Annotated in this window: 48 protein-coding genes, 7 tRNA genes and 2 pseudogenes (2 of these 57 cut by a window edge); 38 read left to right on the top strand and 19 right to left on the bottom strand. The window is 73.2% G+C overall.

Features of this window, described 5'->3' with window-relative positions; translation table 11 throughout:
- The 4 genes in view from argJ to WA762_RS13820 are tightly spaced (at most 22 nt apart) and all read left to right on the top strand, a layout consistent with a single transcriptional unit that may run on beyond the window.
- On the top strand, positions 1–461 hold the end of the coding sequence (gene argJ, locus WA762_RS13835; protein WP_335935912.1) for a bifunctional glutamate N-acetyltransferase/amino-acid acetyltransferase ArgJ. It extends 694 nt beyond the left edge of the window; only the last 461 of its 1,155 coding nucleotides appear in the window; the start codon falls outside the window, past its left edge; the stop codon is at positions 459–461.
- Positions 458–1,372, top strand: coding sequence for an acetylglutamate kinase (gene argB / locus WA762_RS13830; protein WP_335935911.1), 915 nt, complete (start codon positions 458–460; stop codon positions 1,370–1,372). Before argJ ends, argB begins: the two co-directional genes overlap by 4 nt.
- Positions 1,369–2,565, top strand: coding sequence for an acetylornithine transaminase (locus WA762_RS13825; RefSeq protein ID WP_335935909.1), 1,197 nt, complete (start codon positions 1,369–1,371; stop codon positions 2,563–2,565). The genes argB and WA762_RS13825 overlap by 4 nt, the downstream gene beginning before the upstream one ends.
- Before the next feature lie 22 nt (positions 2,566–2,587).
- Positions 2,588–3,124, top strand: coding sequence for an arginine repressor (locus WA762_RS13820; protein ID WP_335935908.1), 537 nt, complete (start codon positions 2,588–2,590; stop codon positions 3,122–3,124).
- Positions 3,125–3,277: 153 nt separating this feature from the next.
- Here the strand turns inward: WA762_RS13820 and WA762_RS13815 are convergent, their stop codons facing one another.
- Positions 3,278–3,886 (bottom strand): pyridoxamine 5'-phosphate oxidase family protein, encoded by a 609-nt coding sequence (locus WA762_RS13815; protein WP_335935906.1) that lies wholly within the window; start codon positions 3,884–3,886, stop codon positions 3,278–3,280.
- Positions 3,887–4,081: 195 nt separating this feature from the next.
- Here WA762_RS13815 and WA762_RS13810 point away from each other — a divergent pair, with 195 nt between their 5' ends.
- The 3 genes from WA762_RS13810 (at position 4,082) to WA762_RS13800 (ending at position 7,925) form a co-directional block, all read left to right on the top strand.
- A complete protein-coding gene (locus WA762_RS13810) occupies positions 4,082–5,275 on the top strand; it encodes an argininosuccinate synthase (protein ID WP_335935904.1) in 1,194 nt (397 codons plus the stop codon).
- 86 nt (positions 5,276–5,361) lie between these two features.
- Positions 5,362–6,798: an argininosuccinate lyase gene (argH, locus tag WA762_RS13805; RefSeq protein ID WP_335935902.1), complete on the top strand. Its 1,437-nt coding sequence runs from the start codon at positions 5,362–5,364 to the stop codon at positions 6,796–6,798.
- A gap of 116 nt (positions 6,799–6,914) precedes the next feature.
- Positions 6,915–7,925, top strand: coding sequence for an aldo/keto reductase (locus WA762_RS13800; RefSeq protein ID WP_335935900.1), 1,011 nt, complete (start codon positions 6,915–6,917; stop codon positions 7,923–7,925).
- A gap of 264 nt (positions 7,926–8,189) precedes the next feature.
- On the opposite strand, the pseudogene WA762_RS13795 reads toward WA762_RS13800, so the two are convergent.
- A pseudogene (locus WA762_RS13795) lies at positions 8,190–8,627 on the bottom strand (hypothetical protein); the annotation flags it as partial.
- Positions 8,628–9,003: 376 nt separating this feature from the next.
- On the opposite strand from WA762_RS13795, the gene WA762_RS13790 reads away from it, so the two are divergent.
- The 3 genes from WA762_RS13790 to WA762_RS13780 all read left to right on the top strand — a co-directional run bounded on the left by WA762_RS13790 (position 9,004) and on the right by WA762_RS13780 (position 12,557).
- Complete coding sequence (locus WA762_RS13790; protein WP_335935899.1) at positions 9,004–10,125, top strand: tyrosine-type recombinase/integrase; 1,122 nt, start codon at positions 9,004–9,006, stop codon at positions 10,123–10,125.
- The gene (locus tag WA762_RS13785; protein ID WP_335935898.1) at positions 10,125–10,505 is read left to right on the top strand and encodes a helix-turn-helix domain-containing protein; all 381 of its coding nucleotides are present in this window, start codon (positions 10,125–10,127) and stop codon (positions 10,503–10,505) included. The genes WA762_RS13790 and WA762_RS13785 overlap by 1 nt, the downstream gene beginning before the upstream one ends.
- Positions 10,506–11,345: 840 nt before the next feature.
- Positions 11,346–12,557, top strand: coding sequence for a hypothetical protein (locus WA762_RS13780; protein ID WP_335935897.1), 1,212 nt, complete (start codon positions 11,346–11,348; stop codon positions 12,555–12,557).
- A gap of 17 nt (positions 12,558–12,574) precedes the next feature.
- On the opposite strand, the gene WA762_RS13775 is transcribed toward WA762_RS13780, so the two are convergent.
- Entirely contained in the window at positions 12,575–13,195 is a 621-nt protein-coding gene (locus WA762_RS13775) for a barstar family protein (RefSeq protein WP_335935896.1), read from the bottom strand.
- Positions 13,196–13,610: 415 nt separating this feature from the next.
- Between WA762_RS13775 and WA762_RS13770 the strand changes: the two genes are divergently transcribed.
- Both WA762_RS13770 and WA762_RS13765 read left to right on the top strand, forming a co-directional pair.
- Positions 13,611–14,162: a TetR/AcrR family transcriptional regulator gene (locus WA762_RS13770; RefSeq protein WP_335935894.1), complete on the top strand. Its 552-nt coding sequence runs from the start codon at positions 13,611–13,613 to the stop codon at positions 14,160–14,162.
- Entirely contained in the window at positions 14,159–15,703 is a 1,545-nt protein-coding gene (locus WA762_RS13765; RefSeq protein WP_335935893.1) for an MFS transporter, read from the top strand. Before WA762_RS13770 ends, WA762_RS13765 begins: the two co-directional genes overlap by 4 nt.
- A gap of 196 nt (positions 15,704–15,899) precedes the next feature.
- Here WA762_RS13765 and WA762_RS13760 read toward each other — a convergent pair whose 3' ends face one another.
- Entirely contained in the window at positions 15,900–16,571 is a 672-nt protein-coding gene (locus WA762_RS13760) for a lysophospholipid acyltransferase family protein (protein WP_335935891.1), read from the bottom strand.
- Between the two features lie 233 nt (positions 16,572–16,804).
- Between WA762_RS13760 and WA762_RS13755 the strand changes: the two genes are divergently transcribed.
- The 3 genes and pseudogenes from WA762_RS13755 (at position 16,805) to WA762_RS13745 (ending at position 19,204) form a co-directional block, all read left to right on the top strand.
- A complete protein-coding gene (locus WA762_RS13755; protein WP_335935890.1) occupies positions 16,805–17,989 on the top strand; it encodes a glycerophosphodiester phosphodiesterase in 1,185 nt (394 codons plus the stop codon).
- 108 nt (positions 17,990–18,097) lie between these two features.
- Positions 18,098–18,652, top strand: a pseudogene (locus WA762_RS13750) (sigma-70 family RNA polymerase sigma factor); the annotation flags it as partial.
- A gap of 48 nt (positions 18,653–18,700) precedes the next feature.
- Positions 18,701–19,204 carry a GNAT family N-acetyltransferase gene (locus WA762_RS13745; RefSeq protein ID WP_335935925.1) on the top strand — a complete coding sequence of 168 codons (504 nt, stop codon included), beginning with the start codon at positions 18,701–18,703 and terminating at the stop codon, positions 19,202–19,204.
- A gap of 94 nt (positions 19,205–19,298) precedes the next feature.
- Here WA762_RS13745 and WA762_RS13740 read toward each other — a convergent pair whose 3' ends face one another.
- A complete protein-coding gene (locus WA762_RS13740; RefSeq protein ID WP_443080581.1) occupies positions 19,299–19,760 on the bottom strand; it encodes a hypothetical protein in 462 nt (153 codons plus the stop codon).
- A 2-nt stretch (positions 19,761–19,762) separates the two neighbouring features.
- A complete protein-coding gene (locus WA762_RS13735; protein WP_335935889.1) occupies positions 19,763–20,122 on the bottom strand; it encodes a hypothetical protein in 360 nt (119 codons plus the stop codon).
- 584 nt (positions 20,123–20,706) lie between these two features.
- On the opposite strand from WA762_RS13735, the gene WA762_RS13730 reads away from it, so the two are divergent.
- The 8 genes from WA762_RS13730 (at position 20,707) to WA762_RS13695 (ending at position 32,290) form a co-directional block, all read left to right on the top strand.
- Entirely contained in the window at positions 20,707–21,768 is a 1,062-nt protein-coding gene (locus WA762_RS13730) for a methionine ABC transporter ATP-binding protein (RefSeq protein ID WP_335935888.1), read from the top strand.
- Positions 21,765–22,436: a methionine ABC transporter permease gene (locus tag WA762_RS13725; RefSeq protein ID WP_335935887.1), complete on the top strand. Its 672-nt coding sequence runs from the start codon at positions 21,765–21,767 to the stop codon at positions 22,434–22,436. The genes WA762_RS13730 and WA762_RS13725 overlap by 4 nt, the downstream gene beginning before the upstream one ends.
- 88 nt (positions 22,437–22,524) lie before the next feature.
- Entirely contained in the window at positions 22,525–23,388 is an 864-nt protein-coding gene (locus WA762_RS13720) for a MetQ/NlpA family ABC transporter substrate-binding protein (RefSeq protein ID WP_335935885.1), read from the top strand.
- Between the two features lie 100 nt (positions 23,389–23,488).
- On the top strand, positions 23,489–24,166 hold the full coding sequence (locus WA762_RS13715; protein WP_443080580.1) for a GNAT family N-acetyltransferase: 678 nt from the start codon (positions 23,489–23,491) through the stop codon (positions 24,164–24,166).
- 125 nt (positions 24,167–24,291) lie between these two features.
- A complete protein-coding gene (gene cbiE / locus WA762_RS13710) occupies positions 24,292–25,530 on the top strand; it encodes a precorrin-6y C5,15-methyltransferase (decarboxylating) subunit CbiE (protein WP_335935883.1) in 1,239 nt (412 codons plus the stop codon).
- A 340-nt stretch (positions 25,531–25,870) separates the two neighbouring features.
- Complete coding sequence (gene cobT / locus WA762_RS13705; RefSeq protein ID WP_335935882.1) at positions 25,871–29,866, top strand: nicotinate-nucleotide--dimethylbenzimidazole phosphoribosyltransferase; 3,996 nt, start codon at positions 25,871–25,873, stop codon at positions 29,864–29,866.
- A gap of 251 nt (positions 29,867–30,117) precedes the next feature.
- The gene (gene cobA, locus WA762_RS13700; protein WP_335935880.1) at positions 30,118–31,371 is read left to right on the top strand and encodes a uroporphyrinogen-III C-methyltransferase; all 1,254 of its coding nucleotides are present in this window, start codon (positions 30,118–30,120) and stop codon (positions 31,369–31,371) included.
- A 100-nt stretch (positions 31,372–31,471) separates the two neighbouring features.
- Entirely contained in the window at positions 31,472–32,290 is an 819-nt protein-coding gene (locus tag WA762_RS13695) for a TrmH family RNA methyltransferase (RefSeq protein ID WP_335935879.1), read from the top strand.
- 30 nt (positions 32,291–32,320) lie between these two features.
- Here WA762_RS13695 and WA762_RS13690 read toward each other — a convergent pair whose 3' ends face one another.
- On the bottom strand, positions 32,321–33,673 hold the full coding sequence (locus tag WA762_RS13690) for a serine/threonine-protein kinase (protein ID WP_335935877.1): 1,353 nt from the start codon (positions 33,671–33,673) through the stop codon (positions 32,321–32,323).
- Positions 33,674–34,182: 509 nt separating this feature from the next.
- On the opposite strand from WA762_RS13690, the gene WA762_RS13685 reads away from it, so the two are divergent.
- From WA762_RS13685 to WA762_RS13675, 3 genes are all read left to right on the top strand, one after another.
- Positions 34,183–34,392, top strand: coding sequence for a hypothetical protein (locus WA762_RS13685; protein WP_335935876.1), 210 nt, complete (start codon positions 34,183–34,185; stop codon positions 34,390–34,392).
- Between the two features lie 205 nt (positions 34,393–34,597).
- Entirely contained in the window at positions 34,598–35,614 is a 1,017-nt protein-coding gene (locus WA762_RS13680) for a phosphotransferase family protein (protein ID WP_443080579.1), read from the top strand.
- Positions 35,615–35,680: 66 nt separating this feature from the next.
- A complete protein-coding gene (locus WA762_RS13675; RefSeq protein ID WP_335935875.1) occupies positions 35,681–35,953 on the top strand; it encodes a TFIIB-type zinc ribbon-containing protein in 273 nt (90 codons plus the stop codon).
- A gap of 140 nt (positions 35,954–36,093) precedes the next feature.
- On the opposite strand, the gene WA762_RS13670 is transcribed toward WA762_RS13675, so the two are convergent.
- The 5 genes from WA762_RS13670 to WA762_RS13650 form a co-directional block, all read right to left on the bottom strand.
- A tRNA-Val gene (locus WA762_RS13670) sits at positions 36,094–36,168 on the bottom strand.
- A 23-nt stretch (positions 36,169–36,191) separates the two neighbouring features.
- Positions 36,192–36,263 (bottom strand) — tRNA-Val (locus WA762_RS13665).
- A gap of 18 nt (positions 36,264–36,281) precedes the next feature.
- A tRNA-Val gene (locus WA762_RS13660) sits at positions 36,282–36,353 on the bottom strand.
- 1 nt (position 36,354) lies between these two features.
- Positions 36,355–36,428: transfer RNA gene (locus WA762_RS13655), tRNA-Cys, on the bottom strand.
- 38 nt (positions 36,429–36,466) lie between these two features.
- A tRNA-Gly gene (locus WA762_RS13650) sits at positions 36,467–36,539 on the bottom strand.
- Positions 36,540–36,703: 164 nt separating this feature from the next.
- Between WA762_RS13650 and WA762_RS13645 the strand changes: the two genes are divergently transcribed.
- From WA762_RS13645 to WA762_RS13635, 3 genes are all read left to right on the top strand, one after another.
- A complete protein-coding gene (locus tag WA762_RS13645; protein ID WP_335935922.1) occupies positions 36,704–37,741 on the top strand; it encodes a chorismate-binding protein in 1,038 nt (345 codons plus the stop codon).
- Positions 37,738–38,559 (top strand): aminotransferase class IV, encoded by an 822-nt coding sequence (locus WA762_RS13640; protein WP_335935873.1) that lies wholly within the window; start codon positions 37,738–37,740, stop codon positions 38,557–38,559. The genes WA762_RS13645 and WA762_RS13640 overlap by 4 nt, the downstream gene beginning before the upstream one ends.
- A gap of 120 nt (positions 38,560–38,679) precedes the next feature.
- Positions 38,680–39,516 (top strand): GNAT family N-acetyltransferase, encoded by an 837-nt coding sequence (locus WA762_RS13635; RefSeq protein WP_335935871.1) that lies wholly within the window; start codon positions 38,680–38,682, stop codon positions 39,514–39,516.
- A gap of 276 nt (positions 39,517–39,792) precedes the next feature.
- On the opposite strand, the gene WA762_RS13630 is transcribed toward WA762_RS13635, so the two are convergent.
- Complete coding sequence (locus WA762_RS13630) at positions 39,793–40,317, bottom strand: DsbA family protein (RefSeq protein ID WP_335935870.1); 525 nt, start codon at positions 40,315–40,317, stop codon at positions 39,793–39,795.
- A 202-nt stretch (positions 40,318–40,519) separates the two neighbouring features.
- Here WA762_RS13630 and WA762_RS13625 point away from each other — a divergent pair, with 202 nt between their 5' ends.
- The 3 genes from WA762_RS13625 (at position 40,520) to WA762_RS13615 (ending at position 42,623) form a co-directional block, all read left to right on the top strand.
- Complete coding sequence (locus tag WA762_RS13625; RefSeq protein ID WP_335935869.1) at positions 40,520–40,963, top strand: hypothetical protein; 444 nt, start codon at positions 40,520–40,522, stop codon at positions 40,961–40,963.
- A 217-nt stretch (positions 40,964–41,180) separates the two neighbouring features.
- On the top strand, positions 41,181–42,200 hold the full coding sequence (locus WA762_RS13620; RefSeq protein WP_335935867.1) for a LacI family DNA-binding transcriptional regulator: 1,020 nt from the start codon (positions 41,181–41,183) through the stop codon (positions 42,198–42,200).
- A 267-nt stretch (positions 42,201–42,467) separates the two neighbouring features.
- Positions 42,468–42,623 (top strand): hypothetical protein, encoded by a 156-nt coding sequence (locus tag WA762_RS13615; RefSeq protein WP_335935865.1) that lies wholly within the window; start codon positions 42,468–42,470, stop codon positions 42,621–42,623.
- A gap of 27 nt (positions 42,624–42,650) precedes the next feature.
- On the opposite strand, the gene WA762_RS13610 is transcribed toward WA762_RS13615, so the two are convergent.
- Together WA762_RS13610 and WA762_RS13605 are read right to left on the bottom strand one after the other, a co-directional pair.
- Entirely contained in the window at positions 42,651–43,223 is a 573-nt protein-coding gene (locus tag WA762_RS13610) for a CGNR zinc finger domain-containing protein (protein ID WP_335935863.1), read from the bottom strand.
- A 413-nt stretch (positions 43,224–43,636) separates the two neighbouring features.
- Positions 43,637–44,050, bottom strand: coding sequence for an SsgA family sporulation/cell division regulator (locus tag WA762_RS13605; RefSeq protein WP_003959770.1), 414 nt, complete (start codon positions 44,048–44,050; stop codon positions 43,637–43,639).
- Between the two features lie 190 nt (positions 44,051–44,240).
- On the opposite strand from WA762_RS13605, the gene WA762_RS13600 reads away from it, so the two are divergent.
- Both WA762_RS13600 and WA762_RS13595 read left to right on the top strand, forming a co-directional pair.
- Positions 44,241–44,708, top strand: coding sequence for a TIGR02611 family protein (locus WA762_RS13600; RefSeq protein WP_443080578.1), 468 nt, complete (start codon positions 44,241–44,243; stop codon positions 44,706–44,708).
- 53 nt (positions 44,709–44,761) lie between these two features.
- Positions 44,762–44,833 (top strand) — tRNA-Val (locus WA762_RS13595).
- A 503-nt stretch (positions 44,834–45,336) separates the two neighbouring features.
- Here WA762_RS13595 and WA762_RS13590 read toward each other — a convergent pair.
- Entirely contained in the window at positions 45,337–47,844 is a 2,508-nt protein-coding gene (locus tag WA762_RS13590) for an SCO7613 C-terminal domain-containing membrane protein (protein ID WP_335935825.1), read from the bottom strand.
- Between the two features lie 83 nt (positions 47,845–47,927).
- Between WA762_RS13590 and WA762_RS13585 the strand changes: the two genes are divergently transcribed.
- The gene (locus WA762_RS13585) at positions 47,928–48,374 is read left to right on the top strand and encodes an SRPBCC family protein (protein ID WP_335935824.1); all 447 of its coding nucleotides are present in this window, start codon (positions 47,928–47,930) and stop codon (positions 48,372–48,374) included.
- Between the two features lie 39 nt (positions 48,375–48,413).
- Positions 48,414–48,485: transfer RNA gene (locus WA762_RS13580), tRNA-Val, on the top strand.
- 126 nt (positions 48,486–48,611) lie between these two features.
- On the opposite strand, the gene WA762_RS13575 is transcribed toward WA762_RS13580, so the two are convergent.
- Complete coding sequence (locus WA762_RS13575; RefSeq protein WP_335935823.1) at positions 48,612–49,337, bottom strand: 3'-5' exonuclease; 726 nt, start codon at positions 49,335–49,337, stop codon at positions 48,612–48,614.
- A gap of 623 nt (positions 49,338–49,960) precedes the next feature.
- Here WA762_RS13575 and thrS point away from each other — a divergent pair.
- Complete coding sequence (thrS, locus tag WA762_RS13570; RefSeq protein ID WP_335935821.1) at positions 49,961–51,946, top strand: threonine--tRNA ligase; 1,986 nt, start codon at positions 49,961–49,963, stop codon at positions 51,944–51,946.
- A 313-nt stretch (positions 51,947–52,259) separates the two neighbouring features.
- The gene (locus tag WA762_RS13565) at positions 52,260–52,820 is read left to right on the top strand and encodes an HIT family protein (RefSeq protein ID WP_335935820.1); all 561 of its coding nucleotides are present in this window, start codon (positions 52,260–52,262) and stop codon (positions 52,818–52,820) included.
- Between the two features lie 287 nt (positions 52,821–53,107).
- On the opposite strand, the gene WA762_RS13560 is transcribed toward WA762_RS13565, so the two are convergent.
- A complete protein-coding gene (locus WA762_RS13560; RefSeq protein ID WP_335935818.1) occupies positions 53,108–54,778 on the bottom strand; it encodes a hypothetical protein in 1,671 nt (556 codons plus the stop codon).
- Positions 54,779–54,936: 158 nt separating this feature from the next.
- Positions 54,937–56,530 carry the 3' portion of an elongation factor G-like protein EF-G2 gene (locus WA762_RS13555; RefSeq protein ID WP_335935816.1) on the bottom strand. It continues 632 nt past the right edge of the window, so 1,594 of the gene's 2,226 nt are visible here — the last part of the coding sequence; the start codon falls outside the window, past its right edge — the gene reads right to left on this strand; it ends in the stop codon at positions 54,937–54,939.

Here is a 56,530-nt window from a genome sequence, read left to right as displayed (position 1 = left end):
GCGTCACCCCCGGCCAGGACGAGTTCGCCAAGGCCGTGGACGCCGTCTGCGCGGACCTCGCCCGGCAGCTCATCGGCGACGCCGAGGGCGCCTCCAAGGACATCCGGATCGAGGTGATCAACGCCGCGACCGAGGACGACGCCGTCGAGGTGGGCCGCTCCATCGCCCGCAACAACCTCCTCAAGTGCGCCATCCACGGCGAGGACCCCAACTGGGGCCGGGTCCTCTCCGCGATCGGCACCACGAAGGCCGCCTTCGACCCCGACCGGCTGAACGTCGCCATCAACGGCGTCTGGGTCTGCCGGAACGGCAGCTTCGGCGAGGACCGCGACCTGGTCGACATGCGCTACCGGGAGGTCGTCATCACCGCCGACCTCGCCGCCGGCGCCGAGTCCGCCGTCATCTGGGCCAACGACCTCACCGCGGACTACGTCCACGAGAACAGCGCGTACAGCTCATGACCCCGGCGCGGAAGCACACCGCACTCCCGAAGGCGCAGATCCTCATCGAGGCGCTGCCCTGGCTGACCCGGCACCACGGCAAGACCGTCGTCATCAAGTTCGGCGGCAACGCCATGGTCGACGAGGAGCTGAAGGCGGCCTTCGCCCAGGACGTCGTCTTCCTGCGCCAGGCCGGCCTCAAGCCCGTCGTGGTGCACGGCGGCGGCCCCCAGATCAGCGCCCAGCTCGACAAGCAGGGCCTGGTCAGCGAGTTCAAGGCGGGGCTGCGCGTCACCACGCCCGAGGCCATGGACGTCGTGCGGATGGTGCTGGCCGGGCAGGTCCAGCGCGAGCTCGTCGGGCTGCTCAACGAGCACGGCCCGCTCGCCGTCGGCATGACCGGCGAGGACGCCCGGACCATCACCGCCGTCCAGTACCGGCCGGTCATCGACGGCGAGCCCGTCGACATCGGCCGGGTCGGCGAGATCACCGCCATCGACACCGGGGCGATCCAGGCCCTGCTGGACGACGGCCGCATCCCCGTCGTCTCCTCCATCGCCCGCTCCGCCGACGACCACCACGTGTACAACGTCAACGCCGACACCGCCGCCGCCGCGCTCGCCGCCGCGCTGGACGCCGAGACGCTGATGGTCCTCACCGACGTCGAGGGCCTCTACGAGGACTGGCCCCACAGCGACGACGTGATCAGCCGCCTCACCGCCACCGAGCTGGAGAAGCTGCTGCCCGAGCTCTCCAGCGGCATGGTGCCGAAGATGCAGGGCTGCCTGCACGCCGTGCGCAACGGCGTCGAGACCGCCCGGGTCATCGACGGCCGGGTCCAGCACTCGATCCTGCTGGAGATCTTCACCGACGAGGGAATCGGCACGATGGTCGTGCCCGACGAGGAATCCGACACCCAGGGGGAGTCATGAGCAACCAGGAGTACGCGCAGCGCTGGCGGCACGCGCTCATGGACAACTACGGCACCCCGGGGATCTCCCTCGTCCGCGGCGAGGGCGCCCGGCTGTGGGACGCCGACGGCGCCGAGTACCTCGACTTCGTCGGCGGCATCGCCGTCAACGCGCTGGGCCACGCCCACCCCGCCGTCGTCGAGGCCGTCTCCGCCCAGGTCGCCTCCCTCGGCCACGTCTCCAACCTCTACATCGCGCCGCCGCCGGTCGCCCTCGCCGAACGGCTGCTCCAGCTCTTCGGCCGCGACGGGCGGGTCTATTTCGCCAACTCCGGCGCGGAGGCCAACGAGGCCGCCTTCAAGATCGGCCGGCTGACCGGGCGCACCCATGTCGTCTCCACCGAAGGTGGCTTCCACGGCCGGACCATGGGCGCGCTCGCGCTCACCGGCCAGCCCGGGAAGCGCGCGCCGTTCGAACCGCTGCCCGGCGACGTCACCTACGTCCCGTACGGGGACGCAGAGGCCCTGCGCGCCGCCGTCACCACCGACACCGCGCTGCTGGTCGTCGAACCGGTCCAGGGCGAGAACGGCGTGGTCGTGCCGCCCCCGGGCTATCTGGAGGCCGCCCGCGCGATCACCCGGGCCACCGGAACGCTGCTCGTCCTCGACGAGGTGCAGACCGGCATCGGCCGCTGCGGCCACTGGTTCGAGCACCAGGCCCACCAGGGCGTCGAACCCGATGTCGTCACCCTCGCCAAGGGCCTCGGCGGCGGACTGCCGCTGGGCGCGACCGTCGCCTTCGGCCCCGCCGCCGAGCTGCTGAAGCCGGGCCAGCACGGCTCGACGTTCGGCGGCAACCCGGTCTCCTGCGCCGCGGGACTGGCCGTGCTGGACACCCTGGCCGCCGACGGCGCCCTGGACCGGGTGAAGCGGCTGGGCGAGAAGATCAGGAACGGCGTGGAGGGTCTCGGTCATCCGCTGGTCTCCCACGTCCGCGGCGCCGGGCTGCTGCTGGGTATCGTGCTCACCGAGCCCCTCGCGCCCCAGGTGCGCCAGGCGGCTCAGGGAGCCGGAATCCTGGTGAACGCCCCCGCCCCCGACGTCGTGCGGCTGATGCCGCCGCTGATCATCGGCGACGCCGAGGCGGACGCGTTCCTCCAGGCACTGCCCGGCGCTCTCGACGCAGCACACGGGGACGGACGATCCGGAGCGTGAACCGGAGAATGAGGCGAGGACGATGACCGAGGCGCAGGAGACCGAGCACAGCGGGCCCTCCGTGCCGCAGACCCGCACGGCACGCCACCGGCGGATCGTGGACATCCTGAACCGGCAGCCGGTGCGCTCGCAGAGCCAGCTGGCCAGGCTCCTCGCGGACGACGGGCTGAGCGTCACCCAGGCGACGCTCTCGCGCGACCTGGACGAGCTGGGCGCGGTGAAGATCCGCAACACCGGGGGCGAGCTGATCTACGCGGTGCCCAGCGAGGGCGGTTTCCGCACCCCGCAGGCGCCGCTGGGCGGGTCTGCGAAGGAGGAGCGGATGCGCCGCCTCTCCGCCGAGCTGCTCATCTCGGCGGAGGCGTCGGCCAACCTCGTGGTGCTGCGCACCCCGCCGGGCGCCGCGCAGTTCCTGGCCTCGGCCATCGACCAGGCCGAACTCCACGACATCCTCGGCACCATCGCGGGGGACGACACCCTGCTGCTGATCAGCCGGGACCCGGCGGGCGGCCAGGCGCTCGCCGACCATCTGCTCCGGCTGGCCCAGAACGAGCGCTGAGCGGGGCGGAGTCCGGCGCGCCGCCGGGCTCCGCCGCCGCACACCGGACGGGCGCCGTCGGTCCTGGTCCCGCACACCGGACAGGCTCCGCCGCCGCACACCGGACGGCCGGCGTCGGGCCCGGTCCCGCACGCCGGACCGGCGCCGGACGGCTCAGTCCCGCTCCGTGCCCGGCACGGCCGGCATGGCCGGCAGCGGGAGCGGCAGCCCCGGCAGCCCGTCGATGCTCGTCGCCACGTGCTCCTTCTTCTCGAAGTACGCGCCGAGCGAGGCGTCGTCCTCCCGGGCGAAGCGCCGGGCGTGCAGCGGCCGGTCCGCTTCGTACGTCATGAACGGGACCGCGTACCCGCAGGTGTCCCGGATCAGCTCGGCCCGCACCACGATGATCGCGCGCAGCCCGTGCGGGGCGGCATCCACCCCGCCGAAGCGGCCCAGCAGCTGCGGGAACCGGGGATCGTCGCGGAAGACCGGCTCCCCGCGCCCGTGCACCCGCACGATGTTCGGCGGCCCCTGGAAGGCGCACCACATCAGGGTGATGCGGCCGTTCTCCCGGAGGTGGGCCACGGTCTCCGCGTTGCTGCCCGCGAAGTCCAGATAGGCCACGGTCCGCTCGTCGATGACGGCGAAGGAGCCGCTGACGCCCTTGGGGGAGAGGTTGACCGTGCCCTCGCCGTCCAGGGGAGCGGTCGCCGTGAAGAAGATGCGCTGTTCCTCGATGAAGGTCCTGAGCCGCCCGTCGATTCGTTCGTACGTCTTTCCCATGACGGCCATTGTCGCCACAGCTCCCCGCCGGGTCAGGCGTTCCGCCGGGTGATCCCGAGGAGTGGGACGGGCCGTCGGCGGGCGCGCCGGGCGGGGATGCGGGCCCGCGACGCGCGGTCCGCCGCCACTTTTGACAAACCATACGGAGGACTGCATAGTTATACCCATCAGTGATTGCACCGTAAGGAGAAACCCGTGACCGAGCGCGTCGTACTCGCCTACTCGGGCGGCCTGGACACCTCCGTCGCCATCGGCTGGATCGCCGAGGAGACGGGCGCCGAGGTCATCGCCGTCGCCGTGGACGTCGGCCAGGGCGGAGAGGACCTGGACGTCATCCGCAAGCGCGCGCTCGCCTGCGGTGCCGTCGAGGCCGAGGTCGCGGACGCGAAGGACGAGTTCGCCGAGGAGTACTGCCTCCCCGCGATCAAGGCCAACGCCCTCTACATGGACCGCTACCCGCTGGTCTCGGCCCTGTCCCGGCCCGCCATCGTCAAGCACCTCGTCGCCGCCGCGAAGAAGCACGACGCCGGCATCGTCGCCCACGGCTGCACCGGCAAGGGCAACGACCAGGTCCGCTTCGAGGCCGGCATCGCCGCGCTGGGCCCCGACCTGAAGTGCATCGCCCCGGTCCGCGACTACGCGATGACCCGGGACAAGGCGATCGCCTTCTGCGAGGAGAAGAACCTCCCGATCGCGACCACCAAGAAGTCCCCGTACTCCATCGACCAGAACGTCTTCGGGCGCGCCGTCGAGACGGGCTTCCTGGAGGACATCTGGAACGCGCCGATCGAGGACATCTACGAGTACACCCAGAACCCGGCCGCCCCGCGCGAGGCCGACGAGGTCGTCATCTCCTTCAAGGAGGGCGTCCCGGTCGCCGTCGACGGCAGGCCCGTCACCGTCCTCCAGGCGATCCAGCAGCTCAACGAGCGGGCCGGCGCCCAGGGCATCGGCCGGATCGACATGGTCGAGGACCGGCTGGTCGGCATCAAGTCCCGCGAGGTCTACGAGGCCCCGGGCGCGATCGCGCTGATCACCGCCCACCAGGAGCTGGAGAACGTCACCGTCGAGCGCGAGCTGGCCCGCTACAAGCGGCAGGTCGAGCAGCGCTGGGGCGAGCTGGTCTACGACGGCCTGTGGTTCTCGCCGCTCAAGCGCGCCCTGGACGGCTTCATCGAGGAGGCCAACCAGCACGTCACCGGCGACATCCGGATGACCATGCACGCGGGCCGCGCCGTCGTCACCGGCCGGAGGTCCGAGCAGTCGCTCTACGACTTCAACCTGGCCACCTACGACACCGGCGACACCTTCGACCAGTCCAAGGCGCAGGGCTTCATCGAGATCTTCGGCCTCTCCTCGAAGATCGCCGCCAAGCGCGACCTGTCCTGACCCTCCCCGCCCCACACCGCCTCCCCGGACCCTCCGTGCGGGGAGGCGGTCGCACACCCACCCCTTGTCCTTCCGAGGAGCACGCAGTGAGCAACGGCACCAGCAACGGCGACGTACGCCTCTGGGGCGCCCGCTTCGCCGACGGTCCCGCCGAGGCCCTGGCCAAGCTGTCCGCCTCCGTCCACTTCGACTGGCGGCTCGCGCCGTACGACATCGCGGGCTCCCGCGCCCACGCGCGCGTCCTCAGCAAGGCGGGCCTGCTCACCGAGGACGAGCTGGACCGCATGATCGCCGGGCTCGACCGGCTCGAAGCCGACGTGGCGGACGGCTCGTTCACCGGCACCGTCGCCGACGAGGACGTGCACACCGCGCTGGAACGCGGCCTGCTGGAGCGCCTCGGCCCGGACCTGGGCGGCAAGCTGCGGGCCGGCCGGTCCCGCAACGACCAGATCGCCACGCTCTTCCGGATGTACCTGCGCGACCACGCCCGGATCATCGGCGGTCTGATCGCGGAGCTCCAGAGCGCGCTGGTCGGCCTCGCCGAGGCCCACCCGGACGTCGCGATGCCCGGCCGCACGCACCTCCAGCACGCCCAGCCGGTGCTCTTCGCGCACCATGTGCTGGCTCACGCGCAGGCCCTGTCGCGGGACGCCGAGCGGCTGCGCCAGTGGGACGAGCGGACGGCCGTCTCCCCGTACGGCTCCGGAGCCCTGGCCGGTTCGTCCCTGGGCCTCGACCCGGAGGCGGTCGCCGCCGAGCTGGGCTTCGAGCACGGCTCCGTCGGCAACTCGATCGACGGCACGGCCTCCCGCGACTTCGTCGCCGAGTTCGCGTTCATCACCGCGATGATCGGCGTGAACCTCTCCCGGATCGCGGAGGAGGTCATCATCTGGAACACGAAGGAGTTCTCCTTCGTCACCCTGCACGACGCCTTCTCCACCGGCTCCTCGATCATGCCGCAGAAGAAGAACCCGGACATCGCGGAGCTGGCGCGCGGCAAGTCGGGCCGCCTCATCGGCAATCTGACCGGCCTGATGGCCACGCTGAAGGCGCTCCCGCTGGCGTACAACCGGGACCTCCAGGAGGACAAGGAGCCGGTCTTCGACTCCTGCGACCAGCTCGAAGTCCTGCTGCCCGCCTTCACCGGGATGATGGCCACCCTCACCGTCAACCGCGAGCGCATGGCGGAGCTGGCCCCGGCCGGGTTCTCGCTCGCCACCGACGTCGCCGAGTGGCTGGTCAAGCAGGGCGTGCCGTTCCGCGTCGCGCACGAGGTGGCCGGCGCGTGCGTCAAGGAGTGCGAGCGGCACGGCATCGAGCTCGACCAGCTGACCGACGAGCAGTTCGCGGAGATCTCCGAGCATCTGACCCCCGAGGTCCGCACGGTCCTGAACGTGCCCGGCGCGCTCGCCTCCCGCAGCGGACGGGGCGGCACCGCCCCGTCGGCGGTGGCGGTCCAGCTCGCCGAGGTCAAGGCCGATCTCGCCGTCCAGCAGAGGTGGGCCGCCGCGAAGGAGAGCTGACCGCTCCGCCGGGGCGGCCGGGCGGGGAGCACGCCCACGCGCACACGCTCCCCGCCCGGCCGCCCCGGACCGGGTTACGTTGACGGGGACCGCCCCCGGACGACGAGGAGCCCACGATGCCGTTCGCCCTTGCCCGAGCCCTCGGCCTCGCCCGCCCCGGAGAGGCCCCGCCGGACGGCACGAGGACTCCGGCCGCCCGCGTCGGGCTCGGCCTGGCCGCGGTCGGCCGGCCCGGCTACATCAATCTCCACCGCGACCGCGACCTGCCCGGCGACCGCGGCGTCGAGGCCCTGCGCGAGCGCACCCACGCCCTGCTGGACGCCGCCTACGCGCAGGGCGTCCGCTACTTCGACGCCGCCCGCTCCTACGGCCGCGCGGAGGAGTTCCTCGCCGGCTGGCTGACGGCGCGCCCGGACGCGGACGACGTGGTCGTCGGCAGCAAGTGGGGCTACACCTACACCGCCGGCTGGCGCGTCGAGGCCGAGGCCCACGAGGTCAAGGACCACAGCCCGGCCACGTTCCTGCGCCAGCGCGCCGAGACCGGGGCGCTGCTCGGCGACCGGCTCGACCTCTACCAGATCCATTCGGTCACCCCCGACAGCCCCGCCCTCACCGACCGGGAACTGCACGCCCGGCTGGCCGCGCTCGCCGCCGAGGGCGTCGGCGTCGGCCTCTCCACCAGCGGCCCCCGCCAGGCCGACGCCATCCGGGCCGCGCTCGCCGTCACGGTCGACGGCGAGCCGCTCTTCCGTACCGTCCAGGCCACCTACAACGTCCTGGAGACCTCGGCGGGCCCGGCGCTCGCACAGGCGCACGACGCCGGGCTCGCCGTGATCGTCAAGGAGGCCATGGCCAACGGCCGGCTCGCCGGGGCGGAGGCCCCGGAGGCGGTCCGGGAGGCCGCCGCCGGAGAGGGCCTCGGCGCCGACGCGGTCGCCCTGGCGTTCGTGCTGCACCAGCCCTGGGCCGATGTGGTGCTGTCCGGCGCCGCGACCGTCGGCCAGCTCACCGGGAACCTCCGCGCCACCGCCGTCGGCCTCGACGAGGAGCGGCGCGCTCGGCTCGGCGCCCTCGCCGAGCCGCCCGAGGCGTACTGGCGCCACCGGTCCGCGCTGCCCTGGAGCTGAGCCCGGGACACCGGGCGCGCTGTTCCGCGCCGCGCCCGGTGCGGGACGGCGCGGGTGGTGCGTGACGCGGCGGCGGCCGGTCCCGGACCGGCGACCGGGCGTTCCGTGCGGTGCCCGGCGGACCGTCCGCGGATCGGCGGGCGTCGCCCCGGGGTCTCAGGGCCCGCTCGTCCGGCCGGCGGCGCGGTCCGGCCCCGCGCCGCGCGTCCCGGGACGCCCCGGGCGCCGCCCCGGGGCGGCGGGCGACACCGGCCCGTGCTCGTCCGCCCAGGCGGCGAGCGTCTCGAAGTCGGCCGGCAGCAGCCCCGTCCACGGATCGATCCGGAGCAGCAGCGCCACCGCCCCCTGCCCGCGGACCCACTCCCGGTCCGGGGCGCCGATCTCGTCGTCCACCCAGGCGAACGGCCGGCCGGCCGCGTAGGCCACGACGTGCGGCGTCTTCCAGGACGTGCCGGCCGGCGCGCGTCCGTACACCGAGGGCCAGTCCACGTACGGCAGCCGGGGCAGGCCCAGGCGCGGCCCGATCCAGACGTTGGCCTCGTCCCGCCAGGTCGTCGCCCAGACCAGCTCGTAGCGACCGGCGAGGCCGAGCAGGGCCCGGCCGTGCGCCGGATTGAGCAGGACCGGCAGCGGCGGCCCGTGGTCCCAGCCGGCCGGCCGCGTCAGGCAGGTGAGGTAGCCGTCCGGCGTCCCCGGGAGCATCAGCGCCGCGTACGGGTTGAGCGGGCCGTCGACGTCGACCAGCAGAAGAGGCAGTGTTGACTCCACTGCACCAATGATGCCGCTAGCGAACGCGAGAAGTGCAGGTTCTGCGTGGCATCTCAAGACGAGTTCTACCACGACTCGGCGAGCCAAGTTGCGTGTCCTGCTGCCTGATTCCTCGTTGTGATGACTGTGATGCATCAACGGTGCCGCTCGGACAACGCGAGGGCAGTCTGGTGACGCGATGAATGAGCACGGAGCGTGATCGGTGAGTCGAGCCAGCCGCAGTGCAGTCCAGCGTGGTCCTGCGCCGGCACCCGGTGTTGCGACGCTGTACGTCGTTCCCGGCGTGCCCATATTGCGGCCTGCGGAGGCTGTGTTCGAGAGCACCCTTCTGGGCTTTCGCGAGCACCAGAAGGCCAGGAACCTGCAGGACACGACGGTCAACGGCCGGGAAAGCGTGATCCGGCAGGTTCAGGCCGTCGCGGACGCCTACCCATGGGAGCCTGCCTGGAATGCCGCGTTGTTCGACCGTTGGATGTCGCTGTGTGCGCCGGGCAACACGAGCGGCACTCTGGGGTCGAAAGCGCGAGTCCTGCGGCTGTACTTGGAGTACCTCACCAACCCGGCTTACCAGTGGCAGGAAGTGTGCCTGAACCTCTTCGGTACCTTCCCAGCGCAGGTGGTACGTGACCTCAATGCGGTCCGGCACTCGCAGGATTACGTGGGGCGACCCAACCGGAATCGTCCGCTGACACGGCAGGAGATCAAGCGGTTCTTTTCCCAAATGGATCCGGAGATCAAGCGGATGCAGGCTGAGGGACACAAAGGTGCGCTGGCCGCGGCCCGGGATGTGGCAATGTTCACCACCGCCTACGCGTGGGGACTGCGGCGTCGAGAAACCGCCCGACTGGAGACGCATGACTGGCGACGCCAAGCGAAACTGCCGGAATTCGGGGACCTGGGCGGGCTATCGGTGCGGTGGGGCAAGGCGAGTGCGGGGCAGCCGCCCCGGCGACGAACCGTGGTGTCCGTGTGGCCATGGGCCGTCGCCACTGTTCGCTTCTACCTCGACCACGTGCGTCCGCAGTTCTATCTTGACCGGCCGGACGACGGCGTCATGTTCCCGACCGAGCGCCACGAGACGATCTCCGAACGCTCCGTGAATGCGCGCTTCGCGACCTGGCGTGATCGGGCCAGCCTGTCTGCGGAGCTGGACCCGCACTGTCTGCGGCATACCTACGTCACCCGACTCATTGAGAGCGGTTATGACACGCAGTTCGTCACTGAGCAGGTTGGACATTCCCACGCTGCTACGACGGCCATCTACACGGCGCTCAGCAGCGACTACAAGAACCTCAAGGTGCGGGAATTCCTTGATGCTCAAGAGGAGAAGATGCTGCACCAGGCATTCGCCCGTGCCGATGCGGAGGCCCAGATGGAGGATGAGTTCGAGGAAGCTCCCGCAGAGCCACGCAGCAATCGCAGGAGGGCGTGATGGCTGACGCCAATGATGCTGCACACCGCAAGGCCGTGGAAGAGCTGCAGCCCCAGTACGAGTGGCGCCTGCGTGAGCTGATGGCCGTCCGCAAGAACTGGTACACCACTACCAAGCTGGTCCCAGCCCTTCGTGAGCGCGGCTTCGAATTCGATCGCAGCTACATCTTTCGCCTCGTGAAAGCGGATCAACCACCCAAGGTGGCCATCGGTCTGCTTGTGGCTCTGTGTCAGATCCTGGAGTGCACATTCGAGGAACTCGTGGTCCCGATCACGCCGGAAGAACCCGCGGTGCCGGAGCCTGGACCGGTAGCTCGGCTGCGGCCGGTTCTTCCGGATGCTCCGATGCTGTCGCCGGACTTCTTCGATGCCGAAAGCTGAGTTGTGCCTGCTGACTCGACAACGTGTGCATCCTGCGGACAGCAAAACCGAATTGTGTCGCGCAAGGCTGGACGCCCCTTATGTGAACGGTGTTGGCGGGACAGTCGACGGCGGATCTGCATCGACTGCGGCCAAGTTAAACGCTCGCGGAAGATTACCGAGTCCGGTCCGGTCTGTGACCGGTGCTGGAAACAGCGCCAACCACTCGAACTGTGCTCTGGCTGCAGCCGGATGCGGCACGTCACCTCTCAGGCTGATCGACTTTGTGGGTCCTGCTGGGCCCGTGTGAAGGGACGCAGGGAGGCGTGCCGGGACTGCGGGCAGGTTCGCCGCGTTGCCGGCCGGACCAGTGACGGGCCACAGTGCAGCACCTGCCGCGAACGCACCGACCGCCACCTGTGCGATGGGTGCGGCGAAGCCCGTCGTATCAACGCCCGCACGCCCCAAGGTCAGTACTGTCGAGCGTGCTGGAATCGGCTTCGGCCTTCGCCGCTCTGCACGACTTGCAAGCGTCGTCCATCGGCACCGGTTCGCACTGTCGACGGCCTTCCTCGCTGCCATTTGTGCTATTTGGCCATGCGAGTTTCCTGCAGCCGATGCGGGATCGTGTCCCGCGCCGATCGCCACTGGCCGGAGGGGCCCGTATGCATCTCCTGTGCCAATGCTGTCTTCAGTACGCATGCTGCCTGCGCCACATGCCACCAGGATTCCGTCGTCTTCCAGCGCACCGACAATGGCGACCCACTCTGTCCTGAATGCGTAGGTGTCCGTCTCCGGTACCGGTGCGTCTCCTGCAGCTCCCTCGGCAGACTTGAACACCGCAGACGCTGCCCAGCATGCATGGTCCAGATCAGAATTGAGGAGACTTTCACCGCTCCCGGGAACCGACTGGACACCCGGCTGATTCCTCTCGCGGAAGAGCTGGCCCGCTACGACAACCCGCACACGGTGCTCGACTACCTGCGGCAGAAAGCAGGCGGGAAACTCATCCGCAAGATGGTCACCGGGGAGCTCGACTGCAGCCACGAGGCCCTCGACGTGCTCCCACAAACCAATTCGGTTACGCATCTGCGTAATTTGCTCGTACTCACCGAGGTCCTGCCAGCGCGCGACGAGCAACTCGCCCAGCTGCAGCTGGACATCCGCCGACTCACGAATGTGTCTGACAGCGACGACCGCCTGGCGCTCGTCCGCTATGCCCGCTGGCAGTTGCTGCCCATGGCCCACCGGCAGATCGATCAGCGCGGCAGCCTGACGACCGGCACCCGGACATACTTGACGAACCACCTACGAGTGGCGCGTCAGCTCTGCCTCCACCTTCGCGGCCATCGAAGCTCGCTCGGCACCTGCCTGCAGCCGCTGGTGGACCGCTGGGTGGCCGCACACCGCGTCCGGCAAGGCGAAGTCCGGCGTTTCCTGACGTGGGCGGCAGCCCACCAGCTCGCTCCCAAGCACCTGGCCGTGTCTGCTCTGGCCAACTGCGAGGACCGGTCGATCATGAGCGACCGGGCCCGTGTGGTGCTCGCGCATCGGCTCGAGACCGACGAGAGCATCACGCTGCCGGTCAGGGTGTCAGGCTGCCTGGTCCTTCAGTACGGCCAGCACTGCACTCGCTTGGTGGCTCTCAAGGCAGACGACGTACTCGATCATCCCTCGGATCCTGCGGTCTGCGGGCTCAAGGTCGGCCGCGATCCCCTCTGGCTCCGTCCGCGCCTGTCCGCCCTGGTCCGAAGGCTCGTTGACGATCGCCGCCCGATCGCCGCCACTCAGCTGCCCAACCCCTACTTGTTACCAGGCCGCCGGCCGGGCCAGCCGATCTCGGCGAGCACACTCGCCCGGCGCCTGGCCGCACATGGTATTCCCGCAGCCCGACTCGCACGCAATGGCGCGATCCTCGCCATGGTCGACAACATCCACTGGAAACTCGTCGCTGATCTGCTCGGCCTCGCCGACCAGACCGCCTACCAATGGCATCACATCAACGGCGGCGACCGAGCCAGCTATGTGGCCAGTCGCCTGAAGAAGCACTCGGCACCGGCCAGCCCCGAATAGCTAGCCTGGTGCCCTACTCAGCGAAAGACGATGTCAATGCTGTGGTCGCGGAAAATCTCCAGGACGACTTCGAGCAACGACACACCCTCTTTGCTCGGACCGTGGCGTTGAGGAAGGGACGACTTAGCGACGCTGGAGGAATGCCATTCCAGCGTGAATGGTGACTCGGCACCCCAGCGGCCGCGAAGGCAGTCATCCAGAGCATCGAGGTTCCACCCGAAATAGCCGCCTGGCCCGTTGACGGCCTCGCCAAGAGCGCAATAAAAGGTGTCCGCGTCCATGATGTGCTCACCGTCCAGGTGAAACGTGGCGCCGGAAGGTCGATCCGGCAAGGATCGAAAGCTGTGACGCGTCAGAGCCACGGACAGCCAACCACGGCGGCCAGCCGGGCCGAGGGAATGCCACAACCCGGTCCGGTTCATCTGTCCGGCGCGGATGAGTTCCCACGGCCATTCGGACTGGGGAAGCGCGTTGTCGCACCACAGGCGCACGGTCAGATCTACCAGGCCCGCCCCTCTCGTCGAGGGCCGCACGGCCTCTGGCGTCACGTCGTTGACAAAGTACTGCCCCATGCTGGCACCCGATGAGTCCAAGAACGCGAGATTGGCGTTGCCGGCCAGCGCTCGCTTGCTGCCCATGCGGTCAATACACACCCGCAGGCCGCCTTGAGGTGAACACCCGAGCAAATCAACTCTCCGTGATCCGTCCCCCAGCGGCACGAAAAGCCCGGTGGCCTCTTGAGCATGCCCCCAGAAGTCACTCTCGTCATCCTCGCTGGTCAAAGAGCAGCCAGCCCCAACAGCGCCCATACCTCGCCCCCACCATCATCGAACAGCCGCCGATCCTACTGGCCTGGGCGGCAACACAGTTGACTCGTTGACGCCGACCCGAAGTAGTCACCCAACGTGACTGCTTGCTTAGGGCACTCGGCAGGAACCAATACTGCCCACCGCCAGCAGCAACGGCTTCATGCCGCCATGGTCCTCCCGCGCCCGGGGGACGGCGACGCCAACCGATGAGACATTCATGTCTCATGTGGTTTATCGTTGTCTCATGACTGTGAACCGTGAACAGGTGCTGCGCAGTGCCGCCGCCCTGCTGACCCGCAAGTCGACCGCCACCATGGACGAGGTCGCCCGGGCCGCGGGCATCGGCCGCGCCACGCTGCACCGGCACTTCGCGGGGCGCGACGCCCTGGTCAGGGCGCTGGAGGACCTGGGCATCCGGGAGTTCGAGGCGGCCCTGGACGCCGCCGCGCTCGACGAGGGCACCTCCGAGGAGGCGCTGCGACGGCTGATCGCGGCCGTGGAGCCGAGCGCCGGGCTGCTGTCCTTCCTCGTCACGGAGAACCAGCTCTTCGAGGGCGACGAGGTGAACGAGGGCTGGAACCGGCTCGACGCCCGCGTCGCCGCCTTCTTCCGGCGCGGTCAGGAGCGCGGCGAGTTCCGGATCGACCTCACCCCCGCCTGGCTGACCGAGGCCCTCTACGGGCTCGTCTCCTCCGGGGCCTGGGCCGTCCAGGCGGGCCGGATCGCCGGGCAGGACTTCCCCTACATGATCGTCGAGCTGCTGCTCGGCGGCGCACGCCGGAGCGTCGAACGATGAGCACGACCGAACAGCACGCGGTCACCCCCCGGGAGCTGCGGAGTCCGGGGCGGTGGATCGCCCTGGCCGTCCTGGTCCTCGCGGTGCTGCTCGTGGCCGTGGACGCCACCGTCCTCGGCCTCGCCACCCCCTTCCTCACCGAGGACCTCAAGCCGTCCGGCACCCAGCTGCTGTGGATCGGCGACGTCTACTCCTTCGTCATCGCCGGCCTCCTGGTCTCCATGGGCAGCCTCGGCGACCGCATCGGCCGCAAGCGGCTGCTGCTGTGCGGCGCGACCGCGTTCGGCGCGGTCTCCGTGCTCACCGCGTACGCGAGCTCGCCCGAGATGATGATCGTGGCCCGGGCGCTGCTCGGGGTCGCGGGCGCCACGCTGATGCCGTCCACGCTCGCCCTGATCCGCAACCTCTTCCACGATCCGCGCGAGCGCAGTCTCGCCATCGGCATCTGGGGCGCCATGGCCTCGGCGGGCGCGGCCGTCGGGCCGGTCGTCGGCGGGTTCCTCCTGGAGCATTTCTGGTGGGGCTCGGTCTTCCTGATCAACCTGCCCGTGATGGCCGTCCTGGTGGTGGTCGGCATCCGGATGATCCCGGAGTCGAAGAACCCGGCGCCGGGCCCCTGGGACCTCGCCAGTGTGGTGCTCTCGTTCGCCGGCATGATCGGCGTGGTGTACGCGATCAAGGAGACGGCCGCGCACGGGCCGGCCTGGGGCGCCGCCGGCGCGGGCGCGGGCGGACTGGCCGCGCTGGGCTGGTTCGTGCGCAGGCAGCTCACGCTCCCCGCGCCCCTGCTGGACATGCGGCTCTTCCGGCACCGCGGCTTCTCCGGCGCGGTCCTCGCGGACCTGCTGACCATCCTCGGCCTGTCCGGTCTGGTCTTCTTCCTCTCCCAGTTCCTGCAACTGGTGCAGGATCGCAGGCCGCTGGAGGCGGGGCTCGCCGAACTGCCCGCCGCCGTCGGCGCGGTCGTCGCGGGCCTCCTCGCGGGCCGGGCCGCCCGCCGGTACTCGGTGCGGTCGGTGGTCTCCGGCGGTCTCGGGGCGATCGGGCTGGCCCTCGCCGCGGTCACCCTGTTCCACCGGGAGACCGGCTACCCCCTGATCGGCGCGGTGTTGCTGATCGTCGGACTCGGGGCGGGCTTCGCCTTCACCGTCACCGCGGACGTGATCCTCTCCAGCGTCCCGCAGGAACAGGCGGGCGCCGCCGGCGCGGTCTCCGAGACGGCGTACGAACTCGGCGCGGCCCTCGGCATCGCCCTGCTGGGCTCCATCGTCACCGGGGTCTACCAGGACTTCGTCACCCCGCAGGGCGTCCCCGCCGCCCCCGCCGTCGCGGCCCACGACTCGCTGGGCGGCGCGGTCGAAGCGGCCCACGGCCTGCCGGCCCCGCAGGCGGAGGCGCTCGTCGCCGCGGCCCAGGAGTCGTTCGTCGAGGGGCTCCGGCTCGCGGCGTGCGTGGGCGCCGGGGTCCTGCTGGCGACGGCCGTCGCCGCCTGGTTCCTGCTGCGCGGGCAGAAGCTGGCGGAGGGCGTCGCGCACGAGTAGCCGCCGCCCGCGCGCGGCCGGGGCACGACCGCGCCCGGCGAACGACGTCCTCCGCACCCGGCGCACGACGTCCTCCGCACCCGGCGCACGACGTCCTCCGCGCCCGGCCGACGGCGGGGGCCGGGACATGCGGAAGGGGCCGCACCCACGCCCGGGTGCGGCCCCTTCGGCGGCCCGGTCCGGGCCGTACGCCGGCTCAGGCGGCCTTGGCCTTCGTCGCGTACACGTCGACGTACTCCTGGCCGGACAGCCGCATCACCTCGGCCATCACCGAGTCGGTCACCGCCCGCAGCACATAGCGGTCCCGGTCCATGCCCTCGTAGCGGGAGAACTCCATCGGCTCGCCGAAACGCACCGTCACCTTGCCCGGGCGGGGCAGACCGGACCCGCTGGGCTGCAGCTTGTCCGTGCCGATCATCGCGAACGGCACCACCGGCGCGCCCGTCATCAGCGTCAGCCGGGCGATGCCCGTACGGCCCCGGTAGAGCCGGCCGTCGGGGGAGCGGGTGCCCTCCGGGTAGATGGCGAACGCCCGGCCCTCCTCCAGCACCCGACGGCCCGTCATCAGCGCGGCGACACCGCCCCGGCCGCCGTCCCGGTCCACCGGGATCATGCCGCAGCCCGTGAAGAACCAGGCCATCGCCCGGCCCTTGAGGCCCTTGCCCTTCACGTACTCGTCCTTGCCGATGTAGTACACCGGCCGGTCGCAGCAGAGCGGCATGATCATCGAGTCGATGAACGTCAGGTGGTTGCCCGCCAGAATCACCGGACCGTCCCCGGGGATGTTCTCCGCGCCCTCCACCTGGGGGCGGAACATCAGGCGCAAAAACGGTCCGAGCACTGCCTTGATGAGTGCGAGTCGGGACAACGGTTCCTCCGGTGTAGTGGCCGGGCCGGCCGGGGCGCGGGATCGGACGGTCCACGCAGGTGAGGACGATACTCGCGGGTCCCCGCCGATCGCACGTCGGGCTCGGCCGACGGATACGGGGTGTTGACGCGTTTTTACGCCACGTTCGCCCAGGTGCCGCTCCGCCGACGGCACGAATCCCTACGCTCGGGCCGCGCCCGACAGGTGCGAGACATCACACGCGAGGAGCATTCATGACAGAGCGCGCGCAGTCAGGTCCCGGTCGCAGAACGATGCTCGGAGCGGGGGCCGCCGTACTCGGCACCACCGCCCTCGGACTGGCCGGCGGGCAGGCCGACGCCGCCGGGCGCCCCGGCCCCGGCGCCGCACCCGCGGGCGGGCCGGGCGGGCGCCGCTTCCGCCTCGACCTGCCCGTGCCCACCGTCATCGGGCACCGCGGCACCAGCGGCTACCGCCCCGAGCACACCCTCGGCTCCTACCAGCTCGCGCTGGAGATGGGCGCGCACGTCATCGAGCAGGACCTGGTGCCCACCAGGGACGGCCACCTCGTCTGCCGCCACGAGAACGACATCACCGCCACCACCGACGTCGCCGCACACCCCGAGTTCGCGAGCCGCAGGACCACCAAGACGGTCGACGGCGTCGCCCTCACCGGCTGGTTCACCGAGGACTTCACCCTCGCCGAGCTGAAGACCCTGCGGGCCAAGGAGCGCATCCCCGGCACCCGCCAGAAGAACACCCTCTACGACGGACGCTGGGAGGTGCCCACCTTCGAGGAGGTCCTGCGCTGGGCCGACCGCGAGGGCCGCAGGCGCTCCAAGCCGGTCTGGCTGTACGTCGAGACCAAGCACCCCACCTACTTCCGCGGCCTGGGCCTCGGACTCGAAGAGCCCCTCGCCCGGCTGCTGCGCCGCTACGGCCGCCACCGCCGCAACGCCCCGCTCATCCTCCAGTCCTTCGAGCCCGGCAGCATCCAGCGGCTGGCCCGGCTGGTCGACACCCCGGGCGTCGTCCTGCTCTCCGGCCCCTCCGAACGCCCCTGGGACTTCGTCGCCTCCGGCGACCCGCGCACCGTCGCGGACCTGGTGAAGCCCGAGGGACTGAAGTGGATCGCGTCCTACGCCCAGGGCATCGGCCCCACCCTGGACCTGATCATCCCCAGGGACTCCTCGGGGCGGCTCACCGAGCCCACCACCCTGGTCCGGGACGCGCACGCCCGGGGCCTGGTCCTTCACCCCTACACCATGCGCAACGAGAACACCTTCCTGCCCGCCGAGTTCCGGCGCGGCGCCGACCCCAACGCCTACGGCGACGCCTTCGGCGCGTTCCGGGCGTACTTCGAGACGGGCATCGACGGGATCTTCTCCGACAACCCGGACACCGCCCTCCTCGCCGCGGCGGACTTCACCGCCGGCTGACCCGGCCCGCCGGGGGACCGGCGTCACCGCCCGGCCGGGGGAATGCCCCGGTCGGGTGGTGACGGCGGACCTCGCGACCCGCCGCCGGCGCGGGGGAGTTGGTCGGGCATGACCCTTCTCGAACCCGCCCCCGTCCGGGACGCCGCCGCCCCCGCGGCCGTGGTCCGCGCCCTTCGGCCACTGGTGCGCGCCGAGGCCGCCGCCGAGGCGGCCGGGACCGCGGCCGAACCCGCCGACCTCGAACAGGCCGTCTGGCTGCGCCTGTTGGAGCGGCTCGCACGGCACGCTCCGCCGGCCGACACCGGCCGCTGGGTGCGCGACGCCGTACGGGCCGAGGCACGCAGGGCCCGGCGCGCCGCCCGCCACGAACGCCCCTACCGCGACGAGACCTCTCCCGACCCGTCCGGCGGTCCCTCCGGCGCACCCGAACGAGCCGCCCTCGACGCCGCCGAACGCCGGGCCCTGCGCGCCGCGATCGGCCGGCTGCCCGGCCGGTGCGCGCGGCTGCTGACGGCCCTGCTCTCGCCCGACGACCCCACCTACCGGGAAATCGCAGGGAAGTTGGGTATGTCACAGGGGAGTTTGGGCCCGATCCGTTCCCGATGCCTTGGATGTCTGCGCAGAATGCTCGCGGCGGAGGTTGTCGCTCCTCGCCCCCGGGAAAAGGAGCGTGAGACAACCGGTGGATCAGGTGGGCGGAGGCATGCGCACATGGGCATGAGTGTGATCATCTCGGCGGCGACGGCACAGGACGCCGAACCGATCTTGAAACTTCAGTACCTCTGCTTCCAGGGCGAGGCGGAGCTGTACGGGAACTACCGGATCGACCCGCTCGTCCAGCCCCTCGACTCGCTGCGCTCCGAGATCGAGACCCAGCTGGTGTTCGTGGCACGGCTGGGGGACGAGGTCGTCGGCTCGGTCCGCGGTTTCACCGACGAGGACGGCACCGGCCAGATCGGCAGGCTCTGCGTCCACCCCCGTCTCCAGGGGCACGGCCTCGGCGCCCGGCTGCTCCGCGCGGCCGAGGCGGGACTCGTCGACGAGCGCTCCGCCACCCGCTTCCGGCTGCACACCGGGCACCGCAGCGAGAGCAACCTGCGGCTGTACCAGCGGGCGGGGTACTCCGCCGTCGGCGACACGACCGGCCGGGACGGCGTCCGGATGATCCTGCTGGAGAAGGACGCGACCGCGCCCGCCTACGTGGCCAGCGCGTAGCCCGGGGGCCCCGGCCGGAGGAGACGCGCGAGGCGCGGGGCCGGACCCGCGGCCGGCCGGGGCGCGCGCCGGAGCCGCCCGGCGCGCACCGCGCTCACGCCCGCTTCGCGCGGCGCAGCCAGATCATTCCGGTGACCGGCAGGATCACCGGAATGAACAGGTAGCCCATGCCGAAGCCCGACCAGACGGTGGCGTCCGCGAACGCCGACGGCTCCACCAGCGTCCAGGTCCCCACGACCAGCACGCCCAGCAGCTCCGCGGCGCAGCACACCAGCGCCGACCGGCGGGCCCGCTCGCCGCCGCGCGCCAGCGAGTACGTGATGAACCCGTACACCAGGGCGGCGAACGCGGACAGCGCGTACGCCAGCGGCGCCTTGCCGAAGTCCAGGATGATCTGCACGATCGAGCGGGACGCCGCCGCGACGGTGAAGACGCCGTAGAACCAGAGCAGCACCCGGCCGGGGCCGGAGCCCAGGTCGAAGGGGCGCTTCTCGTCCCCGCCGGTGTCCGTCGCCCCGGCGGCGCCCGGCGCGGGGGCGCGGTCGGTGTCGGTCACGGTCAGCCTCCCCAGATGTCGTAGAGCCGTACTTCGAGGACGGCCAGCACCACCGCGCCCGCCGACACCGTCACCGAACCCCAGCGGGTCCGCTCGGTGAGCGACAGGAAGCCGGCCGCCGGCACGGCGAGGAAGGCCCCGACCAGATAGGCGATGAAGATCGCCAGGCCCTGTTCCGGCCGCTCGCCCGCGGCCAGCCGCACGATGCCCACCACCAACTGGGCCAGCGCCAGCAGCAGGACCACGGCCATTCCGATGAAGTGCCAGTCCTTGGTCGGCTGGTCCCGGTACGCGGCCAGTCCGCACCAGGCGGCGAGGGCGAGCGCGGCCACGGCGACCGCGACCGTCAGGGCGTCAAGCATGAGGCGAGGGTATTACGGAGGAGACGGCACGCCGCGTGCGCCCCCGCCGGACGCGCGGACCGGGGCGCCGGCCGTCGCCGGGACCGTGGCCTTGACCACAGCGCGGGACCGCCCCCGGCCCCCCGCGATCCGGGCACGGACACCCGTTTCACAGCATCGGCGCAGGTCACAGCCCTGTGATCGGCGAACGGGGCGGACCGGCGAGCCCTGTCCACGGCTGTCCGGCATCCGGACATACGGGTTTGGCGGAGCGTGACGTCTGTTTTACTTGGGGCATGACCACGACGAGCAGCCGCATCCCTGCGACCGAGGCGAACACGACGCCCGGTGCTCGTTGTATGTGTCGAATGCGCACCTTCTGAGGGCCCCCGCCCGATCCTCGCGCCCCGAAGCGAGACCGAGCCCGAGCCGTCCGCGCCCCGCGGAACGACGCCCGCGCGACGCCGCCCCGGCCACCGTGCCCGTGCGCCCGCGCCCGGCCCCGCCCGGAAACGATTCGATCGAAACGTCCGAACAGTCTCCTCAGACGAATGCCCCGTGCCCGGCGGACACCGCGCCGCGCACTCGACAGTGACGGAAACCCTGTGATCACCACTACGGGCCTCACGAAGGTCTATCAGTCGCACGGCCGCGAGGTCACCGCCCTGGACGGCGTCGACCTGCACGTCCGGGAGGGCGAGGTGTACGGCGTCATCGGGCAGAGCGGCGCCGGGAAGTCCTCCCTCATCCGCTGCGTCAACCTGCTGGAACGCCCGACGTCCGGCACCGTGACCGTGGCCGGCCAGGACCTCACCGCCCTCGCCGGACGCGGCCGCCGGGCCGGACGGGAACTGCGCGAGGCGCGCAGCCGCATCGGCATGGTCTTCCAGCACTTCAACCTGCTGGCCTCCCGCACCGTCCGGGCCAACATCGAGCTCCCGCTGGAGATCCTCGGCGTCGGCGCCGGGGAGCGGTCCCGCAAGGCGCTCGAACTCCTCGACCTGGTCGGGCTCGCCGACAAGGCCAAGGCGTACCCCGGGCAGCTCTCCGGCGGCCAGAAGCAGCGCGTCGGCATCGCCCGCGCCCTGGCCGGCGACCCCAAGGTGCTGCTCTCCGACGAGGCCACCTCCGCCCTCGACCCCGAGACCACCCGCTCCATCCTCCAGCTGCTGCGCGACCTCAACCGGCAACTCGGCCTGACCGTGCTGCTCATCACGCACGAGATGGACGTCGTCAAGACGGTCTGCGACTCCGCCGCGCTGATGCGCAAGGGACGCGTCGTCGAGTCCGGCACGGTCGGCGAGCTCCTCGCCACGCCCGGCTCCGAACTGGCCCACGAGCTGTTCCCCCTCGGCGGCGCCGCCTCCGGCCCGGACCGCACGGTCGTCGACGTCACCTTCCACGGCGAGGCCGCCACCCAGCCGGTGATCTCGCAGCTCTCCCGCACGTACAACATCGACATCTCGATCCTCGGCGCCGCGATGGACACCGTCGGCGGCAAGCAGATCGGCCGGATGCGCATCGAACTGCCCGGCCGCTTCGAGGAGAACGTCGTCCCGATCGGCTTCCTGCGCGAACAGGGCCTCCAGGCCGAGGTCGTCACCGACGCCGCCCAGGGCGCCCCCGCGCAGACCCCCGCCCCGCTCACCGAGGAGGTGGCGAAGTGACCTGGTCGGACATGCAGCCGCTGCTGGTCCAGGGGACCGTCGACACCCTCTACATGGTGCTCTGGTCCACCGTCGTCACCGTCCTGGTCGGACTGCCGCTCGGCGTCCTGCTGGTCCTCACGGACAAGGGCGGACTCCTCCAGAACACCCCGGTGAACAAGATCGTCGGCGTGATCGTGAACATCGGCCGCTCGATGCCGTTCATCATCCTGCTGATCGCCCTGATCCCCTTCACCACCTGGGTCGTCGGCACCTTCATCGGCCCCACCGCGATGATCGTGCCGCTCTCCGTCGGGGCGATCCCGTTCTTCGCGCGACTGGTCGAGACCGCCGTCCGCGAGGTCGACCACGGACTCGTCGAAGCCGTCCAGTCGATGGGCGGGTCCGTGCCGACGATCGTGCGCAAGGTGCTGCTGCCGCAGGCGCTGCCCTCGCTCGTCTCCGGCGTCACCACCACCGTCATCGTGCTCATCGGCTACTCCGCCCTGGCGGGCGCGGTCGGCGGCGAAGGACTCGGTTCCAAGGCCGTGACCTACGGATACCAGCGCTTCGACAACCACTTCATGCTCGTCACCGTCGCCGTGCTCATCGTCATCGTGACCGTGATCCAGCTGATCGGGGACCTGGCGGTACGGCTGCTGGCCCGCCGCGGCCGCGCCGCCGCCTGACGCGTCCCCGCCCACGACCTCCCCTCCGCTCAAGCCCGCACTCCTTGTCCGGGCGCACCACCCTCATCACCGGAAAGAGGCACTCTTCGTGCGCAAGAACATCAAGATCACCGCGGCTGCCGCCGTCACCGCCGCCCTGGCCCTCGGCCTCGGCGCCTGCGGCACGGACTCCGACCCCGGGGCCAAGAGCGACGGCGCCGAGGCCGACACCTCCAAGGCGCTGGTCGTCGCCGCCTCCCCGACCCCGCACGCCGACATCCTGGACTTCGTCAAGAAGAACCTGGCGGCGAAGGAGGGTCTCAAGCTGGAGGTCAAGGAGTTCACCGACTACGTCCTGCCGAACACCGCCACCGAGAGCGGCCAGGTCGACGCCAACTTCTTCCAGCACCAGCCCTACCTGGACGACTTCAACAAGAAGAACAACACCCACCTCGTCTCCGTCGGCGCCGTCCACCTGGAGCCCCTCGGCCTCTACTCCAAGAAGGTCAAGTCCCTCGACGGCATCAAGTCCGGCCAGACCGTCGCGGTCCCCAACGACACCACCAACGAGGGCCGCGCCCTCCACCTCCTCGCCGACAACGGCCTGATCAAGCTGAAGGACGGCGTCGGCACCGACGCCAAGCTCAGCGACATCACCGACAAGAAGGGTCTGGAGTTCAAGGAGCTGGAGGCCGCGACCGTGCCCCGCGCCCTGAACGACGTCGACGCCGCCGTCATCAACGGCAACTACGCCATCGAGGCGAAGCTGACGCCCGCGAAGGACGCCCTGGCGCAGGAGAAGGCCGACGGCAACCCGTACGCCAACATCCTCGTCGTCAAGAAGGGCGACGAGAAGGACCCCCGCGTCGAGAAGCTCGTCAAGCTCCTGCACTCCGACGCCGTGAGGAAGTTCATCGAGGACACCTACAAGGGCTCGGTCGTCCCGGCCTTCGGCGACGCCTCGAAGTCCTGACCCGTACGGCCTCCGCCCCGCGATCCCCGCGCACCCCGCCGCGGGGGCGCGGGGCTCCGCCGTGCCCACCCGGCCATGCGCGAGGCCCCGCTGATGCTGCATGCTGTGCCTTTACACGTTCCTCGCCACGGAGCCGCGCATGACTTCCACCTTCCCGGACATCTCCATCAGCACGGAACGGCTGGTGCTGCGTCCGTTCGACATGGTGGACGTCCCCGCGTACATCGAGATGATGAACGACGAACTGGTCACCGCCTGGGTCGACGCCCCTCACCCCTGCACCCGGGTCGACGCCGAACGCTGGGTGCGCCGGATCGCCCCCGCGCAGCGTACGAACGGCGACGGCATCGCCCTCGCCGTCACCGAGTTCCTCACCCAGCGGCTCGTCGGCTCGGTCCGCCTGCTCAACACCGACTGGCGCACCCTCGCCACCGAGGCCGCGTACGTCACCGCCCCCTGGGCGCGCGGCGAGGGATACGCCACCGAGGCCGTGCTCGCCCTGGCCCAGTGGCTCTTCCGCGACCAGGGCTTCGAACGCGTGGAACTGCGCATCGCCGCGGGCAACTCCGCCGCCCAGCAGGTCGCCCAGAAGGCCGGCTGCATCAGCGAGGGGGTCCTGCGCAACGCCCGCATAGCGCGTACCCCCACGGAGGACGGCGGCTGGACCGACATCAGGACCGACCTGATCGTCTGGGGCCTGCTCCCCGAAGACCTCGAGGAGGTCGGCGGACAGCTCGCGGACGCGGGCGGCTACGGGGCCCTCCACGACTGGAACTGATCCGGCCCGGGGGCCGGGACACCGCCCCGGCACGGACCGGGTACTCTCCCACTGCCCCCTCCACCCGCCCTGCTCGCCCCACCCGCCCCTTTCGACCTGCGACGACTCCAGGAGACTGACGACAGATGGCCGATCGGGTCACCGTGATCGGCTGGGACGGCTCGCCGCTGACCGGAGCCGCCACGGCCGCCCTCTCGGCCGCCACGCTCGTCGCCGGAGCAGCCCACCACCTCGCCCTCCCCGAAGTCCCCCCGCACGCCGAGCGCATCCGCCTCGGCTCCATCGACCTGGCCGCCCGCCGGATCGCCGGACACCGCGGCAGCGCCGTCGTCCTCGCCGACGGGGACCCGGGCTTCTTCGGAGTCGTACGCAACCTCCGCGCGCCCGAACACGGCCTGGAGGTCGAGGTGGTGCCCGCGGTGTCGTCCGTCGCCACCGCGTTCGCCCGCGCCGGGATGCCCTGGGAGGACGCCCGCGTCGTCGTCGCCCACCCCCGCACCCTGCGCCGCGCCGTCAACGTCTGCCGCGCCCACCACAAGGTCGCCGTCCTCACCTCGCCCGGCGCCGGCCCCGCCGAACTCGCCCTGCTCCTCGAAGGGGTCCACCGCACCTTCGTCGTCTGCGAGGAACTCGGCACCGCGCGTGAACAGATCAGCGTCGTCACCTCCGAGCGGGCCGCCGACCACGTCTGGCGCGATCCCAACGTGGTGATCGTCATCGGCGGGGGAGCCGAACCGCAGGCCCCCGGCGCCTGGATCGCCGCCCACGACCCCGGCGGGCCCCGCGGCGTCCGCGGCTGGGCGCTGCCCCCGGAGGCGTACCCCGCCGACGCGCGGGGCGGCCGGGCCGGGAGCGGCGAGGGCGAGTTCCCGGGGCTGCGCGCCGCCCAACTGGCCCTCCTGGGCCCCCGCACCGGCGACCTGCTCTGGGACATCGGCTCCGGGGGCGGCGCCCTGGCCGTGGAGGCCGCCCGCTTCGGCGCGGCCGTCCTGGCCGTCGACAGCGACCCGGCCGCCTGTGCCCGGACGGCGGCCGCGGCCCGCGCGTTCGGGGTCCAGGTCCAGGTGGTCGAGGGCCGGGCCCCGCAGGTGCTGGAACGGCTTCCCGAACCCGACGTCGTACGGGTCGGCGGCGGAGGCGTCGCCGTGGTCACCGCCGTCACCGAGCGGAGGCCGGAACGCGTGGTGACCCACGCGTCGACGCGCGACGAGGCCGAGGCGCTCGGCGCGGCCCTGGCCCGGCACGGATACACCGTCCGCTGCTCGCTCCTGCAGTCCGTCGAACTCGACACCAGCGCCTGGTCGGAGCGCGAACGCTCCGTCGTGTTCCTGCTCTCGGCGCTGCGTTCGGACCTCGCCCCCTGACCGGGCCGCCGCGCCGCGCGAGGTAGGCTGGCCGATCGTTGCACCGCGGCTGGGCGTTCGTCGCTTCGTTCGTCAATGTCCGGAAAAGGGGACCGTTTTGGTCCCCGTTGTGGTACGGCAGAACCGGGGGACGCGCGACGTGGCGCAGTCCACAGCGGGCCGTGGCGAAATGAGCTGCCGCGGCGACGGACGGCCCGGGAGAATGCGGTATGTCCGTGACCCTCTCGTGCCGCGCGACGCCCCCGTTCGTCCTGGGTGACGGGCGTGGAGCGGCGTGGTCGGGCGTCCCGGACGAAGGGCCGAGAAGCGAAGAGGCACTGACGATGGGCGAGGGGTACGCATGAGTGACACCGGCCAGGTCCCGGGTGAGGGACTGCCGGAGAACGCAGGCACGGTGGAGCAGCCGGGTGTCGCCGCCCCGGACGCGTACACCGGCCTCGCCCCCTCCGAGTACGTTCCCGAGGACGACGACCTCCTGCTGATGCCGAGCCCGCAGGGCGCCTGGAGCGACCCGCAGCCGGTGCCGTCCCCCGCCCCGTACGCCGACGGCGCGGCCGGGTACGCGCCGGTGCCCGCGCAGGGGGGCCACCCGGCCGGTCCCGCGCCCCGGGCGGCCGGCGACGCCGCCGCCCACCCCCAGGGACCCGCCCCGGTCCAGGAGCACGTCCCGGCACAGCAGCCCGTCCCGGGGGCGGCCCAGGACGCGTACGCGGCCGACGCCCACGCCACCGGTTCCGCCGACCTCCAGGGCGTGCGCATCCCCGCGCCCGTCCCGGCGCCCCACGCGGCACAGCCCCAGGCCCAGGTCCCGGCTCCGGCGCGACGCCCGCTGCGCCGTGGCCCGGCCGCGGTCGACGCACCCTCCTACAGCCCCACGCCGACCGGCGGCGTGGTCCGTTCGCTCGCCGACCGGGGTCCGGCCGAGGTGCCCCAGCCGCAGGCCCGGACGGCCCAGCCGCAGGCCCAGACAGCCGCCGTGCCTCAGCCCCAGGCCCCCGCACCGCAGGCCGGAGCGCCCCTGGCCGGGCCCGACTACTTCGGCGACGCGTCCGCGCTGCCCGGCCCCCAGCTGGGCCAGATCCTGCCGCAGGGCGGGACCCCGTGGTCCGCCCCGGCGCCCCAGCCGGTCGTCGCACCGGCGACGGGTGCGGCCGCCGCACCGGATTCCACGGCTCCGGAATCCACGGCTCCGGAACCCGTCGCCCCGGAGTCCGCGGTCGTGGAGGCGGTTGTCGCGGAGGCCGTCGCCCCGGAGAGCGCGGTCCAGGAAGCGGTCCAGGAAGAAGCGGTCGCCCCGGTGGCGGCGGCGCCCGAGGCCACCGCCCCGGAGGCCGCCGTACCGGAGGCGTCGGCCGGAGAAGCGGTCGCGCCGGGGACGGCTGCCCAGGACGCGACGGCGGCCCCGGAACCCGCCGCCGGGCCGGTCGACGGACCGGCGCCCGCGGCGCAGCCCGCGCCGGAGCCGTCGGCGGCCCCCGAGACCGTGGACGCCGCCGCGCCGGCGGACGCGCCCGCCGAGCCTGTCGAGGTCCCCGCGCAGGAGGCCGGGGCCCCCGCCCAGGGACCCGAGGACGCCGCCGCGCCGGAGGCCGAGGCCGCGCCGGGCACCGTACCCGGCCCCGCCGCGGTCGCGCAGGCGGAGGCGGCCACGACGGCCGAGGCGGCCGAGACGGAGGCCGCCGCGACGCCGGAGGCCGTGGCCACGGACGCGGGCGCCGAGCCCGTCGAGGCCACCGCTCCCACGACCGCCGCGCCGGGGGCGGCCGAGGCCGTACCCGTTGAGCCCGTGACCGTCGACACCGTGCCCGCGCCCGTCGAGGCCGTCGCTCCCGAAGCCGGTGCGGAGACCGAAGCCGCCGAGGCGGCCGTGCCCGCCGAGCCCGTCGCACCCGTTGAGCCCGTCGTACCCGCTGACGACGCCGCACCCGCTCCCGTTCCCGCTCCCGTGGAGGGAGCGGTTCCGGCGGCCCCGCAGACCGAAGCGGCCCCGGCGCCCGTCGCGGCGGAGACCGCGGCAGCGGAGACCGGAGCCATGACGGCCGCCGCGGAACCGGCCCCGGCCGAGACCGCTGAGCAGGTTCCGGCCGAGACGGCGGAGCCGGCCCCCGTCGAGACGGCGGAGCCCGTGGCCGCCGAGGACGGAACCCCCGTCCAGCCCGCCGACCTCGCCCGGGCCGTCGATGCGGACGAGCCCGCGGAGGCGCCCCAGTCCGCCCTCGCCGGCGAGCCCGTCGGCGCCCTGTCCGCCGAGCCCGCCCGGCCCGCCCCCGCCGCCGAGCCCGCCGGCGCGGCACCGGACCCGGCCCCCGCCCCTGCCCGGACCCCGGCCCCCGCCCCTGTTCGGAGTGCCGCCCCCGCCCAGGACGCCGCCCCCGAGGGCCCGTCGGCCGCCGAGCCGGAGCCCGAGGCGGCCCCCGCGGCCGCAGCGGCCCCGGAGGCCGCGCCCGCCGCGCGGCCCGCCCCTGCGGAGGCCCCGCAGGACGGCCCTCGCCCCGAGCCGGCGGCGGCCACCGCGCCCGAGGACGGCGCGCCGCACCCCGCCGCGCAGCCGGAGGCCGCCGAGACGCCCGGCCCCGACGCGACCCCGGCCCCGACGCCCGCCGGGCCGCCCGCCCCGGGCTACGACGACGCGGAGCGCGAGGCCGTGCTCCGGGTGATGCGCGACCGCCGCGACATCCGCAACGGCTTCCGTAGCGACCCGATCCCGCACGAGGTGCTGCTCCGGGTCCTCGAAGCCGCGCACACCGCGCCCAGCGTCGGCCACTCTCAGCCCTGGGACTTCGTCGTCATCCGCTCGGCGGAGACCCGGCGCTCCATGCACGAACTGGCGCAGCGCCAGCGCGACGCCTACGCCAAGTCGCTGCCCAAGGGCCGGGCCAAGCACTTCAAGGAACTCAAGATCGAGGCCATCCTCGACACCCCGGTCAACATCGTCGTCACCGCCGACCCCACCCGGGGCGGCCGGCACACCCTCGGCCGGCACACCCAGCCGCAGATGGCCCCGTACTCCTCGGCGCTGGCCGTCGAGAACCTCTGGCTCGCCGCCCGGGCCGAGGGCCTCGGCGTCGGCTGGGTCAGCTTCTTCGACGAGCGCGAGATGGTCCGCGCCCTCGGCCTCCCCGAACACCTCGAAGTCGTCGCCTACCTGTGCGTCGGCTACGTCGACGAGTTCCCCGAGGAGCCCGAACTGGTGCAGGCGGGCTGGTCCAGGCGCCGCCCGCTCTCCTGGGTGGTCCACGAGGAGACGTACGGGCGGCGCGCCCTGCCCGGCGAGGAGCCGCACGACCTGCTCCAGGAGACCATCGCCAACATCCGTCCGCTGGACGCCAAGGCGCTCGGCGAGGCGTGGGAGCGCCAGAAGCGGATGACCAAGCCCGCGGGCGCGCTCGGCATGCTGGAGATCATCTCCGCGCAGCTCTCCGGGCTCTCCCGGGTGTGCCCGCCGCCGGTCCCCGAGCCCGCGGCCGTCGCGATCTTCGCGGGCGACCACGGGGTGCACGCCCAGGGCGTCACCGCCTGGCCGCAGGAGGTCACCGGCCAGATGGTCGCCAACTTCCTCGGCGGGGGAGCGGTCTGCAACGCGTTCGCGGCGCAGGTCGGCGCCGAGGTCTGCGTGGTCGACGTCGGCGTCGCCATGGAGCTCCCCGCGACGCCGGGCCTCCTGCCCCGCAAGGTGCGCGCCGGAACGGCCGACTTCACCACCGGCCCCGCCCTCACCCGCGAGGAGGTGCTCGCCGCCGTCGAGGTCGGCATCGAGACCGCCCGCGATCTGGTCGCGGCCGGCAACAAGGGCCTCCTCATCGGTGAGATGGGCATCGCCAACACCACCGCGTCGGCCGCCCTGGTCTCCGTGTACACGGGCCTGGATCCGGCCGAGGTCACCGGACGCGGCACCGGCATCAACGACGAGATGCACGCCCGCAAGGTCGACGTCGTCCGCCGCGCGCTGGAACTCCACCAGCCCGACCCGGCCGACCCGATCGGCGTCCTGGCGGCGGTCGGCGGGCTCGAACACGCGGCGATGGCCGGCTTCCTGCTGGGCGGCGCCTCGCTCCGCACCCCCGTCATCCTCGACGGGGTCAGCGCGGGGGCCGCCGCCCTGGTCGCCCGGGCGATCGCCCCCGAGGCCCTCGCCGCCTGCATCGCGGGCCACCGCAGTGCCGAGCCCGGCCATGTCGCCGCCCTCAACAAGCTGGGCCTGCGCCCGCTCGTCGACCTCGACCTCCGCCTCGGCGAGGGCACGGGCGCGCTGCTGGCGCTGCCCATCGTGCAGAGCGCGGCCCGGGCCATGCACGAGGTGGCGACCTTCGACACGGCGGGCGTCACCGAGAAGTAGCCGGCGCGCTCCCCGCCCGCCCCGCCCCGCACACCCGCGGGAGCGGGCCGGGGAGGGGAGTGCCCGGGAGCGCGGCGGGCGGAATGCCGCGCCGGCACGCCCCCGCGGCGCCCCGTCGCGCCCTCCTCGCCGCCGTCCGCCCCGCCCGCCTCAGCGCGTATCGTGGATCACCCCACGAACCCGCACGTCACAGCCGCTCCAGCGTCGCAGCGGCCCCCGCACCCCGCCCCGTACGAGGAGCCCGCACCGTCATGGCCGAACACGCCGACCACCCCGCGTACCCCGTCGGACTGCGCCTCGGCGGGCGCCGCGTCGTCGTGGTCGGCGGCGGCCAGGTCGCCCAGCGCCGCCTCCCCGCGCTCGTCGCGGCGGGCGCCGACGTCCTCCTCGTCTCACCGGCCGCGACCGCGTCCGTCGAGGCGATGGCCGACGCCGGCGAGATCCGCTGGGAGCGCCGCCGGTACGCCGACGGGGACCTGGCCGACGCCTGGTACGCCCTGATCGCCTCCGACGACACCGCGGCCAACGACGCCGCCTCCGCCGAGGCCGAGCGCCACCGCGTCTGGTGCGTCCGCAGCGACGACGCCGACGCCGCCACCGCCTGGACCCCCGCCACAGGCCGCAGCGCCGGCGTGACCGTCGCCGTCCTCACCACCGACGCCCACGGCCGCGACCCGCGCCACTCCGCCGCCGTCCGCGACGCCATCGTCGAGGGCCTGCGCGAGGGCGTTCTCGCCGCACCCCACCACCGCACCCGCACCCCCGGCGTCGCCCTCGTCGGCGGCGGACCCGGCGACCCCGACCTGATCACGGTGCGCGGCCGTCGACTCCTCGCGGAGGCCGACGTCGTCGTCGCCGACCGCCTGGGCCCGCGCGACCTGCTCGACGAACTCCCCCCGCACGTCGAGGTGATCGACGCCGCGAAGATCCCGTACGGCCGCTCCATGGCCCAGGAGGCCATCAACCGGACGCTGATCGAGCACGCCAAGGCCGGCAAGGCCGTCGTACGGCTCAAGGGCGGCGACCCGTTCGTCTTCGGCCGCGGCATGGAGGAGGCCCAGGCGCTCGCCGCCGAGGGCATCGCCTGCACGGTCGTCCCCGGCATCTCCAGCTCGATCTCCGTGCCCGGCGCCGCCGGAATCCCCGTCACCCACCGCGGCGTCGCGCACGAGTTCACCGTCGTCAGCGGCCATGTCGCCCCCGACGACCCCCGCTCCCTGGTCGACTGGCAGGCCCTCGCCAGGCTGCGCGGCACCCTCGTCCTGCTGATGGCCGTCGACAAGATCGGCGCCATCGCCCGCGCCCTCGTCGCCCACGGAAAGGACCCCGGCACCCCCGTCGCCCTCGTCCAGGAGGGCACCACCGCCGCCCAGCGCCGGGTCGACGCGACCCTCGCGACCGTCGCCGAACGCGCCGCCGCCGAGAACGTGCGCCCCCCGGCCGTCGTCGTCATCGGAGACGTCGTCGCGATCGGCGCGGACACCGCGCCGGCGCACGGCGGATGACCGACACCCCCGCAAGCCCGCTCCGCACGGAGTAACCGGCGGTAACGGAACTTCCGTCAAGCCGTTGGCACCACACACCGGACAAGGCAGTATCGAACCCGTGGCTGACCTCATCACCGTCGACGACCCCGACGACCCCCGCCTGCGCGACTACACCGGACTCACCGACGTCGAACTCCGGCGCCGCAGAGAGCCCGCCGAGGGCCTCTTCATCGCCGAGGGCGAGAAGGTGATCCGCCGCGCCCGGCACGCCGGGTACGAGATGCGGTCGATGCTGCTCTCCGCGAAGTGGGTCGACCTGATGCGCGACGTCATCGACGAGGTCCCCGCCCCGGTCTACGCGGTCAGCCCGGAGCTCGCCGAACGCGTCACCGGCTACCACGTCCACCGCGGCGCCCTCGCCTCGATGCAGCGCAAGCCGCTGCCGAGCGCCGGGGAACTGCTGGCGACCGCCCGCCGGGTGGCCGTCATGGAGGCGGTCAACGACCACACCAACATCGGGGCGATCTTCCGCAGCGCCGCCGCCCTCGGCATGGACGCCGTCCTGCTCTCCCCGGACTGCGCCGACCCGCTCTACCGGCGCTCCGTCAAGGTCTCCATGGGCGCGGTCTTCTCCGTCCCCTACGCCCGGCTCGACAGCTGGCCCAAGTCCCTGGAGACGGTGCGCGAGGCCGGCTTCGAGCTGCTGGCGCTGACCCCGGACGAGAAGGCCGACAGCATCGACCGGGTGGCGCCGCACCGGATGGACCGGGTGGCGCTGATGCTCGGCGCCGAGGGCGAGGGACTGTCCACCCGGGCCCTCGTCGCCGCCGACCGGTGGGTGCGCATCCCCATGGCGCACGGCGTCGACTCGCTGAACGTGGGGGCGGCCGCCGCGGTCGCCTTCTACGCCGTGGCATCGGGCCGCCCCCAGCCCTGACCCCGACCCGGGCCGGGGGAGCGCCCCGGCCTACCGGAGCGGCGGACCCTGGACCTCGCCCCGGTCCTCCTGGCCCCGGTCCTCCTGCGGGGCCTCGACCTGCGTCCGGCCCGTGCTCGTGCCCAGGCCCCGGGCCGGGCCCTGGCAGCCCTGCGCCAGCGCGATGCCCAGCGCCACCAGCAGCGTCACCACCACGAAGACCACCAGCCGCTGCCGCAGCAGCCGGGGATTGGCGGGACGCCGCCCCGCCGAGGTCGTGCGGGCCCCGGGACGGGTGCCCGGGCGGCCGTTCGTCCCCCGGGCGTTCTGCGGGCGCCCGCCGGACCGGGTGGTGGCCCGCGGCTGCTGCCGCTGAGGGCGCGAACCGCCCGTGCGGGGTGCCCCGGGCCGCGACGTCGCGGGCTGCCGGCCGCTCTGCGAAGGACGCGGCTGCTGCCGCCGGGGCGTCGGCGGGGCCGTCCGCCGCGTCTGCTGCTCGGTGTACGGGCCGGCGACCCGCCCCGTGGGCCGGTCCAGCTCGCCCGCCGAACGCTGCGCCGGAGGACGGGCGTCGTGCAGGCCCTGCGCCTCCCGCGCCGCGATCTCCTTGAGCCGCATGGAGAGTTGGAGCGTGCTCGGACGCTCCTGCGGATCCTTCGCCAGACACGCGCTCACCAGCGGCGCCAACGCGTCGTGCACGTCGTACAAGTGCGGTTCCTCGTGCACCACCCGGTACAGCATCACCTCGGAACTGCCGTGCCCGAAGGGCGAGTCCGCCGTCGCCGCGTACGCCAGCGTGGCGCCGAGCGCGAACACGTCCGTCGCCGGGGTCACCGCCGCGCCGCGCACCTGCTCGGGGGCGAGGAACCCGGGCGAGCCGACGGCCGTGCCGACATGGGTGAGGGTGGACGCGCCCGTCGCCCAGGCGATCCCGAAGTCGATGATCCGGGGGCCCTTGGGGGAGAGGAGGATGTTCGACGGCTTGAGGTCGCGGTGGACGACCCCCGCCTCGTGCACCGCCACCAGGCCCTCGGAGAGCGCCGCACCGATCGAGGCCACCTCGGCCGCCGACAACGGGCCCTCCTCGGCCACCCTGTCGTGCAGCGAGGGCCCCGGCACGTACTGCGTGGCGAACCACGGGCGGTCCGCCTCCAGATCGGCGGCCACCAGGCGTGCCGTGCAGCCCCCGCGGATCCGCCGCGCGGCGGACACCTCGCGCGCGAACCGCGAACGGAACTCCTGGTCCTCCGCCAGATCCGGCCGGATCACCTTCAGCGCCACCCGCTGTCCCCGCCGGTCCGAGCCGAGGTAGACGACACCCATGCCGCCCGCGCCCAGCCGCCGGTGCAACCTGAACGAGCCGACGACACGCGGGTCCTCGCGGCGGAGCCGCATCATCGCCATGTTCTGCCCATCCCCGCTGCCTGGTTCGCCTGACGAGCACAGCTTACGTACCCGGCGCCCGGGGTGCTCAGAGGCCGCGCCCTCGCCCGCCGATCGTTTACCGGCGCATGGCACGGTTCATGACGGCGTGTGGGCGCGCTCCGGTTCCCGCCGCGCACGGGACGGCGCGTCGGCGGGCGAACGGCGACGCGGCGTCGGGACGTCGGGGCGTCGGGCCCGGGGCCCGGCACCCGCCGGACACCAGGGGGTGAGCGACGTCACTCCCCAAAACCCCGGCGCCGCCCCCTGCGGGTGCCGCTCCGGGATGTCCCCGGCCCCCGGGCGGCCGATCTCCACCCAGGGGAGTACACCGGCCGCCCGCGGGTCCTCCTCCGGGATGCCCGGCATTAGGTACGCGGGCATGACGCCGTCCGCCTCCCGTCTCCCTAGTCTTGGGATCAAGCGGTGGGCGCGGCACTCGTCCCCCGAGGTCACACGCCCGCCGCCCCACAACGGCCAGGAGAGGAAACATGGCGGACACGGCATCGCGGACCATCCTCCGCACGCGGGGAAGCAGGCGCCACGCCTCGTTCGTCCGCCGCCCGTCGTCCGGCCACCGCCACCCGCTGGTGGCGACGGCGATGGTCCTCCCCCTGGCGGCCCTGCTCGTGGTCGTCTTCGGCGGCTGGGACGCGGTGGTCACACAGGCGTCGTCCGTGGGCGTGATGCTGGGGCGCTGAGCGGCGCCCCGGGTCCGGAAGAGCGGTCCGGACCGGACATCCGCCCGACAACCCCGTGGGGACGGGGGTGCGGCGGACGGCAGCGTTTGTCCGGTCAGCTGGGGAGCTGACCGGGCATCGCGCTGCCCGGACGCGGCCGGCGCGCGTACGCTCGTCGCGGGCCCGGCGCGGACCGGCCCGCACCCGCCCGACACCGGGGGAGAACGTGCCCACCGCACCCGCCCAGCACCCGGCGGCCACCGACGCCGCCACGCCCACCGCCGCCGCACGCGCGCTGGGCCCGATCGCCCACCGGGCCGCCCACCCGCCGTCCGGAACGCCCTGCGCCTGCCCGCCGCCCGAGACCCTGGCGGACCGCGCGGACGGCACGGTGGTCCGCAGCGGACCGGTCGTCGCCAAGGCCCACGCCCCCGGCGCCCCCGCCGCCGAGCTGCTGGCCCGGCTCGCCCTCGCCGGGCACCCCCGGCTGACCGGGATCCTGCTCGCACCCCTGCGGCCCCGGCCCGTCGCACCGCCCGCCGCCCTCCACGACCGCCTCGTCACCCTCTGGCCGCACGGCGAGCCCGTCGACCCCGGCGACCCCGACGCGGCCCCCTGGACGGAGGCGGCCGCGCTGCTCGCCGCGCTGCACCGCACCCCGCCCCCCGCCTCCCTCGCCCTGCCGCCCATGCGCGGTCCGGCCAAAACGGCGCTCGCCGTCGCCCGGATGCGCGCCGCCCGGCCCGGCGACCCCGCCACCGCCCCGGTGCTCGCCGCCTGGCGCCGCCTGCCCGCCTGGGCCCGCGACGAGGCCGCCCCGCCCGCCCGCCGCTCGCGCTTCCTCTGCCACGGCGACCTGCACCTGGGCCAGCTCGTCCGCCACCCCGCCCCGCACGGGCCCTGGCTGCTCATCGACGTCGACGACGCCGGAACCGGCGACCCCGCCTGGGACCTCGCCCGCCCCGCCGCCTGGTACGCCGCCGGGCTGCTGCCCCCCGACGTCTGGCCGCGCTTCCTGGACGCCTACCGGGCGGCCGGCGGCCCCGCCGTGCCCGCCGAGGGCGACCCCTGGGCCGCACTCGACGTCCCGGCCCGCGCCCTGACCGTGCAGACCGCGGCCCTGGCCCTCGCCAAGTCCGCCGCGGAGGGCCGGACTCCGGACGAGGCGGAGCGGACGGTGATCGACGCCTGCGCGCGAATCGCCGCCCTCCCGCCGGAGTCGACGGACGAAGAAGCGACATAGGCTGAGCCGGTCGTCGGCGGACAGGCCGACGACGACCGCCCGACGACGAGGAGTTGAGACCGAGTCATGCAGTGCCCCAAGTGCCACGCGCCCATGCACACGTACAACCGCAACGGCATACAGATCGAACAGTGCAGCGGCTGCCGGGGGATCTTCCTCGACTACGGCGAGCTGGAGACCCTGACCCGCATCGAGGCGCAGTGGGCGCAGCAGATGCCGCCCGCACCACCCGCCCCGCAGGCGTACCCGGCCGCGCCGGCCCCCGCCTGGGGCGCGCCGCAGCACCACGGCGGCCACTACCGGCACAAGAGCTTCGGCCGCATGCTCTTCTCGTCCTGATGCTCTTCTCGTCCTGAGCCCGCGCCTCGCGTCCTGAGCCCGCCCCGGGACCGCCTCCGCGACACCCGGGGCGGTCCGACCGCCGACACGGCACGGAGACGGCAAAACCCCCGATCGCCGAGGCGACCGGGGGTTTCCGCTGGTGCGCGATACTGGGATTGAACCAGTGACCTCTTCCGTGTCAGGGAAGCGCTCTCCCGCTGAGCTAATCGCGCGGGGCGAAACTGATGGTACTGCGTGCGCGATACTGGGATTGAACCAGTGACCTCTTCCGTGTCAGGGAAGCGCTCTCCCGCTGAGCTAATCGCGCGGGGTCCTTGCGGACCAGTGGACGATACTGGGATTGAACCAGTGACCTCTTCCGTGTCAGGGAAGCGCTCTCCCGCTGAGCTAATCGTCCTTGGAGGTGGAGACGGGATTTGAACCCGTGTAGACGGCTTTGCAGGCCGTTGCCTCGCCTCTCGGCCACTCCACCAGGAGTGAGGGTTCGGGAAGATCCCCCACCTTTCTGCGAGCGGACGACCAGGTTCGAACTGGCGACCTCAACCTTGGCAAGGTTGCGCTCTACCAACTGAGCTACGTCCGCTTGTCTTTCCCGGTCGGCTTCCGCGTCCCGGCGACGTGTTGAACTCTAGCGGATTCCTGGGCCAGTACAAAAACGCGTTTGCGCAGCGTGCTGGGGCGCGCCCCGTACCGCCGCCCGCCCGGGCGGGCCGTCCTAGACTCGGCGACGTGCACGACCTCGCTCCCATGGCCCGCTTCGGCGGCCTCGTCGCGTCCGGCCTGCGGGACGTGACCAGTGATCCCGCGGCCCTCGAATCCTCCGGTTTCTGGGCCGTCTCCGCCGATTTCGAGGGGCGTCTCGTCTGCGCCCGCTTCGACACCGTCCGCCCGGAGGAGGTGCCCGCCCCGGTGCGCGGCGCCTGGCGCGGGCCCGCCGCCGGCGACTGGACCTCTTCCCTGGACCACGCCGCGTACGTCTCGGGCGTCCGCCGGATCCGCGAGCACATCGCGGCGGGCGAGGTCTACCAGGCCAACCTCTGCCGGGTGCTGACCGCGGCGCTGCCCGACCCGGCCGCGGCCGACGTGGACGCGCTGACCTCGCTGCTGGCACGCGGCAACCCGGCCCCCTACGCGGGAACGATCCGGCTGCCCGCGCACGGCGTGGAGATCGCCACCGCCTCCCCCGAGCTCTTCCTGCGCCGGGACGGCCGCACCGTCGAGTCGGGGCCGATCAAGGGCACCGGACGGACCGAGGCCGATCTGCTGGAGAAGGACCACGCCGAGAACGTGATGATCGTCGACCTGGTCCGCAACGACCTCGGCCGGGTCTGCGCCACGGGATCGGTCACGGTCCCCGACCTGTGCGCGGTGGAGAAGCACCCCGGCCTCGTCCACCTCGTCTCCACCGTGCGCGGGGAACTCGCCGAGGGGGCCGGCTGGCCCGGACTCCTCGACGCGGCGTTCCCACCGGGCTCCGTCACCGGGGCCCCCAAGTCCAGCGCCCTCGCCGTCATCGAGGAGCTGGAGACCGCGCCCCGGGGCCCCTACTGCGGCGGCGTCGGCTGGGTCGACGCCGACCGCCGCACGGCCTCCCTGGCCGTCGGCATACGCACGTTCTGGATCGACCGGACGGAGGGGCCGCCGGTCCTCCGCTTCGGCACCGGGGCGGGCATCACCTGGGGCTCGGACCCCGAGGGCGAATGGGACGAGACCGAACTCAAGGCGGCACGGCTGCTCGCCGTGGCGTCCGGCGACCACGAGACGACGGGAAGGAACACACGATGAGGATGTGGGTCGACGGCGCCCTGCGGGACGCCGACGAGGCCCGGGTGTCCGTGCTCGACCACGGGCTCACCGCGGGGGACGGGATCTTCGAGACGGTCAAGGCCGTCGACGGCAGGCCGTTCGCCCTCACCCGCCACCTCGGCCGGCTGGCCCGCTCGGCCCGCGGCCTCGGCCTGCCCGAACCCGACCTCGACGAGGTGCGCCGCGCCTGCGCCGCCGTCCTCGACGCCAACCCCATGCCGCTGGGCCGGCTGCGCATCACGTACACCGGAGGGCTCGCCCCGCTGGGCTCCGACCGCGGCGACGCCGGCCCCGGCCTCGTCGTCGCCCTCGGGGAGGCGGCCCGCCGCCCCGACGCCACCGCCGCGATCACCGTGCCCTGGGTCCGCAACGAGCGCGGCGCGCTCACCGGCCTCAAGACCACCTCGTACGCGGAGAACGTGGTGGCGCTCGCCCGCGCCCACGAGCACGGCGCGTCGGAGGCCCTCTTCGCCAACACCGTCGGACGGCTCTGCGAGGGCACCGGCTCCAACGTCTTCGTGGTGCTCGACGGGGAGCTGCACACCCCGCCGGTCGCCTCCGGCTGCCTGGCCGGGATCACCCGCGCGCTGGTCGTGGAGTGGGCCGGGGCGCAGGAGACCGACCTGCCCTTCGACGTCCTGGAACGGGCCGACGAGATCTTCCTGACGTCCAGCCTGCGCGATGTGCAGGCCGTCCGCCGGGTCGACGGCCGGGACCTGCCGGGCGTACCCGGACCGGTGACCACGAAGGCCATGCGGATCTTCAACGAACGGGCCGGGAACGACCTCGACCCGTAGGACGGCGCGGCCCCGGGCGGGCCCGCCCGGGGCCGCGCCGTGCCCACGGTCGGGCCCGCGAACGCTCCCGGACGTGCGAAACGGGGTGACGATCCGGTCTCCGGCGGATAGACAACACGGATGACCACCACCCTCCGGCCGACCGGGCCGGTTCAGGAAGGCGCCGACGGCGCGAAGAGCCGCGCGTACGACGTCTGCGACAACGGACGGCCCGTCGGGGCCGTGGAGATCGGCACGGACCGGGATTTCGGCGCGTCGGCCGGAGTGCTGCGCTCCCTGGGCATAGCCGAGCCCAGCCGGCGGCGCGGACGCGGCACCATCGCCGTCCTCGCCGCCGAGGAGGTGCTGCGCGGCTGGGGCTGCACCCAGGTGCGCGCGGAGGTGCCGGAGGGCGACGAGGCCGCCATGGGGCTGCTGACCGCCCTCGGCTACACCGAGCGCAGCCGCAACATGGCCAAGGACCTGGCCGCGCCGCCCCGGGCGCTCCCCGAGGGCGTCATCGCCCGGCCGATGACGGCCGAGGAGTACGCGCCCTGGCGCGCCGCCGGCATCGAGTCGTACGCGCGGTCCTGGATCGACCGGGGCGTCCCGGCCGAGCAGGCGCTGCGGAAGGCCCGCTCCGACGACGCCCGGAGCCTGCCGGACGGCCGGCACACCGAGGGCGCGCACTTCCACGTCCTCGTCCACGGCGGCGAGGTCGTCGGGCAGATCTGGGTGACGGTGCGGGACACCGGCCGGGGAGAGCCGGCCGGATACGTCTACGACGTGGAGGTGCGCGAGGAGCACCGGGGGCGCGGCCTCGGGCGCGCCCTGATGGAGCAGGCGGAGCGCATCAACCTGGACGCGGGCGCGCGCGTCCTCGCCCTGCACGTCTTCGCCGAGAACACCCCGGCACTGCGGCTGTACGAGTCGCTCGGCTACCGGACGACCCGGTACAACCTCGCCAAGCGGCTCTAGGGGGTGTCTGATGAATGAGTGCGGGAGAAGGAGCGGGGTCCGGTGCGTGTGATCGCAAGGCGCCGGAGTGTCTGCGTGGCGGAGCCACGGGGGCGGTTCGGCAACGCCGCGAGCGTGCGTGCCGGGCCCCGCGACGCCGCAGGTATGTGTCAGACACCCCCTAGCAGGCCCTGTCTTCGAACCGCCGTGCTCCGGCCGGGGCCCCGGGCGAGGCGCCCGCCGCCCCGGACCGGAGGCGGCGCGGCCCGGGGCGGTCCCGCCGGTCGGGTCTGCCGGTCAGCCCTGCACGGCCCCGTCGGCGAGCAGCCGGTCGGCGATCTCCTCGATCCGCTCGCGCAGCCCGTCCTGGCTCCTGCCGCCGTCCAGCCGCTCGTCGCCGATCACATACGTCGGCGTGCCGGTGACGCCGAGCGCCTTGCCCTCCGCGTGGTCGGCGTCGACGATCAGCAGGTGCCTGCCGTCGATCAGCGCGGTGTCCATCTCCTCGGCGTCCAGGCCGAGTTCGCGGGCCACCTCGATCAGCAGCGGCTCGCCGGACCGGTCGAGCTCGCCGCAACGGGCGAGGACCGCCTCGACGTACGGCCAGCCCCTGCCCTGGACCGCGGCCTCCTCGGCGGCCTGCGCGGCGGCGAGGGCGTGCTTGTGCTTCTCCAGCGGGAAGTGCCGCAGCCGCACCTCCAGCCGGTCGCCGTACCGGGCCCGCAGGGCGTGGACATCGGTGAGGGCCCGGTGGCAGTCGGGGCACTGGAGCTCGCACCAGACGTCGAGGACGAGGGGCGCCGCGGGGTTCGAATCGCTCATGCGGCCAGTCTCGCAGGGCCCCGCCCGGCGGCCCAACCGGCTCCGGGTCCACCGCGCCCGGACCGGGGCGGCATCTGCCCGGATCGGCACCTGGGGAGGATTCCGGCCCTGAGATCTCCCTGAAGTGGTCCGGGACCGTGGCCGCCCGGCCGTCGGCCGGTGCAGGATGGAAGGGACGTTTCCCCCGTACCTGGAGGCCCCGATGCTTGCCGAGACCATCTGCTCCGCGGTGTCCGCGGCGGGCCTGGGCATCGCCGCCGTCACCGCGTGGCGCAGGCGTTTCCTCGCGGCCGCCCGGATCGCCGCCTACTCACTCGTCCCGATCGGGCTGGTCCTGACCGGCATCGTGGCCTGGGTCGCCGGAATCGCCTTCAAGCCGACCGTGTGGTTCGGCTTCGGGCTGCTCGCGGTGGCCTGGCTGTTGTTCATGACCACGCGCGCGGTCGAACGGCGGGGTCTGGGGACCCGCAAGGAACGCGGGGCGGCCGGACGGGCGGCGCGCGGCGACGCCGTCGCCCCCGCCGCCCCGGGGGCCGGGCTCCCGGCCGCCCGCCCGCAGTCCGCCCCGAAGGCGCAGCGGCCCTCCGGGTCGTCGGACGACGACTTCAGCGACATCGAGGCCATCCTGAAGAAGCACGGCATCTGAGCCCTTCCGGGACGGCGTCCGCAAGGCGCCCGCGCGGCACCGAGTCCCGCCCGGCCGTACGGACCCCGTGCGGTGCCCCGTTCTGCCCCGCCGCGCCCGGCGCGGGTGTCGCCCGGTTTCGCCGGACTCACGGCACGGGGCCGCCGACGGCGACGTCCGTACGATGGAGCGACGCCGCGGACGGGCGCGGGGCGAGGGCACCAGTGGGGCGGGGCGAGTGGCGCGGGTGGCAGGGATCAAGGACGTGGCCCGGCAGGCCGGGGTCTCCGTGGGCACCGTGTCCAACGTGATCAACCGGCCCGACGCGGTCCTGCCGGAGACCCGGGCCCGGGTGCTGGCCGCCATCGAGCGGCTCGGCTATGTGCGCAGCGAGTCGGCCCGTCAGCTCAGGGCGGGCCGCAGCCGGATCGTGGCGCTGCTCGTCCTCGACATGGGCAACCCGTTCTTCGTCGACGTCGCCCGCGGCGCCGAGCGCGCCGCCCGCGCGGCCGGACTCGGGGTGATGGTCTGCAACAGCGACCAGAACCCGGCGGAGGAGGCCGAGTACCTCGGGCTCTTCGCCGAGCAGCGGGTGCGCGGGGTGCTGGTCACCCCGGCCGACGCAACCGGCCGCAACCTGGAGGCGTTCCGCCGCCACCGGATCCCGTTCGTCCTGGTGGACCGGGTGGCGCCCGGCGCGGGGACCTGCGCGGTCTCCGTCGACGACGTCCGGGGCGGCGCTCTCGCCGTGGGGCACCTGGTCTCCGCCGGTCACCGTTCGGTGGCCTATGTGAGCGGTCCGGACGACCTGCACCAGATCAGGGACCGGCGCGCGGGCGCGCTGGCGGCGCTCGCGGACGCGGGACTGCCCGCCGAGGCGCTCGTCGAGATCCCCTGCGACCGGCTGGACGTGGCGGCGGGCCGGGACGCCGGCGCCCGGCTGCTCGGTCTCGCCCCCCGGCCGACCGCGGTGTTCTGCGCCAACGACCTGCTCGCCCTCGGCGTGCTCCAGGCCCTGTACGCGGCCGGGGCGCGGGTGCCGCACGACGTCGCCCTCGTCGGCTACGACGACATCGAGTTCGCCGCCGCCGCGGCCGTGCCGCTCACCTCGGTCCGCCGCCCCGCAGCCGTGATGGGGCGGCTGGCCGCGGAACTGCTCCTGGAGGAGACCGGCGACGCGAGCGGCGCCCATGAGCACCGCGGCGTGGTGCTCCGGCCGGAGCTGGTGGTGCGCGCCTCCAGCACCCCGCGGCGCTGACCCGCCGCTCCGTGCCCGCCGTCGGCGTGCGGGGGAGGACCGGCACCCGGCGCACATCTGTACCGCGCACTCCAATTCGGTGTGCGAGCTGCACAGTTGGCGGCCATGCGCGTCAACGGCGGGCCGCTGAAGGGGCGTCGGGGCGAACAAGCGGCGGATGCCCGGACGGGGGAGCGAGAGCGTCTGTCCCTGGAGCGGGTGAACTCCCCGTGACAGAAGCGGGGTTGGCCATGAGCAGGGGTCGGAGTGGGTCATGATCGTCCCGAGATGGTCGACACTTCCCGTGGGGATGCCCCCACAAGCCCCGTCGAAGAGCCCCGTGGTTGCCTCTTCGCCCTGTCCCAGCCCCCCTTGATGATCTTCCTGGGGGTGGTCGGCAGCCTCTTGCTGATGGCCGCCCTGCACGATCTCTTCATGCTGTGAACGGCCGGCCGGCCCTGCCGCGTACGGTCAGCCCGCCGCCTCCTTGCGCCGCGCCCGGTACGCGGCGACGTGCAGACGGTTGCCGCAGGTCCGGCTGGAGCAGTAGCGGCGGGAGCGGTTGCGGGAGAGGTCGACGAAGGCGTGCCGGCAGTCCGGTGCCTCGCAGCGGCGCAGTCGTTCCCGCTCGCCCGCCACCACGATGAAGGCCAGTGCCATGCCGCAGTCGGCGGCGAGGTGGTCGGCGATCGAGGCGTCCGGCGCGAAGTAGTGCACATGCCAGTCATAGCCGTCGTGATTGCTGAGCTGCGGTGTGGTGCCGGCGGCGGCGACGAGGGCGTTGACCAGCGTGGCGGCGCGCTCCGTGTCGTCCGTGGCGAAGATCGCGGCGAAGCGCGCCCGCACGTCCCGCACGGCCCGCAGGTCCTTCTCGTACAGCCGGCCCACCCCGCTGATGCGGTGGCGTCGCGCGAAGTCGTGGAGGGTCTCGACGTCGGGGAGCCCGTCGGCCTGCCCGCCCTCCCGCTGTCCGCTCGCCGGTGCTGTGTTCAGCAGATCGACCACCGTGTCGAGGGCGATCCGGGTGTCGTGTGGGATCAGCACGCTTTCGCTCCCTGGCCTCCGGCGGGCCGGTGCCCGCAGCCGATGCCGGCTGACTCTACTGGCTCGGTGTCGCCGCAGAAGGGGCCCGAGAGGCCCGGCGAGGGCCCGAGGAGTCCCTGTTCGCCGTGCCCGGGTGCGGGGGAGCCGCGTTCATCCGTCCGGCCCTGAGCGTGCGGGGACGCGCCGCGTGGGGCGTGCGAGGGGGACGGGACATGCGGGGTTCAGGGTGACTGCGTGGTGCACGGGGCGGGCGACCCGTGTGCGGTGGGTGATTCCGTCGGTACGCGGGGGAGCGCGGACCGGCGCCGTCACCACGGTGGATTCCGTGCTGGCGGCGCCGGTGTCGCCCTGCGGGGTTTCCGCGCGGCGCCGTCTCCCCGAGTCGGACGGCGCCGTGCAGCTCTCGGTCTGGCTCAGCTCTCGGCCAGGATGTGTGAGAGCTCCGTGTCGAGGTCGAAGTGGCGATGCTCGGTGCCCGGTGGAACCGCGGCGTCGGTCCTCTTCAGGAACGACTCCAGGGCCCTTGCCGGGGCCTCGAGCAGGGCTTCGCCCTCCGGGGAGCTCAGCGCGATGCAGACGACGCCCTGGCCGTGACTTCGGGATGGCCAGACGCGGACGTCTCCGGTGCCGGTGGGCCGGTGCAGCCCCTCGGCGAGGAGGTCGCGGGCGAAAACCCATTCGACCGTTTCCTCCGCTCCGGTATGGAAGGTGGCGTGCACGGCATAAGGATCGGCCGTGTCATACCGCAGGCCCGCAGGTACAGGCAATGAGGACTCGCTCGACACAACGAGGCGCAGGTGCAGCTCGCAGCTGACCGTGGTGTTCATAAGCGCCAGGGCCTTTCGCTCAGTGTGCGCTCGGGGATTCGCACGTCGGCGAAATCGACATGCCACCTACGGTGGCGTTGTAAACCCCTCTGACCTTTTTGTGTTCCTTCGGGTACCTCGGACGGCGGTGTGTGACTTCCGGTAATGCGGCCATTCCGGTGATGAGCGCCGTTCCGGTAGGTTGGCCGCCATGAATGCGGGGAGTGACGAGCGCGACGGTGGCGTCGCGCCGACGGGGTCCATGCCGGCCGCGGGAGACGCGGCCGGGGGCGCGCCGGCGGAGGATCGGGAGCTCGGCTCGCGCGCGCCCGGCTTCATCAAGGCGTCCAGGGCGCTGCACCTGAGCTGGCAGGTCGGCGTCTTCGTGGTCGGTCTCGCGGTGGTCGTGGCCGGGATCATCATGCTGCCGCTGCCGGGCCCCGGCTGGCTGGTGATCTTCGCCGGCATGGCGATCTGGGCGACCGAGTTCGTCTGGGCGCAGCTCGTGCTGCGCTGGACCCGGCGGAAGGTCACCGAGGCCGCCCAGCGGGCCCTCGATCCCAAGGTCCGGCGGCGCAACGTCATCCTGACCGTGGTCGGCCTGGTCATCGTCGTCGTGCTGGTGGGGATCTACGTCTGGAAGTTCGGCGTCACCGTGCCGTGGCGCGTCCGCGAGTGAACCGGGGTGGTCATGAGGGGCCGCTGACATGGGGTAATGTTTGGTCTGCGCCCGGGCGATTAGCTCAGTGGGAGAGCGCTTCGTTCACACCGAAGAGGTCACTGGTTCGAACCCAGTATCGCCCACCCCGGACGGAGGGGCCCATGAGACATCAGAGTCTCATGGGCCCCTCCGCGTCGTGACGGAAGACCGGTCGCGAAGCCGCCGGTGATCCTCGGGCGCGGACGCGGAGCGAGTGCGCGGCCGTCGCCGTGTGTGACGGAGGAATCCGCCGCGGAGATTCCCCGGGAATGCGGATTCCCGTCGTCGGCCGGGCCGGCGGGCATGGCGGGCACGCGCAATTCCGTGCTGTCGTGCTTCCGGACGACGCGCCCGATCGGGTGAAATTCACGAAAGGGCCCCGTGCGGTTCGCGCGGAACGGCAGTTCCACGACGCGCTTCCCGAACTCCGCCGCATTTCCCGTCCGGTGCGGCGGAAATCGCCGAATCGAGCCCGTTCCGGGGGCAGTTCGGGACGGCGCCGTATCCGCGTCCTTATTCCGGGACGCGGATACGGGGGAACGGGCGGGGCGGCACGCGGTCGGCCCGAGGCCCGTGCGGGCTCCCGGACCGGCCGTACGACGGACCGTCAGCGCATCCGGCCCAGCGCCTCCTTGAGCCGTCGCGCGTCGCGCAGCCGCTGCTCGTACGTGGCGCCGACCGCCAGCAGCAGCACCCCGGCCAGCGCCAGCGGCAGCCAGCGCGGCAGCGCGCCGACCACCTGGACCACATACGGCGCGAGCTCGTGCAGGGCGTCCAGCGCCAGCACCGCGCCCCCGAGCAGCAGCGGCGCCCGCAGCCGGAACCGCGCGCCCGCCAGGGTGATCGCCAGCGCCGCCAGGCCCAGCAGCAGCGGCCTGAACCAGTGCGGATCGGACCAGGCCGCGAAAAGGCTCGGCGCCAGCGTGACCGTGAGCCCCGCTCCGTACGCCGTCCACGACGACGCCTCCGGGTCGCGGCGGCGGCGCAGCACGCCGACCGCCAGCGCGGGCGCCGTCACCGGCAGGGTGTACGCCTCGGGGGCCCAGACCCCGGAGGCCGACAGCCTCAGCCAGGCCGCCAGGACGAACAGGCCCGTCGCCAGGTACCCGGCGGCCGGCCGCCGCTCGGGCCGCAGGGCCGTGCCCGCCGCCAGCACCCCGCACAGCGCCAGCACCAGCGCCAGGGTCGCCCGGTCCGGCGCGGCCAGGCCCACCGCCACCACCGCTGCCAGGGCCCCGGCCGACTCCAGCGCGGCGGCCGGCGGGCGGCCCCGCAGCCGGGCGGCCAGCAGCACCGTCGCCGTCGGCACGACGAGCACGACCGGCGCCGCCCGGTGCCCGGTGAGCCCCAGCGAGGCCCCGGCCGAGAGGGCCAGCGCCGTCGCGCACACCACCGCGCCGCACGCCGTCACCGCCTGGGCGACCCGTACCGCCTCCCGCATCCGGCCCGGCCGGTCCTCCGCCGCCGCGTCGTCGAGCACCACCGCGACCGCCCCGAGCACCACCAGCAGCGACCCGAACACCGCGTACGTCGCCGCCTCCGCGGCGAGCGCCCGCAGCCCGGCGTCCAGCGCGGCGGCCAGCGCGCACCCCAGCGCGATCGGCCCCACCGCGTCGGTCCCCCGGCGCAGGGCGCGCGCCGCCACCGCCGCCAGCGCGGCGACCAGCGACAGCCGCAGCGACAGACCGGCCGCGTACGGAAGACCCAGCACCGCGGGCGTCAGCGTGAACCCGGCCCAGCCGAGCGCCACCGCGGCGGCCCCCGCCGCGCCCCGCCACGCCGGTCCCGGCGCCTCTGTCGCGCCGGCCGCCCGCACCGCCCACGCCCACCACCGGCGCACCGCCCCCGACAGGGCGGCCACCAGCAACAGCACCACCGGGGCCGAGGCCGTCCGGGCCCACCCCGGGACCGTGCCGTCCGGCGATCCCGACCACACCCCGGCCGCGTGCGACACCGCGTCCGTCAGCGACAGGCACACCGGCGGCAGCGAGACCAGCACCGCCCCCGCCGCCACCGTCGAGGCGGCCCCCAGCACCCCCTGCCCGACCCGGCGCGGCAGCGGGGCCCGCATCGCCACCGCCGCCGAGGCCAGTCCGCACAGCAGATACACGAGCACCGACCACTCCAAGGGCACCCCGGTCCGCAGCACGCCGCCCACCGCGGCCACCGCGCACCAGCCGGCCACCACGCCGCCGACGACCGCGAACCCGCCCGGCGCGCGCCACGCCCCCGCCACCGCGAGCGCCGCCCCCGCGCACAGCAGCGCCGCCGGAGCCGAGGCGGCCCCCGCCGTCCCGGCGGACACCGACTGCGCCAGAGCCGTCAGCAGGGCCATCGAGCCCGTCACCCCGCACGCCAGGCAGGCCGTCACCCGTACCCCGAGGCCCTTGCCGCGCAACGCGATCGCGCCGTCCACCGCCGCCGTGACCAGCAGCGCCCAGCCGTACCCGGTGGCACCGGACCCCGCCGACCACGCCCACAGCGGCAGCGGCAGCTGCGCGCTCACCACCGCCAGGGGCAGCGGCAGCCGCAGACGGCCGAGCAGCAGACCGTAACCGGCCCAGAGCGCGGCCAGCGCCGCCGAGGCCACCGCGGTGTAACCGGGACCCCCGGTGTCCGGCAGCGCCACCCGGTGTAGCGCGTACGCGTCCAGCACCATCAGCACCGACGCCAGGGCGCCGACCGACTCCGCCGTCGCGGGCAGACCGCGCCGCAGCAGCAGGGCGGGCGCGCCCAGCGCCGCGACCGTCACCACGGCGAGCACCGCCGAACGGCCGGCGATGCCCATCTCGCCCCAACTGACCAGGGTGAACGCGATCGCCGCGATCGTCAGCAGCAGTCCGCCCAGGGTGAGCAGCACGTTCTGCGCGCCGCGCGGGCCGGCCGGTGCGACGGGAGCGCCGGCCGGAGCCATGGGCGGGACCGGCGGCCCGAACGGGGCGGCGCCCGGCGGCACGGCCGGCGCGGGCGGCACACCGGGGCGGGCGACCGGCTGCGACAGCACGCCCAACAGCCAGGCGCGGCGGGCCAGCAGCTGGGACCGGCGGGCGTCCAGCCGGGCCAGCTCGTGATCGAGGAGCGCCAATTCCTCGGCGGGTGGCGGCACATGTTCCATGAACGGGAGTGTGGTCGCGACGGCTGCCTCGTACATGCGTGCGCGTACTCAGTTCGCGGGGTGAGTACGCGCAGACTGGGGGCATGGACTGGAACCACTACCGATTCCTGAGCGTCTGGGACCTTCCGGGCCCGCCCGCCGCCGTGTACGGGATCCTCGAACGGGCCGACGACTACCCGTGCTGGTGGCGGCAGGTCCGCGAGGTCACCCGGCTCGACTCCGCCACCGCCGCCACCCGTATCCGCTCGGTCCTCCCGTACGACCTCGTCGTCACGATGCGCGAGCACCGCCGCGATCCCCGGGCCGGGGTCCTGGAGGCGGTCCTCGGCGGCGACCTCGACGGCTGGGCCCGGTGGACCGTGACGGCGCGCGGCACGGGCAGCAGGGTCGTCTACGAGCAGGAGGTGGAGGTGCGCAGGCGGCTGATGCGGGCGCTCGCGGTGCCCGGACGCGCGGTGTTCCGGGCCAACCACGCCCTGATGATGCGCGCCGGGCGCCGGGGCCTCGCGGCCCGGCTGGAAGCGGTTTGAAACGGGGCCGCCGGGCCGTGTAGGGTTCAACCCGTTCCCGGGCGATTAGCTCAGTGGGAGAGCGCTTCGTTCACACCGAAGAGGTCACTGGTTCGAACCCAGTATCGCCCACCGGGAGAGGCCGGTCCGTCAGACCCATCCGACGGACCGGCTTTCGCGTTCCTTGGACGTGCCGCGGCGCGCGTCCACCGCGGGAGCGTCACGGGCGTGTCCACCGCGCCGGTCACGTCGCGCCGGTCACGCCGCGGCGGGCAGCGCCGGACGCAGCGGCCATGCGGGGTCCACCGCCTCAGCCGTGCCGTTCTTCGCGAACCAGGCCTGGAGGCCGCGCGCCTGTGCCGCGTGCCACACCGCCTGCAGGGTGTGCAGTTCGGGCGGCGTCAGCCGTTCCAGGCGGGACGAGAAGCGCCGTCCCACCGCCCGTACCAGCTCCAGCGAGGCCGTCGCGTCGGCGACGGCGTCGTGCGCGTCGTCCAGCCCCACCCCGTACAGCGCGCAGAGGTCGGAGAGGGTCCGCCGCCCCTTGCGGTAGCGGTCCAGGTGCTTGTCGAGCACGCGCGGATCCAGCACGCACAGCGAGACGTTCTCCAGCCGGCCGCTGAGCGAGGACGCCCGGTGCCTTCGCAACTCCCGGTCCAGCAGCGTCAGATCGAACGGCGCGTTCATCACGACGAGCGGCCGTCCGGCCGCGCACTGCTCGGCCAGCGCACGGGCCAGCTCCTCCATCACCGGCGCCGGCCAGCGGCCGTTGCGCCGGAGGTGATCGTCCGTCAGGCCGTGGATGCCGGTCGCGGCGGGCGGCACCGGGATCCCCGGGTTCACCAGCCACCGGGTGACATGCACCCGGCCGCCCGCCATGTCCTGGACGACCAGGGCGGCCGAGACGATCCGGTCCTCCTCGACGTCCACTCCTGTGGTCTCGGTGTCGAAAGCGGCCAGTGGTCCCTCGTACCAGTGAGTCATCTGCGAACTCCTCACGCCCGTACGGAAGATGGCGTTCCCCGCACGGTCCCGTGATACCCGCGCCCCAGGCCCGGTACGCCGTGTTCGCGAGTGGTCGCGGTGTCGCAACGACCTTCGCCCGTACGGGAGTTGTCCGCACGCTCGCCGAAGGGCCGGCCGGCGCGGCCCGGAGCGCGCCGGTGGTCGCGGGTCTCGCGGGGGCGTCGGCCTCGTGGGGACGGGGCTCTCGGAGAACGGGGCGGCCCGGTCCGGCGGCGTCGTCCTGCGCCGGACTCCCGTGTCCCGTATCCCGTGTCCCGGGGAGGGGCGGGGGAGGGCCGGGAGGCCGCCACTGCAAGTCGTCCCGCGGTCGCTCTCCGTCGAAGCGCCCGCCGTGCGGGCGCGGCCCGGCCAGGCACGAGGCCCGCCCCCGCGTACGGCCCGGGCGAGGCGCGCGGGGACGGCCTGGCGAGGCGCGCGGGGACGGCCGACGGGGGCGGTCGCGGGGCCGGGAGGGGCGTCGGCGGGGGAGCGGGCCGGGGGCGCGGCCAAACGATTTCGCGGAGGGGCCCCGCGGCTCGGTACGATTCGTATCGCACGCGCATACACGAGAGCGTGCGTACCCCCTGAGTCAGGAGAGACCGGTGTCAGACGTCCGTGTGATCATCCAACGCGATTCCGAGCGGGAAGAGCGCGTGGTGACGACGGGCACTACGGCGGCCGAGCTCTTCCCCGGCGAGCGCACCGTCGTCGCGGCCCGGGTCGCCGGCGAGCTGAAGGACCTCGCGTACGCCGTCGCCGACGGCGAGGTCGTCGAGCCCGTCGAGATCTCCTCCGAGGACGGCCTGAACATCCTGCGGCACTCGACCGCGCACGTCATGGCGCAGGCCGTGCAGCAGCTCTTCCCCGAGGCCAAGCTGGGCATCGGTCCGCCGGTCAAGGACGGCTTCTACTACGACTTCGACGTCGAGAAGCCGTTCACCCCCGAGGACCTCAAGGCCATCGAGAAGAAGATGCAGGAGATCCAGAAGCGGGGGCAGCGGTTCTCCCGCCGCGTCGTGACGGACGAGGCGGCCCGCGAGGAGCTGGCCGACGAGCCGTACAAGCTGGAGCTCATCGGCATCAAGGGCGCCGGCTCCGTGGAGACCGCGGGCGACGGGGCGGACGTCGAGGTGGGCGGCGGCGAGCTGACCATCTACGACAACCTCGACCCGAAGTCCGGCGAGCTGTGCTGGAAGGACCTCTGCCGCGGTCCGCACCTGCCGACCACCCGGTTCATCCCGGCGTTCAAGCTGATGCGGAACGCCGCGGCGTACTGGCGGGGCAGCGAGAAGAACCCCATGCTCCAGCGCATCTACGGCACCGCCTGGCCCACCAAGGAGGAGCTGAAGGCGCACCTGGAGTTCCTGGAGGAGGCCGCCAAGCGCGACCACCGCAAGCTCGGCAACGAGCTGGACCTCTTCTCCTTCCCGGACGAGATCGGCCCCGGCCTCGCGGTCTTCCATCCCAAGGGCGGCGTCGTCCGCCGCGCCATGGAGGACTACTCCCGGCGGCGTCACGAGGAGGAGGGCTACGAGTTCGTCTACTCCCCGCACGCCACCAAGGGCAAGCTCTTCGAGAAGTCCGGCCACCTGGACTGGTACGCCGACGGCATGTACCCGCCCATGCAGCTCGACGACGGGGTGGACTACTACCTCAAGCCGATGAACTGCCCGATGCACAACCTGATCTTCGACGCGCGGGGGCGCTCGTACCGCGAACTGCCGCTCCGCCTGTTCGAGTTCGGCACGGTGTACCGGTACGAGAAGTCCGGCGTGGTGCACGGTCTGACCCGCTCGCGCGGCTTCACCCAGGACGACGCGCACATCTACTGCACCAAGGAGCAGATGGCGGAGGAGCTCGACCGCACGCTCACCTTCGTGCTCAACCTGCTGCGCGACTACGGTCTGACCGACTTCTACCTGGAGCTGTCCACCAAGGACCCGGAGAAGTTCGTCGGCTCCGACGAGGTGTGGGAGGAGGCCACGGAGACGCTGCGCCAGGTCGCCGAGAAGCAGGGGCTGCCGCTGGTCCCGGACCCGGGCGGCGCCGCGTTCTACGGCCCGAAGATCTCCGTGCAGGCACGGGACGCGATCGGCCGCACCTGGCAGATGTCGACCGTCCAGCTCGACTTCAACCTGCCGGAGCGCTTCAACCTGGAGTACACCGGCCCGGACGGCTCCAAGCAGCGTCCGGTCATGATCCACCGGGCCCTGTTCGGCTCCATCGAGCGCTTCTTCGCGGTGCTCCTGGAGCACTACGCGGGCGCGTTCCCGGTGTGGCTGGCACCGGTCCAGGCGGTCGGCATCCCGATCGGCGACGCCCACGTCCCGTACCTCCAGGAGTTCGCGGCCCAGGCGCGGAAGCGGGGCCTGCGGATCGAGGTGGACGCCTCGTCGGACCGGATGCAGAAGAAGATCCGCAACGCCCAGAAGGCGAAGACGCCGTTCATGATCATTGTCGGTGACGAGGACATGAACGCCGGCACGGTGTCGTTCCGGTACCGCGACGGCTCGCAGGAGAACGGCATCGCCCGGGACGAGGCGATCGCCAAGCTCGTCGACGTGGTGGAGCGGCGCGCACAGGTGTGACGCCCCGAGGGCGGGGGACCGGGCCCGGAGCGGCCGGTCGGCACGGACGGTGCCCGGAACCCCGCCGAGGGGACGACGGCGCCCGGAGGGCCCAGCGCGGGCTCCCTCCGGGCGCCGCTGCGCGTCCGGGGCGCGCGCCGGGGTGCGGGGTTGCGCTCCAGGGCGCGGTCGCGGCCGCGTGGTCGGGGTCGTGCGCGGGCGTGGGGTCGTGCGCGGGTGCGCGGCCGGGCCATGCGGCCGGAGGGCCGCCCTCCCGGGACGGGGCGGGAGGCGGGTGCGGCCCCGGCGGCACCCCGTCCCGGAGCGAAGCAATATGCTGATCGGCATGACGAGTGAGCCGGAGCAGCAGATCGGAGTGGGGACGCCCGACGCCTTTCAGCGCCTGTGGACGCCCCACCGGATGGCCTACATCCAGGGCGAGAACAAGCCGACCGGTTCGGAGGCCGGTGACGGCTGTCCGTTCTGTGCGATCCCGTCGAAGTCGGACGAGGACGGGCTGGTCGTCGCGCGCGGCGAGAGCGTCTACGCCGTGCTGAACCTGTACCCGTACAACGGCGGGCACCTGATGGTGGTGCCGTACCGGCACGTCGCCGACTACACGGAGCTGGACGGCCCGGAGACCATGGAGCTGGCCGACTTCACCAAGCGGGCGATGGTCGCCCTGCGGGCGGCTTCCGGGGCGCACGGATTCAACATCGGGCTCAACCAGGGGGCCTCGGCGGGGGCCGGCATCGCCGCGCATCTGCACCAGCACCTGGTGCCGCGCTGGGGCGGCGACACCAACTTCATGCCGGTGATCGGACACACGAAGGTGCTGCCGCAGCTGCTCGCCGACACCCGCGCGATGCTGGCCGCCGTCTGGCCGGTGGACTGACCCGGCCGCCGGGCCCGGCCGGACCGGCCCGGTCGTCGCGGCGAGCGGCCGCCGGGGCGGCGCCGCCCCGGAGCGCACCGAGGCCGCCCCGTGCGCCGTCTCCGGCGGGGGCGGCCTTCGCCGCGCCCGGGGCGTGAGGCACCCGGGACGCCCTTCCACGCACCCGGGACGCCCTTCCACCGCACCCGGGGCTCTCGTCCACGCATCCGGGGCCTCTTCGGCGTCCAAGAGCGTCCCCGCGGCCATGACCCTTCCCGGGCCGCCTCGGAGCGCCCCCGGCCCCGGGCCTACGCGTCGTACAGGTCGGCCTTGCGCGGGGCCGGGTCCTGGATCAGGCCGCTGAGCACCATCGAACGGTTGTCGAAGCGCTCGGTGTTGACGCCGTTCTCCTCCAGCACGCGCAGGGCCGCGCTGTGCACGGCCCGCAGCACCGGGGTGGCCGCGCGCATCGCGTCGTCCGCCATGAAGCGGTGCCGCCACGGCTTCTCCGCCCACGCGTGCCGCAGCCCGAACGGCTCGGGCAGGGCGATCTTGCCGCCGAGGTAGTCCAGCAGCGGCGGATACCAGGTCAGCGGGGCGCGCAGGGCGAGGCGGACGACCTCCGAGGACTCGACCAGCGGGAGGGTGATGTCGCGCGTCTCCCAGAACCGGACCGTCTTGTTGACCGTCTTCGTCTTCGCCGAGGGCTTGCTGGTGAAGAGCGAATGGACCGGGCCGAGCGCGTGACCGGTGACCTCGATGCGCAGCGTCTCGTAGAGCACCGTGACCGTGATCATCATGGTGATGACCAACTGGCCGTCCCAGAGGATGAACTGCACCCCCAGATAGTGCCGGTCGCCGCCGCCGAACTGCTGGTGGTTGCAGATCCGCTGTATCTCGTGCGGCTTGACCTGGAAGGTGGCCACGTCCTCGCCATCGGGGCGGGACACCGAGTCGGCGTTCTCCCCGACGGGCGACACGATCCAGTGCGTGACCGACGGCTTGGGGAAGCCCCCGGTGTTCAGCGGACCGCGCTCCAACAGCTTGAGCTGGTCGTGGATGGCCCGGATCAGGTCCCAGCTCCGGAACCGGTGGAACTCCTTGTCGGGGTCCTTGGAGACCAGTTCCTCCGCGAGCTGCCAGCTGCCCCACCGGGTACCCATGCCGAGGATCCCCTTGGGCCCCGCGTAGAAGACCGAGTTGGACTGCTGCTCGGCGGAGAGCTTCTCCAGGTTCTGGCGGAGCGTCTCGCGGGAGGTCTCGCTGGGGTTCTTCGGCGCGGCCTCCGGGATCTTGGCGATGACGCCGCCGCCGGACAACAGCCCCGTCCAGCGGTCGCGCAGGTCCTTGGCGGAGGACTCCGCGATCCGCTTGGCGATGAACCAGCCGACGACCGGAGCGATGATCATCGCCCGCGCGTACAGCGCCAGGAAGCCGGTGAGCGGGAGCTTGACCAGGAGGATCAGGGCCACGATCCCGATGATCGGCAGCAGCGCGTTGCCCACGGCGGCGAGCGCCTTGTCCTTCGTCCTCCCGAGCCCGTCACGCAACCGGAAGGCGATGATCCACAGCAGCATCCCGGGCAGGAAGAGAATGCCGAACAGACCGGTGACGGCGGTCAGCTTGATGTCGCGGGCCCGGCGCAGCCGACTGGCCGACAGGCAGTGCTCGACGACCGTCCGCGGATCGGCGCCGAAGGACTGGATGAGCGCCTTGCGGGCACCGCCCAGCGTGCGTTCCTGCACCGCGCGGGAGAACGCCTCGCCGAGGTCCGGCTTGAAGTAGTCCGACTTGAAGAACTTCGAACGCCCCGCCTTCACCTCCGACTTGTGCCACTCGCTGTTGGCGTCGAGGATCTTCTCCACCGGGCTGTCGCGGTACGCCGCGGAGGCGAGGGCGTTCGTCGCCACCGCCGCTCCGCCCGAGCCCTGGATCGGGATCTGTGCTCCGGGAGAGAAATCGAATCCGTCGTTGGCCACCGTAGCCCCCACTCACCGCCGAGGAACCGCTCCTGCGGCTGTTTCCCAACTGCCGTGCCCCGCACACCTTCTGAGCTGGGACCACAGAGTAACGTCCGGATCGCCGCGCCGTCCGCCCCTGTGGACAAACGGCGGGCGAAGGACGCCGGCAGGGGTGATTACACGCCAACGGGGCTGGTTTCCTGCTGTTGTCGGATGCGTTCCGCGAGCTGCGGGGGCATGGGCTCGTGCCGGGCGTACGCCCGCTCGAACCGGCCCGCGCCGTGGGAGAGGGAGCGCAGATCGACGGCGTACCGTCCGATCTCCAGCTCCGGGACCTCGGCCCGTACGAGGGTGCGTCCGGGGCCGGCCTGCTCGGTGCCGACCACCCGGCCGCGCCGCCCGGACAGGTCGCTCATCACCGGGCCCACGTACTCGTCCGGCACCAGGACCCGGACCTCGGCGACCGGTTCGAGGAACCGGACGCGGGCGGCCGCGGCCGCCTCGCGCAGGGCCAGCGCACCCGCGGTCTGGAACGCGGCGTCGGAGGAATCCACCGAGTGGGACTTCCCGTCCCGCAGCGTGACCCGCACGTCGACCAGCGGATACCCGGCCGCCACTCCGCGGGCGGCCTGGGCGCGCACCCCCTTCTCCACGGACTGGATGAACTGGCGCGGCACCGCCCCGCCCACGATCTCGTCGACGAACTCGACGCCCGACCCGGGAGGCAGCGGCTCCACGTCGATCTCGCAGATCGCGTACTGACCGTGGCCGCCGGACTGCTTCACGTGCCGGCCGCGCCCGCCGGCCGGCGCCGCGAAGGTCTCGCGCAGCGCCACCTGGTGCGGCACGACGTCGACCCGGACCCCGTAGTGGCTGCGCAGCCGGTCCAGGGCCACGTCCTGATGGGCCTCGCCGAGACACCACAAGACCAGCTGACCGGTGTCCTGGTTCTGCTCCAGCCGGATGGTCGGATCCTCGGCGACGAGCCGGGCCAGCCCCTGGGAGAGCCGGTCCTCGTCCGCCTTGCCGTGCGCCTCGATGGCCAGCGGCAGCAGCGGGTCCGGCGCGGTCCAGGGGTCCATCAGCAGGGGCGCGTCGCCGCCGGAGAGGGTGTCTCCGGTCTCGGCGTCGCCCAGCTTGGCGACGCAGGCCAGATCGCCGGCGGCGCACGCGGTGAGCGGGCGCTGCTGCCCGCCGAAGGGCGAGGAGAGCGCGCCGACCCGCACCTCGGACTCGTGGCAGGGGCGGACCTCGTCGCGCGGGTCGGTGAGGCCGTGACCGAAGACGTGGACGGTGTCGTCGGGGCGCAGGGTGCCGGAGAAGACGCGTACCAGCGACATCCGGCCGACGTACGGGTCGGAGGCCGTCTTGACCACCTCGGCGAGGAGGGGGCCGGCCGGGTCGCAGTTCAGGACCGGCAGCGCGGTGCCGTGCAGCGGGGCGACGTCGGGCAGCGGGCGTTCCGGCGGGGCCGGGAGCCCCCCGGTGATCAGGTCCAGGAGTTCGACCGTGCCCACGCCCTGGCGGGCGCCCTCGGCGGCGGGGGCCGCGGCGAGCACGGGGTGGAAGGCGCCGCGCGCGACGGCGCGCTCCAGGTCCTTCAGGAGTGTGTCCGTGTCGAGGTCGGCGCCGGCCAGATAGCGGTCCATCAGGGTCTCGTCCTCGCTCTCCGCGATGATGCCCTCGATGAGCCGGTCGCGGGCCTCCCGGAGCGCGGCCCGGGCGTTCTCGTCGGGCGGCCCGACCCGGCGCTCGCCCGAGGAGTAGTCG

Source organism: Streptomyces tyrfis (assembly GCF_037034285.1).
In the GTDB taxonomy this organism is placed as follows: domain Bacteria; phylum Actinomycetota; class Actinomycetes; order Streptomycetales; family Streptomycetaceae; genus Streptomyces.
Note: the sequence above shows the minus strand (reverse complement) of the source record. Positions and strands in the feature narration are given on the sequence as shown.

What these genes read in the sequence shown, in the direction of transcription:
- WA762_RS13630 (WP_335935870.1), bottom strand. Translation starts at nt 40,317, where the DNA reads ATGAGCGATTCGAACCCCGCGGCGCCCCTCGTCCTCGACGTCTGGTGC.
- WA762_RS13635 (WP_335935871.1), top strand. Translation starts at nt 38,680, where the DNA reads ATGACCACCACCCTCCGGCCGACCGGGCCGGTTCAGGAAGGCGCCGAC.
- WA762_RS13755 (WP_335935890.1), top strand. Translation starts at nt 16,805, where the DNA reads ATGACAGAGCGCGCGCAGTCAGGTCCCGGTCGCAGAACGATGCTCGGA.
- WA762_RS13765 (WP_335935893.1), top strand. Translation starts at nt 14,159, where the DNA reads ATGAGCACGACCGAACAGCACGCGGTCACCCCCCGGGAGCTGCGGAGT.
- WA762_RS13640 (WP_335935873.1), top strand. Translation starts at nt 37,738, where the DNA reads ATGAGGATGTGGGTCGACGGCGCCCTGCGGGACGCCGACGAGGCCCGG.
- WA762_RS13780 (WP_335935897.1), top strand. Translation starts at nt 11,346, where the DNA reads ATGGTCCAGATCAGAATTGAGGAGACTTTCACCGCTCCCGGGAACCGA.
- WA762_RS13735 (WP_335935889.1), bottom strand. Translation starts at nt 20,122, where the DNA reads ATGCTTGACGCCCTGACGGTCGCGGTCGCCGTGGCCGCGCTCGCCCTC.
- WA762_RS13715 (WP_443080580.1), top strand. Translation starts at nt 23,489, where the DNA reads ATGCTGTGCCTTTACACGTTCCTCGCCACGGAGCCGCGCATGACTTCC.
- WA762_RS13605 (WP_003959770.1), bottom strand. Translation starts at nt 44,050, where the DNA reads ATGAACACCACGGTCAGCTGCGAGCTGCACCTGCGCCTCGTTGTGTCG.
- WA762_RS13685 (WP_335935876.1), top strand. Translation starts at nt 34,183, where the DNA reads ATGGCGGACACGGCATCGCGGACCATCCTCCGCACGCGGGGAAGCAGG.
- WA762_RS13815 (WP_335935906.1), bottom strand. Translation starts at nt 3,886, where the DNA reads ATGGGAAAGACGTACGAACGAATCGACGGGCGGCTCAGGACCTTCATC.
- WA762_RS13775 (WP_335935896.1), bottom strand. Translation starts at nt 13,195, where the DNA reads ATGGGCAGCAAGCGAGCGCTGGCCGGCAACGCCAATCTCGCGTTCTTG.
- cobA (WP_335935880.1), top strand. Translation starts at nt 30,118, where the DNA reads ATGGCCGAACACGCCGACCACCCCGCGTACCCCGTCGGACTGCGCCTC.
- WA762_RS13625 (WP_335935869.1), top strand. Translation starts at nt 40,520, where the DNA reads ATGCTTGCCGAGACCATCTGCTCCGCGGTGTCCGCGGCGGGCCTGGGC.
- WA762_RS13820 (WP_335935908.1), top strand. Translation starts at nt 2,588, where the DNA reads ATGACCGAGGCGCAGGAGACCGAGCACAGCGGGCCCTCCGTGCCGCAG.
- WA762_RS13565 (WP_335935820.1), top strand. Translation starts at nt 52,260, where the DNA reads ATGCTGATCGGCATGACGAGTGAGCCGGAGCAGCAGATCGGAGTGGGG.
- argB (WP_335935911.1), top strand. Translation starts at nt 458, where the DNA reads ATGACCCCGGCGCGGAAGCACACCGCACTCCCGAAGGCGCAGATCCTC.
- cobT (WP_335935882.1), top strand. Translation starts at nt 25,871, where the DNA reads ATGAGTGACACCGGCCAGGTCCCGGGTGAGGGACTGCCGGAGAACGCA.
- WA762_RS13615 (WP_335935865.1), top strand. Translation starts at nt 42,468, where the DNA reads ATGGTCGACACTTCCCGTGGGGATGCCCCCACAAGCCCCGTCGAAGAG.
- WA762_RS13800 (WP_335935900.1), top strand. Translation starts at nt 6,915, where the DNA reads ATGCCGTTCGCCCTTGCCCGAGCCCTCGGCCTCGCCCGCCCCGGAGAG.
- WA762_RS13690 (WP_335935877.1), bottom strand. Translation starts at nt 33,673, where the DNA reads ATGGCGATGATGCGGCTCCGCCGCGAGGACCCGCGTGTCGTCGGCTCG.
- WA762_RS13675 (WP_335935875.1), top strand. Translation starts at nt 35,681, where the DNA reads ATGCAGTGCCCCAAGTGCCACGCGCCCATGCACACGTACAACCGCAAC.
- WA762_RS13600 (WP_443080578.1), top strand. Translation starts at nt 44,241, where the DNA reads ATGAATGCGGGGAGTGACGAGCGCGACGGTGGCGTCGCGCCGACGGGG.
- WA762_RS13770 (WP_335935894.1), top strand. Translation starts at nt 13,611, where the DNA reads ATGACTGTGAACCGTGAACAGGTGCTGCGCAGTGCCGCCGCCCTGCTG.
- WA762_RS13745 (WP_335935925.1), top strand. Translation starts at nt 18,701, where the DNA reads ATGGGCATGAGTGTGATCATCTCGGCGGCGACGGCACAGGACGCCGAA.
- WA762_RS13590 (WP_335935825.1), bottom strand. Translation starts at nt 47,844, where the DNA reads ATGGAACATGTGCCGCCACCCGCCGAGGAATTGGCGCTCCTCGATCAC.
- WA762_RS13785 (WP_335935898.1), top strand. Translation starts at nt 10,125, where the DNA reads ATGGCTGACGCCAATGATGCTGCACACCGCAAGGCCGTGGAAGAGCTG.
- WA762_RS13585 (WP_335935824.1), top strand. Translation starts at nt 47,928, where the DNA reads ATGGACTGGAACCACTACCGATTCCTGAGCGTCTGGGACCTTCCGGGC.
- cbiE (WP_335935883.1), top strand. Translation starts at nt 24,292, where the DNA reads ATGGCCGATCGGGTCACCGTGATCGGCTGGGACGGCTCGCCGCTGACC.
- WA762_RS13825 (WP_335935909.1), top strand. Translation starts at nt 1,369, where the DNA reads ATGAGCAACCAGGAGTACGCGCAGCGCTGGCGGCACGCGCTCATGGAC.
- WA762_RS13645 (WP_335935922.1), top strand. Translation starts at nt 36,704, where the DNA reads ATGGCCCGCTTCGGCGGCCTCGTCGCGTCCGGCCTGCGGGACGTGACC.
- WA762_RS13575 (WP_335935823.1), bottom strand. Translation starts at nt 49,337, where the DNA reads ATGACTCACTGGTACGAGGGACCACTGGCCGCTTTCGACACCGAGACC.